This window comes from Brevibacillus gelatini (genome assembly GCF_003710935.1).
Classification (GTDB): domain Bacteria; phylum Bacillota; class Bacilli; order Brevibacillales; family Brevibacillaceae; genus Brevibacillus; species Brevibacillus gelatini.
The window spans coordinates 1-57019 of record NZ_RHHS01000048.1 but is presented as its reverse complement, the minus strand read 5'-3'; the positions used below and the strand labels follow the sequence as shown (position 1 = coordinate 57019).

Below are 57019 nucleotides of genomic sequence, written 5' to 3'. Positions count from 1 at the left end.
GGAGGGATTGAAGACGTTAACTCAAGCCCATGTAGTAATATTTGACACGAATGGTGAGTATAAAAAGGCGTTTCAATTTGAAGAGGAAGAACTAAAGTCAAGGGTCAACACCTTTACAATTACAAAAGAAGGTCTGAAAGTACCTTACTGGTTTATGAATTATGATGATTTGGATTATTTATTTGAACCGTCATATCAGACTCAAGCACCTATCTTTAAAAATGCTATTAGTCTTGCAAAGAAGGATAGTGGAGTTGAGGAGGAGGACTCTATAAAACAAAGATATTTGCTTAAAGTGCTTGGACTAATAGAAGACATGCAACAAGATTTTAAATTAAAAAACTATATCAAGCTAGAACTTGAAGGTCATTTAGAATACATCGAGCAAAATTTATCCGAATATAAGGATGATTTTCATAAACTACTTGAAGCGGGCAAAGATTTAAAGGAGAGCAGGGGATATTGGAATGGGCCGCTGAATATGTCATTGCTTCAAGAGGTGCGAAGCAACATATTAAGCAAAATGACCAGTCCAGAAGGGTCAGCAGTAGAAAATGGTAGTGACGAGGAAAACATTGATTTGCCAACATATTTTAACTTCAAAAAACTATTCATTAAAAGCATTGATGATGCAATAAAAATGACAGTTGATTCGGAACTAAAGTACAAAGAGTACTTATCAAGTTTAAAGCTTAGGTTATCAAGTTACTATTATGATGAGAGAATAAGCATTCCTTTCATGCTTAAAAGTGGTAAGATCCACGACGCATTGAATCATTACTTGCAATATGTATTAGGTGTTTTGGTTGATCACGAACAGGCTAACGAATTCGGCTCTTATAGGTTTAGTAGCACTAATGTATTTAATCCAAAACAAAAAAGTCAAGTAACCATTTTAGATATGTCGTTGTTACCATACGAAGTATTAGAAAATATTACTGGACTGATAGGGCGGTTGCTTCTTGAATTTGTACAAAGGATTGAAAAAGTAGAAGAATACAAAGACTATCGTGGTAAATATCCCATAGTTATCGTACTGGAGGAAGCCCAAAATTATATTCCTCAAGTAGATCGTAAAAAAGATCGGGTTTCCATATCAAAACGTGTGTTTGAACGAATCGCCAGAGAAGGCAGAAAGTATGGTTTGTCTTTGATTGTGTCCTCACAGAGGCCGTCTGAATTGTCCAAAACGATTCTATCGCAATGCAACACTTTTATAGTCCATCGCCTTCAAAATCCTGAAGATCAGAGTTATGTAAAACAATTGGTGTCCTCCGCGAATGCAGATATTCTGAACCAATTACCAATTTTACCTCAACAGCATGCAATCATTATGGGGGATGCAGTTAAAAGCCCTGCACAAGTACGATTAACTGATGTTGAACCAAAACCAGATAGTGGTGATCCAGAATTCTTTTCCCAATGGCTTGGAAATAAAGTTGATATTGATATCAAGAAGGTTACAAAAGAATGGGTTGGAGATGGAGACTAAAAACGGTGTGATGGTAAGGACTAGGGGCTACAATATGTTGGGTGAGCAAAAACGTCTTTCGTAGTATGTTTATAAGCGTCATGGACGTTATAAGGAAGAAGCTGCTCCCGCTGCAATGTCAATACATATGAAAAATGTTCATCGTATGCAATAGATAGTCAAAATAATTGGTTAAAAACTCAAAGTAATTCCCGGAAATTACGGTTAATAATGAAAAAAATAGCCTGAACCCTTGATACGATTAGGTTTTCGGGTATTCAAGAAAATAAAGGGGAATTACCAATTTGATCCTGGGAGAATAGATGTGGGTGAGTGCGTGATGGAAACAAAAAAATTATTGTACTTCTTTTCTACCTTCCCAGGTTTTCTATGGCATAAACAAAATCTATGATTTTTTCTTCTTGTCCGCGAGGTGAATTAAAAATGCTATCAGTAGAAAATATCCAACCCTATTTTCCCGTCGTAGTTGCCTTTATTACTGCTACTCTTGGCTATTTTTTAGGAATAAGAACAAAAAAATTCGAAAGGCTTTATGTATTGGCAAATGAAAATCTTAAGGATATCTGTAGCCCAATGTTCCATGAACTAAGAAAAATAAAGCAGACTGAAGATCCAGAAAAACGAGAGGAAATGCTTAGAATTTTCTTTGAAAAACATACAGACTCAAATTCAAACGTGTACAAATTAGCTAATAGATTTATTATCGACTCGTTTTACGAGATGGAACAAGAATTCAGTAAATTTTTAAGATCACGCTCGCGAGAGGATTGGAGAGGCTTTTGGTATAAATTTGAGGGTTTTTATTTAATGGTGGAAGAGGAATACTTTTCGAATTATGATTTCATTTATCGAGAATTTGGTTGGCTCAGGAGTCTTTGCAGAGGAAACTTATTTTTGAGAATTGTCCAAGAGTTTATAAAACTTTTATACACTACTAGTTCTTTCATAGTTATCGTGTGTGTTTTTTTAGTTTACTTAACTGTTTATGATTACTTCGTTGGTACAAATTTTGCTCCCAAAGGTTCGATAAAACTAGCAGTCATTATTACATTTTTATCGATTACGATATGGGGATTAACCTTGATAATGGCTAGTCATTATCTAGTTATGACAAAAACTAAGTGGAAGAAAGGGTTTCTTAGAAAACTCTTTGAGAAGTATAGTCCAAAAATAGTTAGTTTTTGGGACAATTGGTTGGGCAATCAGCCAAAATGGATTAGGGATAAAATTACAGTCCCAGAAATGTATCAAAAACAACAAAATGAAGGTTGTGACGAAAGACCAGCAGTCTAGGAGAATGGTGCAAGTTTGGCGTGTACTAATTTTATTAAGATTTTTTGAAGAGGAGGTTTTCTATGTTTAGACTAGTTGATTCAACAGATATAAATTCATGGTCTAATCGGAGAGATGCACAAGAGAGACTACCTCAACTTTTACGTAGACTTATACATGCTACAGTAAACTCTCCAAAACGTATATCTTTTCCTGCAGGTGAAAGTGTTCAAATAGGCGGATGGGATGGAATCTTAGAGGTCAGTGAAGGAAATGCCTTCGTTCCAACTGGCATTTCCGTCTGGGAATTAGGAACAAATAGGGACGTTAAAGCAAAAGCCAATTCTGACTATGAAAAACGAACAAATGACTCTCTTGGTATAGATAAAAAAGTAGCAACTTTTGTTTTTGTTACATCAAGAAGATGGTCAGGTAAAGATGAGTGGATGAGAGAAAAGCAAGAGGAAAAAATTTGGGCTGATGTGCGTGCTTATGATGCAGATGACATTGAACAATGGCTTGAAATAGCTCCGGCGGTAAATGTTTGGTTAGGCCATCTGATAGGAAAAAGACCTGAATATTCCCAGGATTTAGAGAGTTTTTGGGATGAGTGGAAAAATGCAACGAATCCACCATTTGCATCTGAATTTCTCCTAATAGGCCGAACTTCTGCCATTGAAAAATTGAAAGAATGGATTGTTAATCCTCCTACTGGGTTAGCTGTAAAAGCAGATTCTAGTGAGGAAGCACTTGCTTTTTTTGCATCTTATTTGTATACATTACCGGAGGAGAAACGAACGGAAATCTTCTCGAAATGTGTTGTTGCCTATGATTTAAATGTTTTTCGAACACTTGTTGCAAATAATGATCAGCTTATCTTGATCCCAATGTTTTCTGATGCTCCATCCGTTGGTATAGCTATTCAGAAAGGTCACCATGTTTATGTACCTTTAGGTCGGGACACCAGTACAACTTCTACTTCATTAATTTTGCCTCCCTTTAATAGAAAGACTTTAGAACAAGCGTTAGTTCAAACGGGCTTTTCAGAAGCTGAATCTAGAGTTCTTGCTATGAAATCTAAAGGCTCAATATCGGTATTACGTAGGTTACTATCAGTTGTTCCAGAATTAAATACACCGTTGTGGGCTAGACCAGGAGAAGCCAGGGCGTTGATTCCTTTTCTACTTGGAGGGGCATGGAATAATAGTAACATGGAGGATCGAAAAATAATTGCCCATCTGGCTCGAAGGCCATATGACGAAGTAATGGAATCCTTCATACGTTGGGCTAATGAACCTGATGCACCTGTAAAGAAAATCGGTGAAATATGTCAACTAACGTCTAGAGAAGACTCATGGAAGCTCCTTTCGAAATATATAGAATCGGATGATATCATTCGCCTGAGGGAAGTTGTACTTGAGGTATTAGGCGAGGTTGATCCAAGTTATGATCTTGAAAAAGAAGAAAGGTTCATGGCTTCTATATATAATAAAGTCCTACCTCATTCAAGTTATCTCCGAAAGGGTTTGAGTGAAACTTTAGCTCTCTTAGCGTCTTCAGGAATAGAGGCTTCTTTTGGGGAAAGGGTTAGAGGAATAGCTTGGGAGCTTTTTAGAAAAGCAAATGACTGGAAGTTTTGGGCTTCTGTTTCTGATGTGTTACCAATTCTTGCGGAAGCTGACCCAGAAGCCTTCTTACATTGTTTAGAAGAATCTATTAATAGTGATACCTTTAATATGCACGAAATCTTTAGACAAGAAACAACTTGGGGTGGATGTACGCAGAGTGGGCTGCTTTGGGCTCTAGAAACATGTGCCTGGAATCCTGTTTACCTGGGGAAGGTTTCACTATTATTAGCGAAATTAGATACTATAGATCCCGGTGGTACTTATTCTAATCGACCTTTTCGCAGCTTAAAGGAAATATTCTTGTGTTGGCATCCCTCGACAACCGCATCTCTATCGAAGCGTTTTGAAGTGATAGACGCACTTCTTCGGTACGAGCCAGATACAGCGTGGAAACTTCTTTGCAACTTACTCCCCTCCATCCACGAAATTGCTTGGGGTACACGAAGACCAGAGTGGAAAGAATGGGCGAATGGTTTTGAATATAAAGTCACAAAAGGGGAATGTCAGGAGTGCACATATAAGATATGTGAAAAGTTAATCACCCATGTTGACTATAGAACATCGAGATGGGTTGATATTATTGAGAATATTGATTCTCTTCCAGAGGAGTTTTGTAACCAAGTAATCGTCAAGTTATCACAGCTAGATCCAACCGAATTGGACAGCAATTTACAAAAACAGATTTGGGATGCTATTAGAGAAAAAGTAGCACGTCATAGGGAATTTTCTGATGCTAAATGGGCATTAGCACCTGAGATTACTAATAAACTATATAATCTATATTTAAAATTTGAACCTGCTGACGATGTTTCAAAATACGGTTGGCTTTTTTCTTGGCATCCTAATCATCCTGATTGCGTAAATAAAGATTGGGAAATGGAACAGGAAGCCATTAAAGAGATTCAGTTAAAAGCGATTCATGACATCTTGGAACGGAATGATGTTTATTTCATTATTAAACTATCTGAATATGTGGAACGTCCTTCACTTCTTGGATTCATAGCCGGGAAAAATGTAATTGTTCAAACAGAAGTACTTAGTCTGTTAAACAGCTTACTTGGTTCAGAGCAGAAACATAAATCAGAATTAGCATCTGGTTTAGTTTGGGCACTTTTTCAAGAGCAAGGGTGGACATGGGTTGAGAATGTATTAATAAATACGGCAGATGTGTGGAACGATCTTCAAAAGGCAGAGTTTTTACGTTATTTGCCTTTTACAAAACGGACTTGGGATTTGGTAGAAAACAGCGGGTTATCAATAAAAGGGGAGTATTGGCTCAAGCTACCGACAACAATGAGGGCAAACGAATCTGAGTTTGAGATTGCTGTAAATCAATTTCTTCAGTATGGACGTCCATGTGCAGCATTTTTCGTTATTTCTATGCTTGATCTGAAAGACCCCAGTGTAAATTTATCTGCAGACATAATTAATAAAATTCTTGAGGAGATTCTTACCCAAGAGCCGAATTCCCAAGACTGGTTGATGATAAAAAACAGTTTTGATTACCATCTAGCAGAGTTGTTAAATTATTTGACTGCTCTCCATACTGATGAAGATATTATTTCTAAGTTCGAGTGGTTGTATTTGCCCTTCCTTACTCACAGCAATAGGCAACCACGTAGTTTGCATAAAAAACTTTCGAAAGATCCAGCATTTTTCGCTGAAGTTATTGAAGCTATTTATAAACCAGAAGGAGACACCACACAAGAAGAGGAATTACCACCGGATGAATTTATTACAATACGAGCAAAGCTTGCTTATGATTTAATTAAATCTTGGAAGCAAGTTCCGGGTTTAGGAGATGACAATTCAATAGATTACGACTTCTTATGTCAATGGGTCAAAGAAGCAAGGGAAAGATGTACTCAGTTAGGTCGTAGGAAGTATGCAGATTCGGCAATTGGAAGAATTTTAGCTTATGCTCCTATAGATAAAGATGGGATTTGGCCTCACCAAGCGGTTAGAGAACTAATTGAACAGATGCAAAACTCGGATATTGAAAGAAGCATTGAAATAGGAATATACAACAAAAGGGGGGTATTTACGAAATCAATTGGAGAAGGGGGGCTGCAAGAAAGAGAATTAGCGAGCAAGTATTACGATTACGCCCATACACTTGAGAGCAAATGGATCAGAACAGCTTCAATTTTGAGAAGAGTAGCAGAAAAATATGAAGCAGAAGCTAGAAGTGAAGATATCAGGGCTGAGCTAGAATATGAGTAAACTGGTCAATAATTTGGTCAAGAACCCAAAATAATTACCGGAAATTACGGTTCAAAATGTAAAGTGAAAATAGCCGAGAACCCTTGATACGAGTGGGTTTTCGGCTATTTTAGGAAATTGTGGGAAATTGGCCATTTGATCTTGACAGGGTGGGGGTCGCTGGTTCGAACCCAGTCCGGATCACCATACATAAGAAGCTGAAACCCTTGAGAAATCAAGGGTTTTTTGATTGTATAGCAAAAACCCGTCACCGCAGGATGACAGGTCGCCGAAGTTGGAATAAGTGCATACTGCGAAACGAGGTATATGTCGTTCTTGTGGACGACGCTCTTACACCCCCACATTTTTAAGGATAAACATCCAGGGGCTGTGCACAAATTGTATCACAATACCTGTGAGATTCGTACTGACGGCAACGAGAGTAACACTGTTCATCAACTATATATTCTGGTCTCCGATAAGGCATACATATCGTTTCACACATGGTGCCATTTTCTTGAGGCGGACTTACACGCATACATTCAGTCATACAATCTTGGAAGCTAGGATAACGAAATTCAACCAATCGACCATTTACTTTCTTGAATCGCTTTGACTTGGATTTTTTCTTTTTCAAGTGAGATCAGCTCCTTATGATGATCTAAGGTAGGGTATTCACGGAATTTCCCTTTGACTGGACGATTGTTCTCATGTACGGAACACAGACGTAAAAAACAACGTTAGGAATGTCGCCGCAGTGGGATAGGTCGTTCTTAACAAAACACACGATATGATAAATAAGGAGTGAAATCATGAAAAAGTCGGGTTTTACAAAAATGAAGCCAAGAATGTAAGGCTGGATGAAGTGCTTGACCAGATAAAAGCGGACGATTAAAGCGAGCATCGATGTGACAAAGATATTTTCAAAGACAGGTAACTCAAGGTCGACATCAAGATCGCAGCACATGGCGGGGAGGGTATTTGGGAGGCTGCGGCAGAACGGGGAGACGACGAAGGCCTCATGGAAATCCTCGCGCAGTGGATTGCGGAGGTAAGGGATCGGACGTCATATAATCCACGAAACTTCTTTGTCGCGCTACGGTTGTACGAGAGAAAACTCAATGAGATTCAGGGCAAGTATAACCAGCTTCATCCCCAAATGAGTAAACTTCCGAAACAGTACGGTCAATGGTCTGGCTGCGAGTGTGGAGAGCCTTATGCACCAACTTTGGCGGCAGGCAACGGCGAAAGGGAGAGTGCGTAAACATGACTCAACAGGAGGTTATCGCCAAAATAACTCCGGCAGCTGTTGCAGACATACGCACAACGCGCGTCCCTGCCTCGTTGACTATCGCCCAGGCATTCTGGAGAGGGCTAAAGCGGGTTGACTGTCAAGGCTAATAACCTTTTTGGGATAAAAGGCACAGGGCCAGCCAGCAGCGTATCCATGCCGACGACGGAGTACGTGAGCAGCAAACCTGTAAAAGTAAACGCCAACATACCTCAAGATCGGCACACCTTGGCTACCAGTCCGCGCAGTTGCAGAGACAGTTTCCGCCAAAGTCGAGCGGTGCGTTGCCACAAAGCAGGTCAAGGTTAACAGCCACGACGTGAAAGAAGGGGATTTTTGGCGTTCAGCGCTACCGAGACAATCGAGGACGTCCATTACGATGCGAGAGGGCGCCAGATATTCCACTTGGGTGGTTCGTTCTGGCGCCCTTTTATTTTCAAACGCAAAGGAGGCAAGTCATGGAGAAGAAATACTAGATTTATGGTCAGGAAAAATGAAAGAGGTTGTTCTTATCTCAACACTCAACGTCAGTCATTTCACTAAGAGAGCGGATTATCCCTATCCAGCGCCACTACCCAAGGAAAGTGATTTGGATGAGGGTATTAAAGCGATCGGTAACAACCCATCCAGCCGGAATAACTTGATTATACCTGATCCAAAGTTTCGCACCTTTTTTCGCACCCATAATACTGGTGATTTCAAATCTATCAGCCGAACTGTCTGTAATGACCCATCCTTGCGGTACGATTTGATTGTTCCTAATCCACATTTTTGATCCGTAGCTGGAACTAGTGGCCTGGGCTTGATTGAGGGATGCGTGGGAGGAGATGCTTTGATCGGACACTTTTGAAAGCGTTTGATTAACTTCTGCAGCTTGAGTTGGATGTGTGAGAGACACCGTAATTAAGAAAACACCCAAACTCGATACTATACTTTTTTTTAGCATAAAAAACTCGACCTCCTTTGAATTTATACTAACAACTGTAATTTATACCTAAAATTGGTAGTTGTAAAGGAGGTGTGTGTTTGTTTTTGCTATTTTCAATATTATGTCACATCTGGCCAAAGCTAAACCTGCGCAGTTAGACGCGCCAACCCTTCATTTCCTCCCTCTCTTCTTCCGAATATACCATCTACGTTTATGAAAAGAGATAGACCTGTATCTCTGAGCCAGTCTAATCATCCGCCTACGTGTAAGTGAAGCCGGTCTTGAACAAAGACTTTTGTTAAGCGCACTTTTCACCACCAGTTGACCAGGATAGTGCGCTTTCACAAAGTTCCCGTAAGTTTCGAACTCGGAGAAGCCGGCATAACTCTGTTTGTTGGTCTTTTTGATAATGGCCCAGTACCACCTGGTCTTATGCATGGCTTCGATTTTACGCTTCAGTCGGGAGAGCTTGGATTTGTCGAACAGCATATAGTGGGCAACGAAAGAGCGCGAGGCGGTTGGCCTGGTCCCCAGTAATTTCCTGTAGGTGCGAAAATACTCGGGACGACTCCAGTTCCGGCAGTAAAAAACGGTTTTCCCGTTGAAAAGAAAGACGTGAGGGCGAATGAGAATGGTATCGGCGTCAATCACAAGATAATATCGTTGCTTGGTCAAGCTTCCTCCTGCCAGCTTCAACAATTGTTGGAGCAGCCAGCCTGAGCGATTGGTGCGCTTGGTTTGATAGTGAATGTCTTTTTTGCTAATCGGCAGGACGCGTCTTTCGTTGATGAAAGTGCAGTTTTTCCGTCGGCAAAGAGCCTGGATTCGTTTGCTTGGTGGCGATACAACCATGATCTTGCCGATGGGATGCTTCACTTGCTTACGGATACTGTCAATGACATAAGGAAGAGTGCCAAGGTCTTTCTCAATAGCTGGAATCAGGACGTCGATTTTAACAGAGCTGTGGAAGATGCTTTTCGCTGAACGTGCCAACTTCTCAACTCCTATTCGCCAAGCAGTTTCAAGCATAGGTGTCTGAACAGGTTAGCCAGAGTGTCCGACTTTCCAGATTCCAGATAGGATATGATTTGCGTTCTTGGGGTGAATAGGACAGATATGGAATTACTGCAAAATGTGTGTTTGCTCACTTTCTTGCGTCATTGAAAGCCATTCGGAAAACGGAATCCGAGGAACTAGACCGAAATGTTTTTGTGGCACTACGTTGTCGCTGGCATGGTCACATGGTCAGGATGCAGACTTCCAGAGAACAAAATGCTCAATATGGAAAAAGAAAAAAGGCCACCCGAAGCTTAGGGTAGCCGTCTTGAACATCTTTATACATGGGCAAGTTCGGGTGTTTGCAGATGAAGGGGTGGAGGGACCAGCCATGCCTTTTCTTTGTTCATACGTAACAGTCTCGCTCTGTACGTTGCTTTCACCTTATGGAATTGCTCAAACATCGTCCCAATATCCTCACGAATGGACTGTCCGATAATCTGGCTGCACGATACTAACCCGGCAGCAATATCCAAGGATACACTGGCTGCAATTTCCGGATCATTAAACCTTGCACCGACAGGGATGCTTTCCAAATTCGCTGTCGGACGTTCTGGTGGAGAAGGAGGCAAAGCAACTCCATTCACTTTCAGCAGGTTTTCAATTTGCTCGATTTCCTGCTTCATATTTTGCGTCAGCTCTTGCAGAAACGTTTTCAAGTCCTTGTCGCCAGTGTGGTTAATGAGTGTTTGATAGCCTACCAACAATCCTTTGGTTACGGTAAGGTAACTCCAAACACCAAAGACTTCACCGTAATGCATTGGCTCGTCTTGTGGATTTCCGCTTAAAATTCCCATGTCTGTCCTCCCGGCATTGATTAGAGTTGATTGTAAGGTCCAGAGGGGTTCCCCTTACTCTAAATATCGAACCCACATGTATCTTTTACAGGCAGTTCGGGATTTATTATGGAAATTTTTTCTGGAACAAATGTAGGATGGAGAAAAAGCGCTTGCTTCAAGGGGCCGCCAGAGAGTGGCGGGTCTTTCATTCGGTGAAAAGTAGGTGAAAAGGAATAGATGGACGAATTTTCGTATTCGTTCACGATAGCTTCACCGGAATTTGGCGTATTTGCTGGCATGGTATTAAAAGCGGCCGTTTTGGGAGGAATGTACATGAACAAAAAGCGGATCGGTTTCTCGGCGCTTGTACTTGCTGTTCTTGCAGGCGGATGGACTTTCTCCGGCATCTCCAGCGCTGAGGAAGAGCCTCAAAAAGAAGCGGAGGCAGTCGTTCAAAGCTTCGCTGATCTTTTGGCAAACCAGAAATACGAAGAGGCTGCGGCTCTGGTAGACGATCCTAGATTTGCAACAGAAGAGGAACAAATTCAGGCGTACAAGGAAAATGAGAACTCGGACGAAAAAATAGAGAATTTCCGCATTGTTTCCGTTGATGTAAAGGATGATAAAAGTGCAGAGGTAGAAGTTGAATTTACCACCAAAGCAGTAGGTACTCAGCACGTTACATTGCCCATCGGAAAAAAGGGGAAGCAATGGAAAATTGTCTTCAGGAAAGTGAAGGAATTCCCATACGCCAAAAGCCAAAAAAGCGACTTTATCGATGGGCAAGTGGAAGGGAAATAACCATAGACACAGTTAGGGGAAGACGCTCTCAGGGGGCGTCTTTTTGTTTGCGTCACAGTTCATATTGAGTTCACGATTCTATAGTAGATTGGGAAAAAAATCAGCATTTTGATGAAAGGCAGTGGATGAAAGCGGTATCAATCTGTAGAGTTCTGAGTCCGGCCATTCCATGAAATCGCACAGTTTAAAGGAGCGCGAACTGCAAATCTTGAAATGCCTGACACAAGGGTTGCGCTATAAGGAGATATCGCAAAAATTAAGCCTGTCTGAAGGAACCGTCCGAAACTACATTTCCAGCATTTATGCAAAATTGGGTGTACAAAGCAGGGACGAAGCAACTGCATTTGCAAAAGAACATGGCATCGTCTAAACCGATGAAATCACTAGGCTCCCTAGTGATTTTTTGTCATATGACACAAATATCACTTTCCGTCATGACATGCAGTCAGTAAATTGAATGGCGTGAATCATAACCAATCAAGAGGAGGCACGGAAATTGCTTAACGATCGAATTCATGGCATTGTGACTGGAGGAGCTTTCCCATGTTAGTTTGGTTGGCGAATACGTTCCTCAATGATCTTGAAAGGGACAGGCAGAAAAATAACCTTGTATTATTGGTCATCTTTGTAGTGATGACCTTTGCAGAGGCAAATGTCTTGACTAACTTCCCATTCCTTAGTCAAACGAATCTCATCTTTTTTGGCTCCATGCTGCTCATTATGATTACAGGAATCAGCTTATCGCTGGTGAAAGCATTGGAAAAATCGTTCAAGTACATTCTCTCCGTACTCATCATTCTGTTCGGAGTATTGAACCTGCTTTTGTTCAATGCTGCTCCGAATGTGTTTGAGACGATCTACTTTACATTGGCAATCCCTCTTATTTATCTAAACGGTAGATTGATTTTGTTTACGGGAGCTTCATTAGTCGTACTCGTATATGTCGGATATGCGGTGTGGCATGAAACGTTTTTCCCGAATAGACCTGTCGAACTGATGAATATTTCCATGGGGATCTTGATCGAAACCGTCATCATTCTTTGGGGAGTAACGAGAATGGGGCAATATCTTATCCATTCGGTGGAAAAGGAGAAGAATGAAGTAAAGAAGAGGCAACATGAATTGGAGCGTACTCAACAAATGTTGAACATGACTATTGGCCAACTCCAGAAGCATTTCAAAACGCTCCAGGACAATTTCGTCATGTCCTTGAACACTTCTGATGAGGTGCGTTTGTCTTTTAAAGAAATCGCTGCCGGAGCGCAGAGCCAGGCAGAAAATGTAGTCGATTCAGCAGATAAGCTGAATCAGATGGAACAAATAACAGGAAGTATACTGGAAAATGTTACAAAAGTTGCGACGAGTATTACCGATAGCCATGAATTGGCAGTGGACAGCAAAAATTTGCTGGAAACGTTTGAAATGACGATGAACCAATTAAATACGGTGGTTTTTGAGACAGGACAGGTCGTGAAAGGATTGACTGATCGAACGAATCAGATCCATGAGATCGTAAACCTCATCACAGGAATTGCTTCCCAAACAAATTTACTGGCTCTAAACGCAGCGATTGAAGCAGCGCGTGCAGGCGAACACGGCAGAGGCTTCGCGGTAGTAGCGGATGAGGTGAGGCAATTGGCGGAGCAATCCCACAAATCCGCTGAAAACATCCAGGTCATTATTAAACAGTTCAAGGAACAGGCGGATGCAATCGAAGAGAAGGTGGCAAGAAGTGAGACAGCGCAAAAAGAAAGCAACGCCTTGCTGCAGCAAGTCATCACAAATGTAGATCAGTTGTCTGCTTTTATCAAAGCAGTTAATGAAATTATGGGAATGATCGTTGAACATCAACAAAATTTCCAAACCAAAACAACAGATATTGCGCACGAAATGAATATCGTCTCCAGTGTGACAGAAGAGACCTCTGCAGCTGCTCAACAAGTCTTGGCCATTGTAGAAGTGGAATCCGAGCGGAATAAAAAATCGGTCGAGGCACTTGAAACCGTTAAGGCAACCATTGCCAATTTGGGAATGTTGATTTCCAGATAAGCAATGGTGAGTAGCAAGTGGATGATACGAACTTCCTGTTAAGCAAACGAAAAGAGGCTACTTTCTATCATGAAGTAGCTTTTTTTTTCAATCGGAAATGGGGGAGGTTTAACGGATGCTACATTGGATGAAGAAAGCCGCGCAAATGTTTGCTCCAGACGATAACCCTATACTGAGCAAGCAGCTGGAGCTATTCCTGGAGCAAATTTCAGAGGCTGTAGATGTCGTGGACAGCGACGGGCGAATAATCTGGGTAAATGCAGCATTTGAAGCGCTGTATGGCTGGAAAAAGGAAAATCTTTTGGGCAGCGAGCTTCCCATCATCCCTTCAAATTGCCGGAAAGAATTGGATTCCCTGCACAAGCTTGTTCAGGAAGGCCAGCGAATAATTGGATACCAAACATCACGGGAACATTTGGATGGCACGCTCATTCCCATTGAGCTTACGGTGTTTCCGCTGATTGATCGTGCGGGCACCATTTGTGGCCGGGTGGCCATATCAAAAAAAGTGACGGAACAAAAAAGAAGTTACCATGAGGTATCTCCATTGGATCCCCTCACCCAACTCCTGAATCGAATGGAATTTATGAAAGTGGCTCAAAAGGTTTTGGACAATGGCAAAGGCATAAAGCAGAAATTGGGAGTTGCCATTCTAAACCTGGATAGATTTACGCTAATCAATCACACTTTTGGTCAAGCTGTTGGAGATCAGTTATTAAAAGAAGTAGGCGGCCGATTAAAGAAAATGAGTGGAGCGGAAATGGTACTGGCAAGGGCTGGGGGCGACGAATTTATTCTCCTTTTCAAAAACATCACAACCCACGACAATCTGGTGAAAAGCATACAAAACATACACGCTGGATTGCAAAAGCCGTTTGGGAATTTCCAGAACGGTACTATCGCGATCACGGCGAGTATGGGTGTCAGTGTATATCCAAGAGACGGGCGCAATCTCGACCTGTTGATACAAAAAGCGTATATCGCCTTGCATGCATCCAAAAAAGCAGGAAAAAACACGTTTCATTTTTACACGCGGAAACTGGGAAATGTATTTTGCGAACATTTTTTGTTGGGACAGGATTTGAGAATAGGGTTTGAAAGCAATGAATTGGAGGTTCATTATCAGCCTATGGCTGAAATGGCCACAGGCGCAGTATGTGGACTGGAGGCTTTAGTGAGGTGGAGGCATCCACAAAAAGGCTTAATCCCTCCTTCCAAATTTATTCCCATTGCAGAAGAGATCGGGATCATTGACAGCATAGGTTTGTGGATTTTACGAAGAGCATGCCTCGACATCAAGCAAATACAAATGCGAAGCAAAAAAGGTCTGAAGGTGGCTGTCAATTTATCTGCGATTCAGTTTCAGAATAAAAATTTCCCTCGACAGGTTCAAAAAATATTGCGAGATACAAACGTCGACGGGAGATTTTTGGAATTGGAAATAACAGAAAGCGCTGTTATCAAAGACGCGGAGCATACCATTCAAATCCTGAAAGAGCTCAAAGCAATGGGGATTCAAATTTCAATAGATGATTTTGGCACAGGATACTCATCGCTTGATTATCTCAAGCGGTTTCCTTTGAACAATGTAAAAATAGACAAATCGTTCATTCAAAGGATGGATGCTGAGGATGTCATCATTGTTACCGGGATCATAAAAATAGCGCAGCATCTGCAGTTGCGTGTAATTGGTGAAGGCGTGGAATCATTGGAGCATCTGGAGTTTTTGCGAGAACACAATTGCGATCTCTACCAGGGTTATTTACTCTCAAAACCATTGCCGTTTGAAAACATATGTAAGCTGCTGGAAGAACGGAGCAGTCTGGAGCATGAGATTAATCTGGAGGAATGGAGGAGCGCGGAGTAATGGACAAGCGTAAACTTTTGGCCCACATTACAGCGTTACAAAAACAGTTAATCAGGTTGTCTTCACGTAAAGGCTCTCTTACAGACAGTGAGGTGGTATCAAAGAGTGAAGAACTGGACAAGTTCATCATAAAATATATGATGCTTACAACGGAAAGATCAAAATGAAAGCGTTTCCAGATAAAGTTTTTTGGATGCCCGGCATGTTGGGACATTTCGCCCTGTTATCCATGTGACATGAAGCGCAGAGCTTATTAAAAGACAGCGACCTCGTGACAACCAAGAGGTCGCTGTCTTTTGCCTCCTTACAATCGAACCTCGACGCCTTTTTGCTCCAACTGTTTGCGAATGCTCATGGCTGCTGCATCCTTGTTCCAGTCAATCGGGATTTGAAACAGGCCAACTTCTTTCAGAGAAGGCAGGGTAGCCAGTGCGCTGATGGCAGAAACCTTCGTATTCTGGATGTACAGTTTCTCCAATGCGGGATGGCCAGCCAGCGGAGAAATATCCTGGATCGGGTTTTCATCCAGGAAGAGCGTGTGGAGCTGCTTCAGTTTGGAGAAAGAGGGTATGGACTGAATCTGGTTTCCGGCCATCTGCAGGATTTGCAGCTGGGTCAGATTCGTTACAAACTCGATGCTCGTAAGTTTTGAATAAGGAATTCCCAGTTCCTGCAAATTTGTCAACCCGGCAAGCGGGGTACCTTCGGCAATGGCAGTCTCTGCGAGGTGCAGATTCGTCAGCGACGTCAAATTTTGCAGGGGGGCAGCATCTTTTACAGGATTTTGATAAATCGTCAGACGCTTTAGTTGCGTCAACGACTTCAATGGCGAAAGATCGGTGATCTGATTTTGTTCGAGATCAAGCGTCTCCAGCTGGTTCAAGGCGGAAAGCGCACGAATATCCTGAACAGGTGCCTGCATAATCGTCAAGCTTTTCAATGCGGGAAGGGTCCCTAACGGAGTGATGTCCGAAACGGGCACACTGGAAATTCGCAGCGTCTGTAAATGACGCAGGCCGGCGAGGAAACCGATGTCTTTTGTCTGTACATTGTCCAGGGAGAGCTCCTCCAGGGCAGCTAGCGAATGGATGGTATCCAGGTGCGCCACTTGATTCGCGTTAAGGAACAGCTGCTTCAGGTTCGTTGCAAATTCCAATCCTTTTAAATCGACGGAATCGTCCATGATGTTCAAGTATTTCAGATTGGCCATGTCTTCCTTGGTCAGTGGACCGTTCGGTTTATTCAGCACGCTGCGGATCGCTTGCTCCAGGCCTTTGTCTGTCAGGAACGTTGCTGGTTCCGCCGTGGAAATGGACACCGTTCTATCCCTTGCTGCCCATTCGACTTGCGCATCGAAGCTTTCCGATACAAAGCGCAGCGGGACAAGAGTTCTGCCATTGCTGATTTCGGCGGGCACGTCGAGCTTGACGGGCGTTTCCAGGTTTTTGCCGGTCGTCGAATGAATAATGTAGGCTGTGGGGTCACCAATGCGCAGCACAACCTGTGTGCCGTATTTATTGGCGGTCACCATGCGATCTTTCGGGTCCCAGTTTACCTGTGCGCCCATCGCTTCAAAAATTTTGCGGAATGGAACGAGGACTCTGCCGTTTTTGATGATGGGTGCTACATCAAACGATTGAACGGCACCGTTGATCTTGACAACGACATCCGGCTCCTTTGCCAAAGTGACAGGCGGGTTCCCGGAAAACAAGATGACTCCCGCGAACGCTGCGCTAAAAAAACGTTTCCACATCTTCTACTTCGTCTCCCTTTCTGTTGCCATGTGCGTCACTAATAAGACTTACCTGATCGTGAAAAAGTTACAAGGAATTTCAGGGAGAGCAGGAAGTCTTCCGGATCGGCAAGCAGTTGTCTCGTTCATATTGAGTTCACAAAACTGTTTTACAGTGTAGGACAGAAGGAAGTAAACCATGATGGGAATAAAGGAGTAGATCAGGTTGAACAAGGCAGTTTTGGCAGCGATACTTTATGTCGGCATCGTGATCGGCGGGTATACTCTCTACGATGAATACTTCGGAACACCGCTCGCGGCGGCGGATGAGGTCGCCCATGGCAATGACGGACACGATGCCACCGCAAAGGCAGACGGACACGAGGACGGCAGCGAAGAGCACGGTCAAGGCGGGCATGATGAACACGGCGCGGGCGCAGAGGGAAGCCATCAAGTGAGCGCGTATATCCGCGCCACTCAGAATGGGATTGACATTTTCCTGAAAGACAGCCATGGACGTGCCGTGGATGATCTCGTTGTCAGTCATGAGAAGCTGCTCCATTTGATCGTCGTTGATGAGCATTTGCAAAAATATTATCACTTGCATCCGGAGCAGGTCGAAGCAGGAAAATTTCACATCGACTATCCTTTGCCGGCAGGGTTTTACCGGGCTTTTATTGACATCAAGTCGGAGAAGCTGACTTATCATGTCAAGGCAATGCCGCTCGTGGTCGGCCAGCCCGACGTTTCTGTGCCAGGGCCAGAGCTGCAGCCGGATTCCGTCCTGGAGAAAACGGTCGATGGGGAAACGGTCCAATTGAGCATGAGCGCGACCAAGACCAATGTGCCGGTTACGCTGTCGTTTGAGCTGGATCAGTCCGCTTTGACGCCGTATCTGGGAGCGATGGGCCACGTCGTCATCCTGGATGAAGAAGCCAATGAGTATTTGCACGTCCATCCGACCAATCACGAAGAGCCTGTGTTTCAAACGGAGTTCAAGAAGCCCGGCGTGTACAAAATCTGGGCGGAGTTTCAACAAAACGGCAAGGTGCGGGCGTTTCCTTTTGTCGTTCAGATTCACGGTGAATAGGGCGAAATCATTTTTCGCCCTACGCCTTCCCGGCCGCGAGTGACTTTGCCGCCGCGCCTTTTGACTTCCCATAAGAGAACAAAAAGCACCCGGCAATGACTATGCTGCTTCCCACGGCTTGCATCCACGTCATCTGTTCCCCCAGGAAAAGAAAAGCCAAAATTGATGTGAAAATCGGATTGAAATTCAGAAAGATGCCAGATGTAGTGGCGCCGAGCTTTTGCACCCCGATGTTCCACAGCACCATGCACACGACGGTGGAGATGACCCCGGTGTACAGCAGGGAACCGATAAAGGGCGCATCCAGGTTGGACACCGTAAAATCAGCCAGGTTAAAAGGCAGCAGAATGGCCAGCCCGAAAACAGCCGAATAGAGGATGGACATCATCGGGCTCGTCCGGGTCATGGCCCATTTGCTGCAAATCGAGTACACTCCCCAGATGCAGACGGCAGCCAGCATCCACAAATCCCCCGTGTTAAACTGCAAGGAAAGCAGGTAGTCGGGATTGCCTTTGGACAAGACGAGCAGCACGCCTGCAAGCAGAAACACCATGCAGCCGATCTGGAACGCATTGATCCGTTCTTTTAAAAAAAGAAAAGAGAACAGCGAGATCGAGAGCATATTCAAGGTCGAGATCAGCCCGACATTCGTTGCAGTCGTTGTTTCCAGCGCGAGAAACTGAAACACGTTGAACAGGACGACGCCCGTAAGTCCCATCAGCGCGAGCGGAAGGATCGCTTCCTTGGCAGGCAAAAGCTTGCGTTCCTTCCACCAGACCAGCGGCAGCAGGCACAGCACCGCGATCAGCCAGCGCAGACTGGTCAGCGTGAGCGGGGACGCGTGCCCCACGAGCGATTTTCCAAGAACGAAGTTTCCTCCCCACAGCAGACTGGTGAGCAATAGTAGCAAGACATAAGCTTTTTGCATAGCAGTTAGCTCCTTTTTCGAAACGGAAGAGTGAAAATCATCTTGCTAATGAACATAACATTTTTGTTGAAAGTACAAAATAACATTCTGTATAATGTGTAAAATTAGAAATAAAGAAAAGTTTAAGTGGCGATTCGAAAAATCCTATCTGTTTTTCATGACAAAATTTCGCTGCTTTTCGAAGAATAAAAAGGAGAATGGAACGTGGAAGTTTTTGTAAGCAAAGTGCTGGATCGTGTCGATCTGCACATTCTCGATTTGTTGCAAAAGGATGCGACGATCAGCAATGCCGAACTGGCGCGGCGGGTGAATTTGTCGCCGCCTGCGACGCATACCCGGGTGAAGCGGCTTGAGGCGGAAGGCTATATCAATCGGCAGGTGGCGATTCTCGATCAGGAAAAGCTCGGCTTCGATCTGCTGTGCTTTATTTTTATCAGCACGAACATTCACCAGGCTGAACAGCTGGAGACGCTGGAGAACGCCTTGCGCGCCATGCCGGAAGTGCTGGAGGGGCACTGCCTGACGGGTGAGTACGACTACTTGCTGAAAGTTGCCATCAAGGATCGGAAGGGGCTGGACAGCTTTATCCGCAAGTTGAACAAGCTTGGCATTTCCCGGCTGCAAACGAATCTGTCGCTGCGAGAAGTCAAATATTCGACGGTCTTGCCGATCACAGGAGCGGAGCAGGCAGGGCCTGACAGCCGCTAGCGGTCCTGCCAGAAACGAACAATGCTTTTTTTCGCAAAAGTCTGTTGATAAAACGGTGGATTTCCGCAATCATAGAACAAGAGACAGATTACGAGGAGAAAAAGGGGAATCAGACTGATGGCAATCAAGGCGATTTTATTTGATTTGGACGATACGTTACTGTGGGATGAGCGCAGCGTCAAAGAGGCGTTTCAGGCAACCTGTAGCGAGGCGGCCAGGCATTACGAGGTGGATGTGGAGCGACTGGAAGCTGCGGTTCGCCAGGAAGCTCGGGCGATGTATGAAGCTTTTGAAGCATTCCCCTTTACGAAAATGATTGGAATCAATCCGTTTGAAGGACTGTGGGCGCAATTTGCGGAAGGAAAGCAGGAGGAGTTTCGCCAACTGCAAAAGTTCGTTCCTGCTTACCGGAAGGAAGCGTGGACGCGCGGTTTGCGCTCGCTCGGCATCGAGGATGCGGAGCTTGGGTACAAGCTGGGCGAGATGTTCGTCGAGGAGCGGAAAAGCCGTCCGATCGTCTACGAAGAAACATTCGAGGTGCTCGACCAGTTGAAAGCCAAATACAAGCTGCTGCTGCTTACAAACGGCTCCCCTGACCTGCAAAAGCAAAAGCTGGCGGGCGTGCCGAAGCTTGCGGCCTACTTCGACCACATCGTCATTTCGGGCGATTTCGGTCGCGGCAAGCCAGCGGCGGAAATTTTCGAGCACGCCATGAGTCTTCTGGGCATCACCGCAGAGGAAGGCGTCATGATTGGGGACAAGCTGACCACGGACATTCAAGGCTCCAACGCGGTCGGCATGCGCAACATGTGGATCAATCGACACGGCTTGAAGCTTGAGGGCGAGATCGTTCCGGCGCAAGAAATCGCAAGCTTGCGAGAGATTCAAACCGTTATTGATACATGGGAAAACTAGCAGACAGACAAATCGCAAAGCCCGCCAATGCATCGGCGGGCTTTTTGAGTTGGTTTCCCACCAGTCGCAGGCTGTTTGACTGGCGCGGGCGGAGGCCTTTTTCAGTCTGCCGACATTGTTTGCACGAAAAAGCGTGACGTGTGATGTTCGTCACCATTCCCAGGCCAAAATCGCCGTATGATCGAGAGGAAGATCAGCCAACAAAGAGGAGGAAAGACGATGTTTTGTTACCAATGTGAACAAACCCCGACAGGTGGCTGCAAGGTGATTGGCGTATGTGGAAAAAATGAGGAGCTGGCAAGCATTCAGGATACGATCGTCTTCGCGCTAAAGGGAATCGCGGCCTATGCGACGCATGCCAGACAGCTCGGGTACATCGATCCGGAAGTGGACGGGATCACGCAGGAAGCACTGTATTTTACACTGACCAATGTCAATTTCAATCTGGATGAACACCTGCAAATGGCGCTCAAAGTAGGCAAAGCCGCGATCAAAGTCATGGAATTGCTGGACAAGGCACATACAGACCGCTTTGGCATCCCGCAGCCGATTACGGTTTCCCAAAACAAAATCGAGGGGCACTGCATTGTTGTCACCGGGCACAACCTTTTTGCCTTACGGGAACTGCTGGAGCAGACCGAGGGCAAAGGGATCAACGTGTACACCCACTCGGAGATGCTCCCGGCGCACGGCTATCCCGAACTGAAAAAATACCCGCACTTGAAAGGCAATATCGGCAAAGCGTGGTACGACCAACGCAGACTGTTCGAAGAGTTTCCGGGCGCGATCCTGGCGACGACGAACTGCGTCATGCCGATCAAAGGAACGTATGCGGATCGTTTCTTCTCTTACGACGTCGCGGGACTGGAGGGCGTGACCAAAATCGAGAACGACGATTTTACGCCGCTGATCGAAAAAGCGCTTGCCCTGCCAAAAGCGAATATCGAATCGGAGCAGACGCTGTCCACCGGGTTTCATCATCAAACGGTACTGGGGATCGCACCGGAAATTATTGATGCCGTCAAGGCTGGAAAGATCAAACGCTTTTTCGTCATCGCCGGCTGCGACGCACCTGGAAAAGGCGGCGACTACTACCGGGAGCTGGCAACGTCCCTGCCGAAAGAAACGGTCATCCTGACGACCTCCTGTGGCAAGTTCCGCTTCAACGACGTGGACTATGGCGTCGTGCCGGGGACGAACATTCCCCGCTATATTGATCTCGGCCAGTGCAACAACTCCGTATCGACCATCAAAATCGCGGCGGCGCTGGCAGAGGCGTTTGGCTGTGAAGTCAATGAACTGCCAGTCAGCATTGTGCTCTCCTGGTTTGAGCAAAAGGCAGTAGCGATTTTGCTCGGACTGTTCAGCCTGGGCATTCAGGATATTCGCATCGGCCCCAAGCTGCCGGAATTTATTCAACCGGGTGTGCTGACTGTGCTCCAGGATTTGTTTGGAATCAAATTGATCGGAGATGCGCAGGAAGATATGAAAGAAATGCTCGGTGCGCACTAATACAAAAACAATTGGCTGTCCCGGTGGCGGGGCAGTCTTTTTTTGCGCGGAAAGTGTGACGTACTTAACAGCGTAGTGGCCGTTTTTTCGCTACACTTGCCTTGTGAAACAAAAAGGAGAGGATGCACGATGCAACGAGGATGTTCCATGGGGATGAATCCCGAACAGCCCATTCTTTGTACCGCTCTGGCCCAACTGAAAAAAGAACACGGTCCACTCGTGGAAAAAATGCTGGAATTGCAGCAGCTTGCCGCACAGTTTGTGCATGCAGAAGCGATTCGCAAGGAAGAACTGCTCGTTGAACTGCAGGCGCAAACCGCCGCCTTTATTGCTGAACTGGAGCCACATTCCGCCAGGGAAGAAAACGTACTGTTTCCCATGATGGCGAAGTACATCGGAAAAGAAACAGGGCCGATCGCCGTGATGGAATACGAGCATGAACAGGCCAAACGCTTGCTGAACCGATTTTTGGAGGATGGGTTTCCTGACTATTTGCAGAACGCTGTGGAGACTTTGCGCGGGCATTTTCAAAAGGAAGAGCAGGTGCTTTTTCCGATGGCCGAAAAAATGCTGAGCGAGGAAGAAAAGCAGCACCTGCTCGAAAAAATAGCCACCCGTCCGGCAGATGGCGTGGGGGATTGTCAGTAAAAAAGCGTGCGGAAAAAACGGGCGTCTGGCGCTGGTGCAAGGCGTCCGATTGGCATCGCGCCAGCTAGTCGCCAAGAACGGTCTGGATGTATTGCTCCTCCAGCGCTTTTCCGTCATGGGCCAAAAACTTGATGACCTCCAGCGCAATCTGGTGTTGCAGCTCGGCTTTGCTCGTCAGGTTGAGGATAACCTTTTTCCGGTAGTCGGAATGAATGCTGTAAAACGTGCAAATGGCCTGCTGTCCGCGAATCGACAGTTGTTTGTAATACGGGAAGCCGCAGAGGAAAAACGCCTCTTGTACGTTCTTGATCGTCATCATCTCGTATCACCTCGAACTCATTCGTGCCCCAAGCATAGAGCAAGACGACCGGGATTGACTGTGCGTACGATCACACCAATCAAAACGATTTTGTGACGGGACGAGTGCGAGGCACTCAGGCATGATGCGAGGATAGCCCGGTCATATTGAGGTCACTTTCTTTGTACAGAAAAAGGAGTTGGGAGAGATGATTCGCAAAATTCAACTGCCCCTGCAAACATTCAGCCTCGTTGCAGGTTTCATGGTCTGGGTCATCTTGTCATCCTTGATGCCGTTTATCAAAGACGATTTGTCCATCTCAGCAGGACAAATCGCCTGGATTACCGCGATCCCTGTCTTGCTGGGTTCCCTCTTGCGTATCCCGATCGGCTATTATACGAACCGCTTCGGGGCAAGAGCGATGTTTACCATCAGTTTTTTGCTTTTGCTCGTGCCTGTGTACTACATAAGCGAGGCGAGCTCTGCCATAGACTTGATGATCGGCGGGTTTTTCCTTGGGGTCGGGGGCGCGATCTTTTCTGTAGGCGTAACCTCATTGCCGAAATACTACCCAAAAGAAAAGCACGGCTTCGTCAATGGCATCTACGGGGTTGGCAATGCGGGGACGGCGCTCTCGACGTTTTTTGCGCCCCTCGTGGCAAAGCAGATCGGCTGGTCAGGGACTGTGAAGCTTTACTTGGGCTTGCTCGTGCTGTTTGCCCTGCTCAACTTTTTCTTTGGCGACCGCCAGGAAGCGCGGGTGAAAACGTCCGTGCTGGAGCAGATCAAAGGGGTTTACCGCAACGAGAAGCTGTGGTTTCTTAGCTTGTTTTACTTTATTACATTTGGCTCGTTCGTGGCGTTTACCGTCTACCTGCCTAATTTCCTCGTCAGCAACTTCGGGCTGGACAAAGTGGACGCCGGAATGAGAACAGCCGGATTTATCGCGCTGGCGACGATTGCCCGGCCGCTCGGGGGCTGGCTGGGGGATCGCTTCAATGCGCTGATGGTGTTGGTAGGTGTCTTCGCCGGGCTTAGCCTGTTCGGTGTCGTGCTGTCGTTTTCCCCGTCCTTGCAGCTGTACTCGGCCGGCTGTCTGGCGATTGCCGTATGTGCGGGCATCGGGAACGGAGCGATTTTCAAGATGGTGCCGTACTACTTTTCCAGGCAGGCCGGGATTGTCAACGGCATTGTATCTGCGATGGGCGGGTTGGGAGGCTTTTTCCCGCCGCTGATCCTGACTCTCTTGTTCGACGTCACGGGTCATTATGCCATCGGGTTTATGGCCTTGTCAGAGGTGGCGCTGGCCAGTCTCATTCTCGTATTCTGGATGTACTATCAGGAAAAGCTGCAGCTAGCCAAAACGATTGTCGACAACACGGGCGAAGCGATCGTCATCACCGACACGACGGGCACAATCTGCGATGTGAACCCGGCATTTTCCAAAGTGACGGGCTACGCACGCCACGAAGTGATCGGCAAAAATCCGAGTCTGTTAAAATCCGGCATGCAGGGAGCGAGCTTCTATCAGCAGATGTGGCAACAGATAACCGCCACAGGCTTTTGGCAAGGGGAGATATGGAACCGGCGCAAGAGCGGTGAGACGTATCGACAATGGCTGACGATCAGCTCGATCCGGGATGAAGCGGGCGACGTGCAGTATTATGCTGGCATGTTTACCGAGCTTTCTCCGCAACAGCTTCAGCCAGCCGATCCGGGACTGCCGACTTCCGGCTAGGAGAATTTTTTCGCGAACAAAAAAGAGCTGCACCCGATTCCCGTTTGGGGAGAGGGGCAGCTTTCTTTTTTTCATTTTTACATTTGGCAAATTTCCGGCGGGCAATCATCACAGCAGATCGCCTCTTTCAAATACTCCAAATCCTTCACCAAAAGATAGCCGTGCGGCAGTATTTCGATCACATCCTGCTTTTTCAGATCGGCCAGCATCCGATTGACGCTTTCGCGGGTGAGCCCGATGAATTGGGCCAGATCGCGATTGGTGAGCGAGAGCTTGATGAGGATCCCGTCTTCCCGTTCCTCTCCGTACGTATTGCTCATGCGGATCAGGGTGGAATAAAAGGCGCCGATTTTGCCGTTCAACAGCAAATCGCGAAACTTGGACTGGATTCTGCGGTTCATGATCGCCATCCAGCGCAAAAAATCTACACAGAACTCGCCGTTTTCAAGAAGCAGCTTCTCCAGGGCGCTTCGCTGGATGACGTTGACTTCGCCTGGCTCGTGCATGGTCGCGGTAGATGTATAGGCGACGTCCGGTTCGAAAAGACCGACCATTCCGACCAGCTCGCCTGCCCCAAATACTTGCAGGGTCAGCTCTTTGCCGTCGCTTGTCGTTTTGGTCAGCTTGATTTGCCCGGATTCAAGCAAGTACAGCTTGTCTGCCGTTTCTCCGTCGATAAACAAGACGGAGTCCGTGGGGGTCATTTTTTTTCGCGTTCCGATTTGTTCCAATTGACGAACAAAGGCAGGAGACACTTGTTCAATAAATGTGAGACTTTTCACAATCTGCACACCTCTGCTTTCCGCTCAACTTGCCTCGCGCAATCTGTTGCCATTATAGCATGAGGATTTTGGCAAAGTCGTGTCATCTTCTTGGCGATTGCAAAGAGGTGTGAGGTATGTCACTTTGCAGGGGGGAGGACATTGCTACAATGAAGCCAACGATTGACAAAGCTATGTACCAGGGGAGGTTGTTCGCATGGAGCGAGCATTTGCGTCCAAGGTGGCCAAAAGGGCTTTCTATACAGTCTGTGTCCTGTTCCTGGCTTCGTACGTGGGCACTCGTTTTTTTACCCATATTGATCTTGCCCTTTACGGTTATATGGTAGGAACAGTCGTGTTCATTGGCGGATTTCTCTACCGGTTTTCAGCCTGGGCCGACCGGCCGCCAACCAAGATTATCCTGAAAAAAGGCTTGCGTCTGCTGCTGCGAAAAAGCACGCCGCAAACGGCAGTGGAACATCTGGCGACCTACCGCTTTATATGGAACCGCGGCTGGTATCGCTGGACACAGCACATTCTGCTCGGCTGGGGGTGCATCCTCTCTGCGCTGGTTACGTTTCCGCTCGTCTTTGGCTGGATGTACTTCACGATGGGCGACAACGGCACTTACACCGTTGTCGCGATGGGCGTCGATGTGCTCAAGGTCAAAGCCGATGGCTGGATAGCCTTTTTGTTCTACAATGCGCTCAATATTACGGCCTTCATGGTGATTGCGGGCGTATGCATGGCGCTGTACCGCCGTCTGAAAAACATGCAGGCACGGGCGGAGCAAAACTTTCTCTATGATTTTTTGCCGCTCTATTTGCTGCTTTTCGTCAGCATTACCGGACTCTTGCTGACGGCGAGCAACCTGTTTTTACACGGTTTCGGCCATCCGGTGATGAGCCTGATTCACCAGTTTTTGGTTATCGTGACCTTGATTTATCTGCCCTTTGGCAAACTGGCGCACATCCCGTTCCGCCCGATGAGTGTCTTCGCCCGCAATTACCGCGAGCATTACGCCGAGCAGGAAATGAAGCTATGCAAGGTGTGCCAGACAGGCTTTGTTTCTGCCGAGCAGTCCGGTGACGTGGTGGATGTGCTTGGCGAAAACGGGATTCGCTTTGAGATGGCAGAAGGCTTCCACTTGGCGGAGCTGTGCCTGCCTTGCCGCAGAAAATACCGCATCTTCCGCTTTACCGGAATCCCTACTCATTACCGTTCCGAGAAAGAGGCGAATCAGCATGCAAAAGGATAAATTTTTCAAATCGATCAAAAATAAATTACATCCTGGTGAAAAGCTGGTCAGCACCCACTGCTGCTACTGCGGGATGCAGTGCGGGATGAATCTGCGCGTCGATACGAGCACGAATACGATTATCGGGGTAGAGCCGCGCTACGACTTCCCGGTCAATCTGGGGCGCATGTGCCCGAAAGGCGTAACCGCCTATCAGCAGGTCAACCACCCGGACAGGATCAAACGACCGCTCATCCGCCGCAATCCCGCATGGAAAGGAACGGCGCAAGGCTTCGAAGAGGTGTCGTGGGATGAAGCGCTCACCTATATCGTCGATCGCTTCCGGCAGTTGCAGGAAGCGTACGGCAAAGATACGTTGTCTGTCTACTCCGGCGTTTCGATGACGAACGAAAAATGTTATTTGACGGGAAAATTCGCCCGTGTAGGATTGCAGACCCGGTACGTCGATTACAACGGACGGTTTTGCATGTCGTCTGCGGCGGCCGGATTCAACCGCAGTCTCGGCATCGACCGGGGCTCGACTGTTCCGTGGTCGGACCTCCACCAGACCGATTGCCTGTTTATTGCCGGGTCCAATGCGGCGGAGTGCCATCCGACCAGCATGTTTCGCATCTGGGAGGTGCAAAATCGCGGCGGCTACCTGATTGTGGCCGACCCGCGCGAGACGCCGCTTGCCCGCCGCGCTGACGTCCACCTGGACCTGCGGCCGGGGACAGACCTTGCCCTGGCAAACGGCCTTTTGCATCTGCTCATCAAAAATGGCTACACCGACGAAGCATTCATTCAAAACCACACCAACGGCTTTGCGGAAACAAAAGCACTGGTTGAAGCCTATACACCCGCCTACGTCAGCGAAATTACCGGGATTGCCGAGGAAAAAATCATTCGCGCCGCCGAGATTTACGGCAAGGCACCCGAGGCGATTGTCATGTTTTGCCGCGGGGTCGAGCAGCAGTCCAAAGGGACGGACAACGTATCCGCCTACACAAACCTGGCGCTTGTCACAGGCAAGATCGGCCGTCCGAAGTCCGGGGTTGCCACCTTCACGGGGCAAGGCAACGGCCAGGGCGGACGGGAGCACGGGCAGAAGGCAGATCAGTTGCCAGGCTATCGGAAAATGGATAACCCGCAGCATGTGCAGGAAGTCGCCTGCGCCTGGGGGATTCCGGTAGAGGAAATGCCGCAAAAAGGCGTGTCTGCCTATGAAATGTTTGGGCTGATGCTCGACAAGACGATTCGCGGCCTGTATTTGCTCTGCTCCAACCCGGCGGTCAGCGCCCCCAATCAGAACCACGTCCGCGAAGCGCTGAAAAGCCTGGATTTTATGGTCTGCGTGGACTTTTACCTGTCGGAGTCGGCGGAGTATGCGGATGTCGTGCTGCCGACGACGACATGGGCGGAGGACGAAGGAACCACGACGAACCTGGAGGGGCGGGTAATCCGCCATCGTCAGGCCCAGAGCTGGTATGCCGAATCCAAGCCGGACTGGTGGATTCAGATCGAAATCGCGAAGCGGATGGGCCGGGGCCAATACTTCGCACACCTGAACGGGCCGCGTGACATTTTCGACGAGCTGCGCCGCGTCTCCAAGGGCGGCACGGCCGACTACTACGGCATTACCTACGAAAAAATTGAAGAACAGCAGGGCGTGTTCTGGCCGTGCAGAGATGAACACGACCAGGGGCAGCCGCATTTGTTTCTCGATAAAAAGTTTTACCACCCGGATGGCAAGGCGAAAATTTGCGCGCTGCCCTATCGGCCGCCAGCCGAAGAACCGGACGCGGAATACCCGCTGCGGCTGACGACCGGCCGTGTTGTCTACCACTACCTGTCCGGGAACCAGACGCGGCGGATTCCGTTTTTGCGCGACATGTACCCGGACCCGCTTCTGGAAGTGCATCCGGATACGGCAAAAGCATACGGGATCGCGCATGGCGAAAAAGTTTTGCTGAAAACAAGGCGGGGCGAAGCTGTCTACAAGGTAAAAGTGATCGCGGCGATCCGGCCGGATACGGTGTTTGTTCCGTACCACTGGGGCAAGGACGAATCGATCAATTTGCTCACGAACCCGGCGCTGGATCCGTACAGCAAAATGCCGGAATTCAAGGCGTGTGCAGCCGAAATCGTCAAGCTGGAAAAGGGGGAGAGACTGCATGGCTAAGCAGGTGCTCTACATCGAAATGGATAACTGCATCGGCTGTCGCAGTTGTTTGGCGGCCTGCACGCAATGCGGGGGACATGACAACCGCAATCGCAACTACGTCATGGATGTCGATCCGCTGCAAACGCGTCAGACGATTCCACTGATGTGCCTGCACTGCGTCAACCCCGCCTGCGCCCGCAGCTGTCCGGCACAGGCGATCCAGATCGCGGACAACGGAGCGGTACTCTCGGCGCTCGTGGAGAAGTGCATTGGCTGCCAAAACTGCACGATCGCTTGCCCGTACGGTATCCCCAAGTTCGATCAGGAACAAAACCTGATGTACAAATGCGATCTGTGCTACGACCGGAGCAAAGAGGGGATTCCCCCGATGTGCGCCTCGGTCTGTCCAACCAATACGCTTCAGTGGATTACAGAGAGCGAGCTTGCCGAGAAGCAGGCCGTGCACAAGCTGGCGGGCGGCAAATGGCTGGCCAGCCAAAGACCGGAGCCGCTGGAAGGCGAGACGAATGTAAAAATCAGCTTGCCTGGCATTTTGCAAGGGGTGCAGAAGCTTTTCTAGTCGAAGGAGGTCTGCGGCATGAACGAAAGGAAATCGCCCGTACCCGAACGGGATGATAACTATACGCACAACATCTTGAGATCGAATGAGCGGAGTCTGGATCGCCGAGGTTTTATGAAAACGATGGTCGGCGCCGCCGGATTGTTTGCTGTCTCGACGCTTCCCTGGGGAACCATTGCAGCGAAAAAGCTGCTGGATGGAGATACGAACGCCTGGCCCCGGCAAAAAATTGCGGAAGCGGCGTCTCTGAAAGCCGGAGACGCCAGGGAGTTTGCCTATCCGAACGAGTACGATAGCGCCCTTCTCGTCTGCCTGCGCGAAGGCGAGTACAAGGCGTATCAAAATGCCTGCACCCATCTGAAATGCCCGGTGTTCTGGAGCAAGGAAGAACACGAACTGATCTGCCCGTGCCACCATGGCAAATTTGATGTACAGACAGGCAATCCGCTGGCCGGCCCGCCGCGCCGACCGCTGCCGGAAATCGAGCTGACGGTTGAAAATGGTCTGATTTACGCGATAGGGGTGAAGCCGTATGAAGCGTAGCTATCGGGGCGTACTCTTGCTTTGCCTCGTGCTTTTGGCCAACCTGATCTGCACGCAATACACAGTCAACCTGTTTTACTTTGCACGCTACAAAGAGGTGATCGCACTTTCGCTCATCAACCTGCTGCTGTTTCCGCTCGCGCTATTTTTCTATAAAAGAGAGGCGAAGCCATGAATAAGCTCCTGCTTGCCGAGCAACTGTCGCAACTGACGGATTGGACCATGCGCATCTGCATCAAAGATTTGGCCGAAGACGCCTTGCCCGAGTCAGCGCCTGTCATTGAAAAGCCGCTCGCCAAATGGGAGTTTACCGAAGAGGGCGAGCACGTGCGCCTGTACTTTAACCATTGCCAGTTTGTCGCTGTGCCGATTTGGGAAAATGAGGTTGGCTTCACGAACCACCAGGGCGAGATTGTGCTTACAGCCCATGATCGCAGAGGGAAGCTGCTGTACAGGATTGCGTTTGTCAGTTGACCGTTCGGATACAGAAGGCACGACAGCGTATGGTTTTTTCGCTGGCCAACTGAAGTCAACCACCGTTGTCTTGGTTGGCTTTTTTTGCTCGCATCTTATACTTCCAACTGGGAGGCTGTTTATTTTGCTGCAGTCACGATGGCGATACAGAAGAGAAAGCGGCGGGGGGAGGGGCCCGTGTGAATAGCCGGCAAACAGATGGAAAACGACTGCTCAGTCATTTGTTTTCCCGGGAACACGCTGTCCTGGGACAATATATGGAGAAGCTGAAACAGCTTGTCTACCAAAACCGGACCATGAGCGCAGAAGCTGTGGAACAATTCCGGGAGACGATTGCGCTGTTGACAGAAAAGCTGAAAGACCATCATGCACTGGAGGAAGAACTATTGTTTGCAGCCCTGACAGAGTCGCTAGGGTACGCCACCCCGCCTGTCATCATGATGACGGACGAGCATCGGCGACTGGTCAGCCAGTTGACGGAACTGCGCGAAAAAACCGCATGCTGCCAATGTGCCGGGCGTGGGCCGACACGGCTGCGGGAAGAAACGACGACATTGTATCGGCTGCTGCACGATCACTTCGACAAAGAGGAAATGCTGCTGTTCCCCATGGCCGAACACGTCTTGTCCAGAGAGAAAAAAGAGGCGATCATGGCAGCCGCAAGAGAAAAAGCGAGAGGAGGGCGAGGGACGTGACCAAGGGGAAAAGAGGCGAGGCTTCCCTGGTACTGCCGCGTGAGCACGGAGTCTGGGCGATGTTTGTCGTGCCTTATTTGTTCGGGGTTTTTCTTGTGGAAAAAAACGTGTTGCAACTGCTCGCCGGACCGGGGCTGCTCTGCGGCTTTATCGCGGTCAACGCGGTACTGGTCTATATGCGACAGCCAAGGTTTGCGCGGCAAGTGCTCCGAACCTTGCTGATCTTCGGTGGAGTGGCAGCGGTTTGCCTGGTCTACCCGCTCATTCACAACGCGTTGGCGTTTTGGCCGCTGATCGTGATGGGCGTCTTTGCGACGGCCAGCATCTGGTTTATTCGCCGCAAGCGGGAGCGCCATTTCGTAAACGATTTGCTCGGAATTGTCGGATTGACGATGCTGCTTCCGATTGCAGCTGCGCTTGGCGGCGGTGCATCCCGGACGGAGTTGCTCACCGCGATGGCACTGAACGTCGTTTATTTTACGGGCAGCATCTTTTTCGTCAAAGCGGTGTTTCGCGAAAAGAACAATCACAGCTTTCACTTTGTCGGAATCATGTATCATTTGCTCTTGCTCTGCTTGCCCTTTTTGCCGCAAGTCCCTGCGCTTATCAGCGTCATTTTTTTGCCGGGAGCGGTCAAAATGGCGATTGCCGCAAGAGGGATCAAGCTGCCTGTAAAAACAGTCGGAATCATGGAGATCGTCAACGTTCTCTGGTTTTTGGGGGGGGGATACGTGCTGTTTGCGACGTGACGGCCCTTTCCCTAAAAAACTTGTTTATTCTCCCGGGTAAATTGGGAAATAAGGGAGAGTCAGACAGACAACCATACGGCGAAAAAACGTGGGGGAATGGCCAGTGTCAATGTTCGGCAGAAACGAGCCGTGTCCGTGCGGTTCGGGTAAAAAATACAAAAAATGCTGCTTGCCAAAAGACGAAGCGAAAATGCTGGAACTGTCCAAAAATCCGTCGCTTTCAGAAGTGCAGGCGCACAACCAATACTTTCAGCCCGCAACTACTTCGCACAATTCTTTGCAAGGGATGAAGGAATTGGCATTGGCGCTCATGGACCAGATGGGAACGTATTTGCGGCGGGAGCATAAACGGGATGATGTCATCCATTTTCTGGCAAAAGACCTAATGAAGCTGGTGGATGAAGGCGAGCGTTATTATTTTCAGGTAGTCAGCGAGATTCTGGAAATGAAAGGGCTGCCCTCATCGGCTCGAAGCAAGGTCAAGGCGGAACCTGCTTTGACAAGAGCAGAGCGCATATTGATCCGCAATGCCGCCCAGAGCATTTTGGCAGAGTATGCGTTTTTAGGAGAGTATGATACGGCGGATTACGGAGCCATGAAAGCCATCATGGAGTGCTGTTATCAGGCGGTGGCTCGGGGGATCGAGGAACAGGCTGATTTGTGGAGCGTCAGGATGTTTGTCGATACGAACAACCAACTGGTCGACTGGGAGTTGCAACTCAGTGAAGACGGGGTGTATGGACTGGACAAAGATGAGAGAAAAGTCATCATTGACTTTGAATGGAACTCTCTCGATGAGATCGAGAATGAGTATGAAAAGTACGCCCACACGCTCACAGGATTGCGCGAAGAGTCGTTGAAAACGCTGGCGACGGCGATTGTCCAGGAAAGCTCGATACCGCGAAAGTCAGTCGACAAAATCTCGTACACGGGACTGGCGATGAACTACTTCGGCCTGTTGGAACAGGAGCTGCGCGACGTAATTTCTCTTCATGAAGGAGCGCCTTCTTTGAAAAAACGAATGTGGTGGGAACTGTGTGAATACCTGCAAAACCAGCATATCCCGATTGTCAGTGACAATGTGGAGCTTTTGGGGGACAAGCTGAAGGCGTTGCATGCGCTGCGCAATCGAGCAGCACACGGCGAGTTTATTACCTATGAGGAATTTGCCGCAATCAAGGAGCTGGCCCTTGACTCGAACCTGCTCTGGTCCATCTCGCAGGCAAAATCGGTTTATGCCGAACAGCAGGCGTGAGGGGAAGGTCCTGCTCCGGTCTAGCATAAAGACGTTTTTCATCCAAAAAAGTTTTGTCAGTAGCCACTATTTGCGAATAGTGGTTTTTTTGTGTTGTTCATGATTGGTATGCCCCGATGATCGCCTTCCCCTGCTATAATAAACGGATATTGGCACAGGCGGGGCGATAAAGCTGTTGACTTGATCTGTCCAAAGCGGTTTGCGATCAGAATGTGCGACATCAAAATGCCAAGAAGAACGGAACAAAAGGAGGGCATCATGGCAAAAATTACGCTGCCGCAGCTGGAGGCTCATCTGTGGGAATCAGCCAATATTTTACGTGGGAGCATTGACTCCGCTGACTATAAAAACTATATTTTTGGCTTGTTGTTTCTCAAGCGACTGCATGATGTTTTCAGCGAAGCCGAGCAGCGTTCAAAAAAGCGCGAAGGCAGCGGTGGCGGAAAAAACGCTCGCGACGCTTACCTGTTTGTCGTTCCCGAAAACTCTCGCTGGCAAAGGCTCCAGGCGTTGACAGAAGGGATTGGCGAAGCGATCAACGAGGCGTTTGCCGCTCTCGAAGCGGAGAATCCTTTGCTGCGTGGCGTGTTTGCCACAATAGATTTCAGCGACACGGAAAGGCTGCCGGACAAGCTTCTGCAGCAGTTGATCCGGCACTTTTCCGCGATCCATCTTGGCAACAGCAACTTGTCGGAACCGGATATTTTGGGAAGAGCCTATGAGTATTTACTCAAGCAGTTTGCCGCCGATGCAGGGAAAAAGGGCGGAGAGTTTTACACGCCGAACAAGGTAGTGGAATTGATCGTGAAGCTCATCAAGCCGGAGGAAGGCATGCGCGTGTGCGACCCTACGGCCGGCTCCGGCGGGATGCTGATTCAGGCAGTTGATTACATTAAGGCCAAGGGAGGCAACCCGCAGCGCATTACGCTGCACGGCCAGGAGCGCAACCTCCAGACGTGGGCGATTTGCAGGATGAACTTGCTGTTGCACGGCCTCTTGGACCATCGGATCGAAAAAGGCGATACGATCCGCGAGCCCAAACTGGTCGAGGAGGGCAAACTCATCTTGTACGACCGCGTGATTGCCAACCCGCCGTTTAGCCTGAGCAACTGGGGACTGGAGGAAGCGAGGACGGATCAATTCGCTCGCTTTCGCTTCGGGATGCCGCCAAAGGACAAGGGCGATCTCGCATTTGTCCAGCACATGGTGGCGACGCTCAGTTCCAATGGCAAGGCGGGCGTGGTTGTGCCCAACGGGGTGCTGTTTCGCAGCGGAGCGGAGGCACAAATCCGCAAGGGGCTGTTGGAAGAGGATTTGGTGGAAGCAGTGATTGGCTTGCCGCCCAACCTTTTTTACGGGACAGGGATTCCCACGAGTATTTTGATTGTGAATCGCAAGAAAGAAACGGCTAAAAAGCAGAAAGTGTTTTTCCTGCATGGCGCAAGCGGATTTCAGGAAGGAAAAAACCAAAATTTTCTGCGAGATGCAGATGTGCAAAACATCGTGTCCGCTTATGAAAAGTGGGAGGCGGTCGACAAGTATTGCCGGGTAGTCGAGCACAGCGAAATTCAGGCCAACGACTACAATCTGAACATGGCGCGCTACATCGATGCGTCCGAGCAGGAAGCGCAGATTGACGTGCAGGAAGCATTGAGGAAGCAGCGCGAGTTGGAGGCAGAGCGAAGCGAGAGTGAGGGAAAAATGCTTCGCTTCCTGAAGGAGTTGGGGTACGATGTCTGAGATGCCTGAATGGAAAAAAGGACCGCTCGGATGGGCTGTGCGCGTGCAAGGCGGCTATCCGTTTTCCTCTGCTGCGTTTGTCGACAAAGGCATTCCCGTCGTGCGGATGAGCAACATGAAAAACGGCCGCCTGGATTTGACACAGGCGAAATGCCTCGCAGAAAAAGCGCTTGGGGAGTACCAGTCGTTTTTGCTTGCGCCGGGTGATCTGTTGCTTGGCATGTCTGGCAGTATTGAAAATTTTGCCCAGGTACAGGCAGCCGATCTGCCTGCGCTGCTCAATCAGCGGGTGGGGAGATTACAAGTCAAGGACGAGTCGCTCGTTTGCAGAGAGTATTTGAAATTCGTAGTCACCTCCAGATGGTTTCGCGACCAGGTTCTGACCATGGCGGCGGGCGTCGCACAGCTCAACATCAGCGCAAAACAGCTGGAATCCATCCCGATTTACTACCCGCCATTGCCGGAGCAGCAAAAAATCGCGGAAATTCTCGCTTCAGTGGATACGGTTATCGAGAAGACGGAAGCGATTGTCGCACAGACGGAGGTCATAAAAAAAGGCTTGATGCAAAAGCTGTTTACGCAAGGAATCGGCCACACCGCATTTGTTCAGACGAAAATGGGGACGATTCCGGCGGGATGGTCATTGGTCAAGCTCAAGGAAATCGCCGAAGTCAAGGGCGGAAAAAGAGTGCCAAAAGGCAGCAGCCTGGTGGACACCGTCACTCCCTACCCGTACATACGGGTATCTGATTTTTGCGACTATACGGTGCAGACGGGGCAGCTTAAATACGCAACCGAAGAGATTTACAGCAAAATCAAGCGGTACACGATCTCCAGGCACGATCTGTACCTGTCCATCGCAGGGGTCTACTTGGGGATGGCGGGCAGAGTCCCGGACATGCTCGACGGTGCCCTTTTGACGGAAAACGCGGCAAAGCTTACACCGACCAGCGACTGCATCGATCCCGACTACCTCATGTTTGCCCTTGGCTCGGATTTTTGCCAGCGGCAGATCGCAGTGCTGAAAGGTGTGACAGGAGTGCCGAAGCTTGGCTTGCAGTGTGTGGAGACGATTGTGATTCCCCTCCCGCCGCTTCGTGAGCAGCAGCAGATCGTGGCAGGGATCAAAAGTGTCCTCACGAAGTGCGCGAGCGAGAAGGAGAAGCTTCAGCAGTTGCGGGCGATCAAAAAAGCGCTGATGCAGATGCTTTTGACAGGCCGCGTCAGGGTGAAGCCGGACGAAGCGGCGGCGGACAGTGCAGAGTAGCGGTCAGGGACACGTTTTTGTACAATCCCCGGCTTTTTGCTGTATCGGGCTTGGAGCCAAAAGAACACAAATAGATAGGAGGTGCCATTCGTCTTGGCAGATCGTTTTGTTGCCGGGATTATGGCCAGCTTTTTGTTTACGTTTGGCGCTGCGATCTTCTTTTTTCGGGATCGCTTCATGGTTTTTCCGATGGCGATGTTCACATTTCCAACCGTATTTGTATTGGGCCTGCCGCAATCTGTCCTGATCGACTGGCTCTTGCGGCCTTTGCACAAAAAAAGGAACGTGCTTGTGGTGATGCTGGAGGTATTGCTCTACGCCGCAGCCGGAGTTGTCGCGACCGTTTTGTTGCTCTGGGTTGTAGCAAGAGAACTGCGTATGGCTAACTTTTCCTTTTATGTCCTGGGGATGTCAGCCGCACTGCTTTACTATGTATGCTTGCTCATCATCAGACGGCAAAGGAAGAAGCGGACAGCCTAGCATCTGTGATGTTGTGCTCCGAGCCATCGACAACAGAATAAAGAGAAGAAGGTGAGCAGAAATGAGTCGTGCAAATCCTTGGGATGCAGAGTGGGAAGTGACGGAGGAATTGGCTCAAAGCTTGATTTATCAGCAATTTCCCGCGTTGTCCGCAAAACAGGTCAGACGCCTGGGAGACGGCTGGGACAATACCGTCTATGCCGTTGGCGAGGAATACGTGTTCCGCTTCCCGCGCAGAAAAATCGCCGTACAACTGATCGAGCTGGAAGGCAGGCTTCTGCCCAGGCTGGAGCCGTATCTCACACTCCCGTATCCGAAACCGCTTTTTTACGGAAAAGGCACGGCAGCTTACCCATTGCCTTTTCTCGGCTATACGTATCTGGCCGGGGAGTTTCCGCTTGGACTGACAGAGGCGCAGCGCGCGGCATCTGCTCTGGCGTTGGCCCGCTTTTTAAAAAGCCTGCACGCGTTCCCTGTAGACGTGGCGAAAGAAAACGGTGCGCCCACTGACCAGCGCGGATTGCTGGATATTCGCAGCCGGAAAGAAAAAATGCAGCAGTTTTTGGCTGACACGGACATTCCTTTTGCAGATGACGATCGCGAACTGATCGCCAATTATTTGCAGGGGCTTGATGTGGAACAGGTTCAGTCCAAGGAAGTGTTGATGCACGGCGACTTGCACTTTAAAAACATGCTGGTGGGGCCGGATGGAAAAATCGCGGGCATTATCGACTGGGGCGACATGAATATCGGCCATCCCGGCTGTGATCTGAGCATCGCCTACAGCTTTTTGCCGCCGCGGGCAAGGGACGATTTTTTCCGCGAATACGGCGAAGTCGATGAGGAGACGAAGCTGCTGGCGCGGCTGATTGCCGTCTTCATCCCGATGCTGATTTACATGCAGGCCAAAGACACAGGCGACGACCGGACAGCAGCGGAAGCAAGCGCGATTATCAGGCGCGCCTTGGCAGATTCGTAGCGAAGCGATTCCCATTCATCAGCATAGAACCTATAATGTTACTTGGGATTACTCGCCAAGTTGTGGTATAATTTTGACGCCAATATACGACTAAGGAGTTATGGATGATGGAAAAAAAGTTAATCTTCGGTCATAAAAATCCAGATACGGATTCCATTTGCTCGGCGCTCGTCTACGCTGATCTGAAAACAAAGCTCGGGGCCAACGTAGAGCCTGTGCGCCTTGGTGCCATCAACAACGAGACGGCGTTCGTCCTGAACTACTTCCAGGCAAAAGAGCCTCGCCTCGTGGAAACCGTAGCGAATGAAGTCAATGAAGTCATTCTCGTGGACCACAACGAACGTCAACAGAGCGCAAACGACATCGAGCAGGTGCAAGTTGTCGAGGTAATTGACCATCATCGCGTCGCGAACTTTGAGACAAGCAACCCGCTGTACTTCCGCGCGGAGCCTGTCGGCTGCACCACTACGATCCTGAAAAAAATGTACAAGGAAAACGGCGTGGAGATTCCGAAAGACATCGCGGGTCTGATGCTGTCCGCGATCATTTCCGACACGCTGCTTTTGAAATCCCCGACCTGCACAGAGCAGGACGTTGCCGCTGCCCATGAGCTGGCGGAGATCGCAGGTGTGGATCTGCAGGCGTACGGTCTGGCAATGCTCAAGGCAGGCGCAGACCTGAGCGACAAAACAATCGCCCAGCTGCTCTCCCTCGATGCAAAAGAATTCCAGATGGGCAACGCCAAAGTGGAAATCGCGCAAGTCAACGCAGTGGATGTCAACGACGTGCTGGCTCGCCAAGGCGAACTGGAAGAAGCCATTTCCGCGATCATCGCAGAAAAAGGACTGGACTTGTTCGTGTTCGTCGTAACGGACATCCTGAACAACGACTCTGTCGCGCTGGCGCTCGGAACGGCTACACAAGCGGTAGAAAAAGCGTACAACGTCACGCTGGTTGACAACAAAGCGGTTCTCAAAGGTGTTGTTTCCCGCAAGAAGCAGATCGTACCTGTACTGACAGATACATTCCAGGCTCTGTAAAAAAATATCACCGCAATAAAAAAGGCTGCCCGCAATCATGTGGGCGGCCTTTTTCGCTGAATCGCGGTCGCATTCTCGTGCTCAAAACGGATTGTGGTTGTTTTGATTCAAGTAGTTCATCGTCTGCTGCGCATAGGCGTCATCAGCGTAATGCCGGATGGCGTGCTTGTCTCTTGCCCGCAGGCTGATCGAGCCTGTCATGAAGCAGGCAGCGCCGAGAACAGCCAAAATAGCACCAAGGATATACAGCATGTGAATGCCCTCCTTTTTTCCAGTGACTTACCAATAGTTTAACATATTTTTCCTGTAAAAACTGTGATTGACTTTGACGGTGCGTAAATGTGTACGATGAATTTGTCAGGAGGGATGAAAGATGGAATATACGGTGCAAAAGCTGGGTCTCCTGGCGGGCGTCAGCACCCGGACGCTTCGATACTACGATGAAATTGGCCTTCTCAAGCCGGCGAGAATCAATTCTTCCGGGTATCGCATTTACGGGCAGGCAGAGGTGGATCGCTTGCAGCAAATCTTGTTCTACCGCGAGCTGGGTGTGAGCTTGGAGGAGATCAAGGAAATTGTCAGCTCGCCGACCTTCGATGCCGTCCAGGCACTGCGCGAGCACCGCGCGAAGCTGCTGGAGAAACGGGCGCAGCTTGATCGGCTGATCGCCAACGTCGAACTTACCTTAGCGCAAAGAGAGGGGACGAAAACGATGACCGACAAACAAAAATTCGAAGGCTTCAAACAGCAACTGATTGATGACAACGAGAAGCAGTACGGGCAAGAAATTCGCGCCAAATACGGCGACGAACAGGTAGACCGCTCCAACCGGAAACTCAAGGAAATGACAGAGGAAGAGTACAAACAGCTTGAACAGTTGAACCAGGAACTGCACAAGACGCTGGAAGAGGCGTTTGCCACGGGAGATCCGGGCAGCGAGCTTGCGCAGAAGGCGGCCGATCTGCATCGCCAGTGGCTGAGCTTTTACTGGGACAGCTACAGCAAGGAAGCGCACGCCAGCGTAGCGCAAATGTATGTGGACGACCCGCGCTTCACTGCCTACTATGATAAAACCAAGCCCGGACTTGCCGCATTTTTGCGGGATGCTGTCGTGATCTATACGCAGGCGCAAGCGTAGAGTAGATAGAGGAAAGCTTCGGGACACCAAAACGCGCACCGCCCTGAAATCCGCTCGGAAAGCTGCGAGCCGATTTGGGGCGGTGCTTTTTTGCCTGCTTCAACGTTCGCCTGTGGCAGAAGCGAAAAAGCATTCTTTTTTTGGCAAAGGAATGCTATCATGATGGATGAGTCTTAGCAATTGTAGGTCATGCAATTGAATACGCGCAAACAGGTGCCTTCGTCCTTGTTCAGGACGGGGTGAAAAGGGAAGCCGGTGCAAGTCCGGCGCGGTCCCGCCACTGTAAAGCGGCTGTCGCAAGCCGCCAAGCCAGGAGACCTGCCTGTTTGCATGGTGTGCCTGCGCCTTCGCGGAAAGGTTCGGCCCGTTCAGGATGCTTTTTTTCGTGAGCATGCTTTCTCCTGACATGTCGACCCTTTGGTTCCGGTTGGAAGCGAAGGGTTTTTTCTTTGCTGAGAATACCAGTCGTACAGAAAGGAAGTCATACATATGAAACGTGCATGGAAACTGCTCATCCCGCTGCTGCTTGCCGCAAGTCTCGTCGGTTGCGGCGGCAACGGCAACACCCAGACGGCACCTGCACCACAGACAGAGACACCGCAGACCGCGCCGCAGGAAACCGCTGCCCCTGCCAAACAGTCCGTCTACCCGCTTACCGTCACGGACGCCACCGGAAAAGAAGTAACCTTGGCCAAAGAACCGCAGCGAATTGTTTCTACCTCTCCGGCAGAGACGGAAATCTTGTTTGCGCTCGGCTTGAACGACCGGATCGTCGGTGTATCCGACTTTGACGACTATCCGGCAGAAGCCAGTACGAAGCCAAAAGTGGGCGGAGTCGTCAATCCGAGTGAAGAAGCGATTCTCGCCCAGACGCCCGATCTGGTCATCGGGGGAATCTCGATGGAAAAGCCGGTTTCTGACAAGCTGAAATCGCTCGGCGTACCTGTTTTCGTCACGCATCCGCAAAAGATGGATGACATTCTGAACAATATTTTGATGATGGGCGTCATCACGAACAGACAGGAGCAGGCGGAAAAGGTCGTCGCTGCCATGAAGCAGGACATCGCGCGCGTCCAGGAGGCTGTCAAAGGCGTGAAGCCGGAAGACAAGAAAAGAGTGTACCTGGAGTTTGCTCCAGGCTGGACAGTGGGCAAAGGGGAGTTCCTCGACGAGCTGGTGACGCTGGCAGGCGGAACGAACATTGCCGCCGATACAGAGGGCTGGCACCCGATCAGCGAGGAAAAGATTTTGAAAAGCGATCCTGACGTCATTTTGTACGCCAAAGGCGTTACGGACGACAAGACAGGCGTGAAGCTGGAGGACATCATCGCCAAGCGCAACGGCTGGGATACGATGAAGGCGATCCGTGAGAGCCAGGTGTTCGGAATGGAACAAAACCTGCTCGCACGCCCAGGCCCGCGCATTACACAAGGCTTGATCGAGGTTGCCAAGGCGATTTATCCTGACCTGGTGATATAAAAATGAAAAAGCAATGGCTTTTGTGGGGAGGAGCGGGCAGCCTTGTTCTGCTTGTATCCGTAGTAGTGAGCATTTCGCTGGGAGCGGCGTCGCTTCCGCTCTCGCAAGTATGGCTCATCCTCTTGCACCAACTGCCGGGCATGTCAGAGTGGATTCCGGTGACATGGCCCGAGTCGTCCGAGCAAATTGTGATGAAGGTGCGTTTTCCGCGCGTCGTCCTGGCTATTTTGATCGGAGCCTGCCTGTCGCTTGCCGGCGCGGGCTTTCAAGGCGTGCTGCGCAACCCGCTCGCCGACCCGTTCACGATGGGCGTAGCGTCCGGGGCCGCTGTCGGTGCGGCTTTTCTGATCCTGTTTGGCTTGCAGTTCGCTCTTCTCGGAGAGTGGAGCACGCCTGTCGTCGCCTTTTTGACGGGGCTTGTCAGCTTGTGGATTGTCCTTGCCCTCGCCAAGACGCAGGGCAAGCTGCAGACGGAGACGCTGATCTTGTCCGGTGTCGTCATTCAGGCGTTTCTCGGCTCGCTCGTGTCGTTCATGGTGTCGCTGTCGGATCAGACAGTGAACGAGATCGTCTTCTGGCTGATGGGCAGCCTGTCGTTTCGCGGCTGGGCCTTCACGTACGTCCTGGTCCCGTATTTGCTGATCGGCATGCTCGTACTGCTCAGCTACGCCCGATCCCTGAACCTGTTTGCGCTCGGGGAGCGGCAGGCGGCGCATCTCGGGGTGCATGTCGACAAGACGAAGTTCGTCATTTTGCTTGTCTCTACGCTTCTGACGGCGGCGGCGGTTTCGATTGCGGGCGTCATCGGGTTTGTCGGGCTGGTCGTGCCGCATCTGGTGCGGCTGATGGTCGGACCTGACTACCGCATTTTGCTGCCGATGGCGACCATCTGCGGCGGTGTGTATGTGCTGTGGGCGGATACGTTGGCGCGGATGCTGCTCGCGCCGACAGAAATTCCGCTCGGAGTCGTGACTGCGTTTTTGGGAGCGCCGTTTTTTGCCTATTTGTTGAAGCAAAAAAAGCAGATCGGAAGGAGGTAGTCGCGTCATGATCGAAGTGCGCGGACTGCAAAAGTCTTACCAGGATGTGCCCGTCCTGCGCGAGATCGGGTTTACCGTCCAGCGCGGCGATTTTTTTGGCATCATCGGCCCCAATGGGAGCGGAAAATCAACGCTTTTGAAAATGCTCTCCGGCGTCATTGCTGTCGATGCGGGAGAAATCACGCTCGCGGGCAAGCCGCTTGGCCGCTACACGCGCAAGGAACTGGCGCGGGTTCTCGCCGTACTCGAACAGGAAGGGCTGCCTCCGGTCGGCTTCCGTGTGCGCGAGGTGCTGGAGATGGGACGCTTCCCGTACCAAAACTGGTTGGGCGAGGAAAAGACCGACGTCGGTCCGCTCATCGACGAAATCATGCAGCTCTTGCGTCTGACTCCGCTTGCCGATCGCACGCTGGATCAGTTGAGCGGAGGGGAAAAGCAGCGCGTCGCCCTGGGCAAGGCGCTCGTGCAAAAGCCGCAGGTGCTGCTTTTGGACGAACCGACGACTTACCTCGACATTGGCTACCAGATTCAACTGATGGACATTGTGCGCACATGGCAAAAGACGACGCAGGTGACGGTCGTTGCGGTGCTCCACGACCTGAATCTCGCTTCGCTCTATTGCGACCGCATCCTGATGCTGCACAAAGGCGAGCAGATCGGCGTAGGCACGCCGCAGGACATGCTGCAGAGCGACCGGATCGAGTCAGTGTACGGGACGCGCCCGATTGTCATGGAGCATCCTGTCCACCGTTTGCCGCAAATCATGCTGCAATCCGGGTCGTAATGGAGGAATGAACATGATTGTACTGGTGACAGGCGGCGCGCGCAGCGGCAAGAGCACCTTCGCGGAAAAATACGCGGCTCATCTCGGACAGGCGGGTGTCTATATCGCCACTGCGCAAGCTTTTGACGAGGAGCTGCAGGAGCGGGTAGCCAGGCATCGCGAGCGGAGGCAGCAAAGCGCATTTTGCTGGGAGACAATCGAGGAGCCGCATGCCCTCGCGGACGTGATCCGCTCGCTTGGACAACGGGACGAGCTTGCGCAAAAACAAGCCGTCATCGTGGTCGATTGCCTGATCGTCTGGCTGACCAACTGGCTGATTCAGTACGAGCAGGAACGGGCATTCGAGCGCACGCTTGCGCAAGTGGACGAGCTGGTTGCGGCTGTACAGGACTTTCCCGGGACCATTTTGTTTGTCACCAACGAGGTTGGGGACGGACTGGTGCCGGAATATCCGCTAGGGCGCATGTTCCGTGACCTGGCAGGCTTGATGAACCAGCGGATGGCGGCGGTAGCCGATCAGGTGTTTCTGCTCACGGCAGGCATTCCGCTGGAAATAAAAAGCAGGGCATTTCGTTTTTAGGCAGGGGAAAAGACGGATTCGCGTCGTCTTTTTCCCTTTTTTGTGCTATACTATAAGAAAAGCAATGGAAAGGATCAGGATACCATGCGTCCCCATAGGACGATCTGGAAACGGTATGACCTCTCCTACATCTAGCTTCGTAGTAGTCGACCGTCGCTTGGACGACTAGCCTACTACGAAAGCGAGGCCCTTTGTATGAGTAGCGACTTGTACTTGCGATGTTCCTCCGTAGTCGGTTGGTCGTCTGTGCCAAAACCGACGAAAAGGCGAGGAATCGATGATGAGGAGAGCGCTGCAATCTGTTCAACGTTACGGTTTGATTTTGTTTGGAGCTTGTTTGCTTGCTTTTGCGTATTATCACATCAACTTTCAGAACCACTTGTCTGAAGGCGGCTTTGTCGGCCTGGGGTTGCTGGCCAAATACGCATTTGACCTGTCGCCAGCGGTGATGATTTTGTTTTTGGACATTCCGCTGTTTCTGGTGGCCTGGTTAGTGCGCGGGCGTCAGTTCATCTGGGATACGATTTTTGCCTCACTGGCTTTTACCGGGTTTTATGAGCTGTTCGAGCAGTTTTCCCCGATTGTGATGGATATGAGCCAAGTGATGCCACTCGCTTCCGTATTGTCTGGCGTATTGACCGGACTCGGCACCGGGCTGGTTTTGCGCTACGGAGCGGCTACGGGTGGCGACGACATTTTGTCCCTTTTGCTTAGCAAGTACACAGGATTGTCTATCGGTACCATTTTTCTGTTGCTGGACGCCATGGTGCTCGGCCTGTCGTTCTGGTATGTACCGATGAAAGAGATGCTCTACACCATATTGGCCGTCGTCATCTCCAGCCAGGTGATTACCTGGACGGTGAATGCCGGCAATGCAGGAATCACTGCGGAGGAAGAGGCGCACGGACATGGCAACGTCTCGATGACACACCAATGATGAGAAAACCAGTTGAAAAACATGCCTATACAAAAGCGCGAAAAAGGCCAGGTCGGTTTAGCTGTCGACTTGGCCTTTTCCCTGTTCCTGTACATAACGGCACGGGGAAGTAGTGGATACTAACCCATATGTAAAGCTGTCTGACGGAAAGGACGGGGTCTGCATGAGCGATCGTTTTTTTGGCAATTACAAAGCGTTCGTGGTCATCCCGGAAAAAGAACAGAAGGGGGTGCCAAAAGCATTTGATCCAAGCAACTACACCCGCCATTTCGTTCTCACATTTTCCTTGTATGATTCGCTGATTGCCAACTGGAAGGAAGCTGCCAAATTCCAGGTCCAGCCGAAGCAGAGCCTCGCGCGTGTCGTCAACGCCTTTAACCTCAAGCACGGCGACGCCGTTTATTTGCAAGTTTTGGAGATGGAGGAGGACCAGTCCTACTTTGTGCTGGCGCTGTCCTGCAAAACATCCGGCGACCAGGAGCAGGCGGACATGAACCGGATCAACCATCTGCTGGAAAAAGACTTTGCAACTGACCTCCTGATCGCAGAAACGTGGTATCAGCTCATTGGCGCCAAGGGCAAATTCGAGCGCAAGCTGTTCTCGTACAGCATCCTGCCGTACCACTAGCGGCCGAAGTAATCGGCGAGCCCGTCCACGATCGCTTGCGCAGCTTTGTCCTGGTAAGCGGCGGTGCGAACGAGCTCTTCGTCTTTTGGATTCGATAAAAAGCCAAGCTCAACCAGCACAGACGGTCTGTCGTTTTCGCGCAGCACGTGGTAGTCGCCAAAAGAAATGCCGTTGCTTTTCAAGCCAATCCCGCTGGCCAGCCGCGACTCGATGCTTCGCGCGAGGTCGTAGTCTTTGTTTTGCGCGTAAAAAAAGGTCAAGGTCCCGCTGTTCGGCTTCACAGAGGAGTTGTAGTGAATACTGACAAAGGCGTCCGCCGCCTTCGCTTCGCTGATCGCTACCCGCTGGGCGAGAGAAGGCTTTTCCGCATCGCTTGTCCGTGTCAAAATCACCTGTGCTCCCCGCTGGCGCAGCTTGCTCGCCAACAGCATGGAGGTCTGCCGATTCAGCGTCTTTTCTTCTGTACCCCATTTTGTCCCGCTTGTCCCCACGTCGCTTCCACCGTGCCCCGGATCAATGACAATCACTTTTCCCCGCAATCCGCCTGACTTGTTGCTGCTTGCGACACTGCTCTTTGCTCCCTCGCGGATGTACATGGACGACACCCAGCCTGTTTTTCCATCGGCCGTTCGGATTTGCAACCAATCGGCCTGCTTTTTGAGTATCTCAACTTGTGTGCCCATCGTGAGCACATGGAGGATGTCGTGTTCCAGTCCAGGGCCTTTGCGCATGCGCAGGGCATCGGCTGATACGATTCCGGTTTTCTTGCTTGCGGAAGCAGCAGGCGCAGCGGCAGGAGCAGACGCGGCTGCAGTGCCAGCCTTGCCTTTTTGCAAATAATAGCCAGCCACCCAGCCGCTCGTCTGCTGGTATTTGATTTGGACCCAGCCATGCGAATCTTCCGCAACAACGGTCACGTTGGTGCCGTATTTCAGCGTGCCGACGACTGCCGACTGAAGGGACGGCTCGCTGCGAACGTTCAGGGAAGTCGCGACGACTTTTGCCTGAGCAGAATTTGCTTGTGCCTGCGTCGGCTCTGTGAGCACGGGCCATGCCAAAAGCATTGCAAGCAGGCTCGTTCCCAGGAGTGACGCTGTTTTTGCTGTTCGTTTCATGATGTGTACCTCTGGTCTCGATATGTAGTCTCTCTTTAAACCATGATAAAGGGAAACGCAATCGTCCAGTAGTGTACTTTTTCCTGATTTTTCATCGAAAATTAGTGGGCAGAAGGGGCGTAGCGGGCCAAAGCGTTTGCCGCCGACTCAGCCATGCGCCGTTTGAGCTGGTCGTTTTCCACGACTTTGACCCGCAGTCCGAGAAAGCGGAGGCGCGACAAAATAAACTCCTGCTCGTCCTGCAAAAAACGGAGCGTAATCGTGTACTCCTGCGTGTCCGGGTCGTAGGCGACTTCTTTGTCGAAGCAGGAAAAGGCGTACAAAATGCGCTGCAACTCCAGGTTGTAGCGGCGCACGACCTGAATTTTCGCCGTTTGCTGACGCGCTGCGAGCATGCTTTCGATCACGGGCAAAAAGCTGTCGTACCACGCGTCCTCGACGTAGATTTCCTTCACGGAACGGATGAGCGACAGCGGCGTCGTGAGCAGCTGCTCGGAATCAAATGTCAGCCAGATGAGATACCATTCCTTTTTGGCGAGCGAGTATTCCAGCTTGTACGGGACGCCGCGCTGCCTGCGGTAGGCCCGGCCGCTTCGGGTGCCGGCGTGGAGCTGGATGTGATTTTTGCCGAGAATGATCCGGCGCAGCTTGCGGACGAGCGGATGCCAGATGTTTCGGGTGCGCGTTCCGGCTTTTTCGATGAACAGCTCACGCTCGTCCGTCGGCGCGTAGGCAGCGGTCAGCTGCTGCAGTTTGGACAGTGTTTCGGCCTCGAAAAAGCTTTGCGCGGCCGGGTGTTTGAGCATCTTGGCGAGCCACGCCTTTTCGTGCGATGTCACCGGGTACAAGCCAGCCTCGTCCAGCCGGGTGATGAGCTGATAGTTGTGGATTTTGTCAAACAGATTCATAGTAAGAAAGCAGCTCCTTCCATTCCATCTGCAATTGTTCGCGCAAATAGAGCGGCTCCAGCACTTCGCAGCTCGAACCGAAGCTGCGAATCCACGGTGTGATCTCCAGCGTGCTGTTGACGGTAATTTCGTAGAGAAAGCTCTCTCTCGTCTCTTCCGTAATGACCCCCCACTGTCCTTGGGCCTCGACACGTTCCCTGATGAACGAGTGCGGCGTTCCTTTTGGGTGAAAAAATCTCAGCCGGATCGTCACAGGCTTCCCCGTATCAATCAGCCAGCTGTGTTGGATGCGCTCGTCTACGCGCGCCTGCATGCGCATAAAAGCGTCTGGCGCAGCCTGTTGGCCGTAAGCAAGCTGGGTAATCCCTTCCACGCGGTATTTTCGCAGCGGTCTTTTTTCGCTTTCCTGGGCGAGCAAATACCAGCGTCCGTACTGATGGTCAAACACGACCCGCAGCGGATAGACATGCTGCGGCTTGCCCGTGGAATCGCGCAGGAAAGCGGGATTCGTGTTTTGCGAATCGTAAAACTTGCTCCGTTTGGGCGTGAAGTAGCAAAATTTCACCTTTTTTTGCTCGGCGATTGCCGTTGCGAGCAGCAGCGCCTGCTGCTCGTCGAGAATGCGGGAAACAAAGTGATACTTGTACAAAAAGACGGCCCAGTCCTCGCGCTGCAATCGGGAGTCCAGGCAGCGCTTGACTTTGTGGCGCAACAGGTAGCCGGGGACAGCAGGAAGCTGGGTGTTGGCCATGACGTCGATAAAGTCATGCAGGTCCAACAGCTCATCATCGGAAAGCGAGCTCCACAGCTCCTGGTCAAACTGATAAACATAAGGCCGCGTGTCTCCGCTTTTTTTGATGACAGAAAGCTCCTCCAAATATTTCAAGTCCTGGCGCAACGTTTTTTCGTCCGGCACTTCCCCTGTCGGCGTAGTAAGAAAAGCGTCCAGCAACTCCTTGATCGAGAGCGGCTGACGACTGAGCTGCTCCAGGATGCGGTACAGCCGCTCGATCTCTGACTCCTTGAGCGATTTTGCGTGGTAGAGGAACATCAAAAAATTGTCTGTCACAGCAAAGTAGTTGTAGCGAAGCTGCGCGTAGCAGCCTTTTTTCTCGCGATCTGTCACATGCTGGTAGAGTGTGGACTGAATTTCCCGAAGCTTTTTCACCGTCTTGTCCAGCGTATGGACGGAAATGCCCAGCCGCTCTGCCAACTGCTGGCGGTTGTACGCCCCTTGGGTCAGAAACATCAGGCGCAGCAACTGCAATTCTTTGTCAAATCCTTCTTTTGCCATCCGCTTTCATCCTTATCTTGCGGTAATTTCCAAATTAGTCCTCATATTACGAAAGCGGAGAAGCACAAGTCAAGGTGTGGCGAAAATTTTGCCCAAAATAGTGGGGTCGTAATACTTTTTCCATGTTCAACCATGGAAAAATCAGCGAAGATAGCGGCAGGAAACGAAATACAGTCGCGCTGCTGGGATGGCGCGGCTCGGCAAGGAGAGGAGCAACGAAAATGAAAATGATCGAGCACGGAAATTGCCATCGGGAAGTGCAGCTTGGCGCTGGCTCCGTTCACGTGTTTGCCAATGACGAAGTATTTGCCACTTTTGGACAGCGCGTGTTCGAGATGGCGGAACATAACTTGCGCATCCCGCGCAATGTGTACTTTTCCTATACGCCGGATGCCCATGTCGGCGTCGGGACGTGCATCGGGACAACGGCCGTCTGGAATATGCGCGACGGGTTTGTGTCTCCCTCGATTGTCGGCTCGGACATCGGCTGCGGTATGCGCGTGCACCTGACACCGCTGCACCGGGATGAGCTGAAAGACAAACAGTTGAAGCGCGAGCTGATTCAGGCGATTGAAACGTACGTGCCGACGACAGAGCGCGGGCAAACGAGCTACACCGATATTCCCCTCGAAGAAGTGGTGAAGTACGGCCTGAACGGTCTGCCAGCCGCGTATTTGGCGGAGCCGGCGGATGAGCCGGGCGGGGTGAGCCGCTCCCTGACCCATGTGGAAAAGCATACGTTTGCCTTCGATCACACGGCGCTTGCGCACATTCCCGCCAAGTCGTGGCAAAGAGCGTGGGGACAGCTCGGAACGCTTGGCGGCGGGAATCATTTTATCGAAATCCAGTCGCTGGAAATCGCGGACGACAACCGGGAGATCGCGCAGGAGTGGGGCTTGTTCGACGGGCAGGTCGTCATCATGATTCACTCCGGTTCCCGCGCCTGGGGGGCCATGCTCGGACGAGATTATACGAAAAGCTTCAAGGAAGCGATGTTCAAATGGGGGATTGAAAATCCGGAACCGAGCCTGGTCTATGCCCCGATTGATACAGAGGAAGGGCAGCGGTATTTGAACCTGATGTACTCGGCATTGAATTACGCCGTGGTGAACCGCCATCTGATCGGCTACGCGGTCGAGCGGGCTTTTCAGGACGTACTGGGAAAAGCCGTTTCCACTCCGGTCCTGTACGATTTGATGCACAATTACGCGCTGGAGGAATATCACCGCAACACGCCGATGCTCGTTCATCGCAAAGGGGCAACCAAGGCGCTCCCGGCTGGTCACTTCCAAAATCCGAAGGCGTATAAAAAGACCGGACATCCGGCATTGATTCCAGGCTCGATGGGAACATCGTCCTACATCATGGTCGGTGCGGCAGGCGGCGCGAAAAACTTTTATTCGATCTGCCATGGCGCGGGCCGCATCCGCTCGCGCAAGGCCACGAAAGAGGCGGTCACGATCAATGAGTTCGAGCAAGCGCTGCGCATCGGCCAGGAGGACGAAATTTTGGTCAACCACCGCTCTCTGGAAGCGATTCTCGATGAATGTCCGCAGGCGTACAAAGACGTGGATCAGATTATCGATTCCGTCGTGGGCGCAAAGCTGGCGACAGTCGTAGCCAAGTGCAAACCACTCATCGCAATCAAAGGAGTTTGAGCAAAAAATGGTTTCCGTTGCCGGGCGGGAGCCATATTTTGCTTTATTTTTGACAAATGAACATAAATTGCACCGCTTGCCCAACCGATATGAGAAAAGAGACTATAAAGGGAAGATAGGGGAACAGCTATGGCTACATACTATTACTTCACCTGCCAAAAGTGCCGGACTCGGGGGGGAGTTTTCGGCGAACAGCCTTGGGGGTGGGGAAACTTTGACATGATCGAGTCCTTTAAGTTTCTGGCTTATCACATTCGCACATGCGGGGAAGAGCACATTCGCGTCATCTCGGAGGAAGTGGACGAATACATCGATCAGCTGCACGATGAGTACAACGCCTTCCTGGAGCAGACGAAGCATATTTTTCCGCACTCGAAGGATTGGGAGTTTCTCGATCGGTGGAAGATGCTGAAGGTAGAAGAATTGAAAGAAAAATGGGTGGAGGAGCACAGGATCGCCCACCCGGATGATCGTTTGAAGATTTGCGGCACACTGGATGAAGTGGACGTATTGCAAAAAGGGGCAGGACGTATCACGTTTTTGGCGACGGTGACGGATCGCGGGCAAACAAAGTGGAGACTGGTCGCTACCAGGCCCGAATTGCCTGCGCTCCATCAATCCTATATCATCATAGGAGTAAGACAGGATCATCCGGAGTTTGGGGAGATTGTCGAAGTATTCAAGATGATTCCCCAAGTGTAGTTGCGAAAGAGAGGGATCACTGGCATGAACCTTGAAACGATCGGCAAGCTGCTGGAAAACGTGCGGAAAAGCAATCCGCTGGTGCACAATATGACGAACGTCGTCGTGACCAACTTCACGGCAAACGGCTTGCTCGCCCTTGGCGCGTCTCCTGTCATGGCCTACGCGGAGCAGGAAGTCGCAGATATGGCGAAAATCGCAGGAGCGCTCGTCCTGAACATGGGAACGCTGAACGAGCGTGAAGTAAAGGCGATGCTGATCGCCGGAAGCTCGGCCAATCGCCACCAGGTCCCTGTGCTGTTCGACCCGGTAGGTGCAGGCGCAACTCCGTACCGCACAGAAACCGCGCAAAAAATCGTGCGTGAGCTAACGCTTTCGTTAATTCGCGGAAACGCGGCGGAAATCGCCAACGTTATCGGCGAATCGTGGGAGATCAAAGGAGTGGACGCCGGCGAGGCAGGCGGAGACGTCGCGACGCTGGCCAAAGCGGCGGCGCAAAAGCTGAACACAGTCGTGGCGATTACAGGAAAAGTCGATGTCATTTCGGACGGCAGCCGCGTGTATGCCATCCATAACGGACATCCGATCCTGACGAAAGTGACAGGCACAGGCTGCTTGCTGACCTCCGTGATGGGCGCCTTTGCCGCTGTGGAAAAAGACGTGCTGGCAGCCGGAGCTGCTGCGCTCGTCACGTACGGGGTCGCTGCACAACTGGCGGCGGAGAAAGCAGCCGCTGAGGGACCGGGCAGCTTCCAGATTCAGTTTTTGAATGCGCTGTCAACCGTGACGGCCGATGATGTGCATCGTCTGGGAGCCATCGAACAAACGGGGCTGTAGGCGAAAAACATACGCTCTCAGGTACCGCGACTATCCCATGTTTTCGACAGGCAGTCTGTGTTCGGTTCGGGAGGGGCATCTCCATCAGACAGCCCCTCTCGCTCCCGGTGAAGCCGCTCCTTTTTGAAGAGGAAGGCAAAAGGCTGGCTGTCGTCCAAAAGAAAAATCCCCTGCTTTCCAGGGGATGAAAATGTGTACGGCTATATGGCTAGGACTAGGATAGGTAAGTTAGGGCGTAGCTGTATTTTCGCAGCGTGAAGGATAACAGCTTCTTCTGATGCTCCGAGAGCGCCAGAAAAACGAATTCTACTTGATCTTCTTCAAACGGACGTACATAAAAGCGCGAAATTCCGTGAAAAATGATTTCTTTCTTTAACGTCAGCGCTGCACTGGCGTCTGTGCGAATATGCAATTCCACGAGCTTGTAACCTCCTTGGACATTTACTAGAGTACCAAAAAAGTCCAATGGGAAATCACGGAAGTTTTGTCGGATTTATGTCCAAGATGTTACCAATTTTTGTATGAAGAATGACAATGATGACAATTCGCAAAACAGGCTATTTCCTGTCGTCCGGAATGCATCTGGATCGGGAAAAAAAGGCGGAAATCATGGCGGCTACCCTGCCCTTTTCCGTTTTCATGTCGATTTTGTCCCGCAAGCAGCGCAAAAGCTCCTGGTCGCAGCTGCAAGCAAAATAACCACGTTTTTGATAGCAGCGGTCGTGCTTTTTGCAGCAGCGGTCAATATCGTCGATGGGGGCGCCCGGCCCGGAGCAGCCTGGACCGCACCAGTTTCCGTACAAACAAGGAATACGCAATCCCCGCCGTCTTCTTCTGCCCAACAGTCATCACTCCGCATTGAAGATGGATATTGCCAGCATATTGGAAAAGGGAGGAAGTTGTTTTAGGCAAGTTTCACAAAATATGACGGGAGGATCGCCGGGAAGCACGAAGAGGCATTTGCTGACATCGCTGCGGCAGAGCGCCAAAAGCTGCTTTCCATGTGAAAAAAAACTTTTAAAATATCACTTGAAATCAATTATCGGATATGATAGATTAGTTCTTGCCCAAGCGATATGTGAAAAGGGCAAGGGCAAGGGAAAAGCATGGATGGATGTCCGAGAGGCCGAAGGAGCACGATTGGAAATCGTGTAGGCGGGGTAGACCCGTCTCGTGGGTTCAAATCCCACTCCATCCGCCATCATGGCCCGTTGGTGAAGCGGTTTAACACAGCAGCCTTTCACGCTGTCATACAGGGGTTCGAATCCCCTACGGGTCACTTACAGACACCCTGCAAGCGGCTGTTGGGCCTCGCAAAGGATTCACGGTTGCGCTGATTCACTTTGTCAGGCCCAACAAAAGTTGCGGGCAGTGGAGGCTTAGCTCAGCTGGGAGAGCATCTGCCTTACAAGCAGAGGGTCGGCGGTTCGATCCCGTCAGCCTCCACCATTTTCATGTTCAAATTGCGGTCGTGGCGGAATTGGCAGACGCGCTAGATTCAGGTTCTAGTGGTGGCAACACCGTGGAGGTTCAAGTCCTCTCGACCGCACCATATCAGCATATGTAAGGTTTTGGATAAGCTGCGAATGAAGTGGGCTATCCGAAACCTTTTTTGCTACTTGTGACCACTTTCTTCCGATGGTAATCATCGTGGAAGGAAGTGGTTACTTTGTTGCTCAAATTTGCTGTTCAGGAATTTTTAGACGACAGGGAATATAAGAACCTGTCCAAGAACACAATCGAAACATATCGGATTTTCCTCAAGGATTTTCAAAGCTTCTGCGTCTCCCAAAGCATCATCAATCTGCATGAAATCACATCGGGAACAATCAAGAGTTATTTGCTGATGTGTCAAAAGGAGCAGGGAAACAACGCAACAACTCGAAACACAAAACTGCGGACGTTGAAGACGTTCTTTAATTACCTCGAACAAAACGAAGTAATTGCCACAGGCAAAAACCCGACAAAGAAAATGGCTTACGCCAAAGAAGAAATAAAGATTGAAGTCTTTACCGACGCTCATATTTCGCAAATGCTTGGTTATTTAAGACGTGTAAAAAAACGTGAAAGAACATTCCATGCCTATCGGAACTACGTCATGATTATTTTCCTGTTGGGTTCTGGTTGTCGACTTGGGGAAACTGTGAATTTGCGCTGGAACGATGTGGATATGGTCAACGGAGTTATCACCGTTTGGGGCAAAAAGCGAGAAGTGAGCAGTATACCGATTACGGAAAAGCTTATCAAAGAACTTGCTGAATACCGCTTGTATTGTGAAAAGTATTTCGGCAAGGTGGGCGAGTATGTATTTGTGACTGACGAGAATAAACAGTTGTCGCCAAATTCAGTTAAGTGCATGTTCAAGAAGCTTAAAAAGGTCTTTGATTTTAAGGATGTTCGTTTATCTTGCCATACTTTCCGACACACTTTCGCTCATCGGATGTGCATGAACGGATGTGACGTTTTTACCCTTCAAAGGATGTTGCGTCATACTGAAATCGAAATGACGAGCCGTTACATCTCCATGTGGGGAACTGCATTGAAGGAGCAGAACGACAAATACAATCCATTGAACCATTTAGAGGTGTGAGGAAGAACGGGAAGAACAATTAACGCATGAGGGCTTCCAGAAGGCTTTCTAAGCCTGTTTTATGGTGGGAGAGGGGAATGCCTTGTCCTTGTAGCTGTAAAGCCATACAGGGCGAAAATGGGCGTTTGACAGTGGATGGTTAAACCGTTGTGTTAGAAAATGAAAACGAAGTTCTAAAACGTAAAAAGGGAGATGTTATTTATCTCCCTTTTTACGTTCCCCATTCATGGCTGTATTGAACTACCTTTGTGCCCGTCTGGATGTTATCTGGACTAAGCGTTGGAGAAGTTATTACGAGTGCAGTTAGCAAGCTAAACACCGTTAATCCTTTAGCTAGGAACTTCATATCTCACACCTCCACAAGATAATCTTGTATATTTTACATTATATTTCCAATAGTTTAGCTTGTCAAACATGTAAATTATTGGATATAATGTGAGGTGGTTACTATTACATATCAGGGGGCTATTTGATGGAAAACGTAGTCAAAGAATCTCATCTAATCTTACAACACATTATCAACAACATAGAAGAAAATAAGTGGGAAGAAGCAAGAAAGCAGTTTGATGGTTTGGATGCAGAACAAATTGAACTCGAAGACAAAAGCATTTATTGGTGGGCAAGTGCCCGTTTCAGCCATCGAAATCAGGACTTTCCTGTAGCAGAAAAGCAATACCTTCTAAGTGCTTCGTTTGCCAAAAATGCTTATGAAGAAACGAATAATGCCACGGACTATGTTAGGGTATTGTCTTCTCTCGGTTTGTTTTATTCACAGACAGGTGAGGCAATTAAAGCTGTGCCACAACTTATGTTGGCAACCCAATTACTTGACAGACACGCAATCGGAGGTGTATTAAAAGTTCTCACCTACTATGCGAAGGGTGTGACACATGGAGTTTTGGAAGAGTATGTTTCTGCTTTGGAATGGTTGAAACGTGCAGAAGAATTAAACTCTTCACTAAACCTTCTCTACAACGGTGCTGATATATTAATCGTCAAGGGTATTTGCTATCACAAGTTATCAAAGTATGAAGAAGCTGAAACAAGTTTCCTTAAAGTGTTAGACATTCTAAAGGTGCTTCCAAATGAAAAACTAGAAGCAGTTCTCGACCACAACTTAGGAATGCTTTACAGAAGAACAGGCAGATATGAAGAAGCATTAGAACATCTACACTCTGCACTCGAACTGCACCAAGAGGCTGACAGAAAGCACTCCATTAAGAACACCACCCTAGAACTAGCAAAAGTGTACCGTTTAATTGGGCAGGTAGAAGAATCAAAACGTCTTTGCCATTCAGTTATTGATGATTGTACTACAGAAGAATTATTGGCAGAGGCACAATACGTTCTTGCGGAAGCGCTTTATTCTGACAAACAATACGATGATGCGCTCAAAAATGCAAAGCTGACATTGGAATACTTCAAACAAGAAAAGAATAAATTTGAAGACTATCTAATTAAAACCTACGAAGTCTTATTAAAGATATATGAGAAAACGGATTTATGAGCAACAGAGGTGAGATACAATCACCTCATTTTTTTTGGGGGAAATGTAATGTATTTATCTGTTTCAACTTACCACAAGCTGGATGCATTACATAAATAAAAAATGGGCAGGTAGCGACCCTGCCCATTTTACTGACCTACTCGTCATTCAATGCGATTATCCCAACTCCAAAACCTATTACCTTGACTAACAATGAGTCTACTAAGCCATGTTTCAAAGCCTACTGGAAGCTCTGTAACTTCCCCAACTCCGATGATAATTATATAGTCTTCTCTACCATTTTTTACTTTCTCACTGTCGATATACATATACTCGCCATGTCCGTAAAAAGTACCTACATGATACCAGCTAGGAGGGTAGGTTTTATCTCTACTAGCGTGATACTGCATTATTTCTTCGATTGAGTGTATAAAAATCTGATGCGTTTCACTTATAAACAAGCCAGCCCCGTTGTGGATTGACAAAAATTCCTTGTAGCTGTCAGGCAATACCCACCCCGTTTTGTCTGTAAAGGATTCGATTTCTTCTTTAGATGCTGGCTCATTCCACTGAAACTCCACATCAATCAAATCACCAGTATATTCTTCCTGAATGAGTGTGTAGCCTTTGGATAGTCTAACCTTCAATGCATCCAATATTGGCACTATATCTGGTTTCATGAGACTTCCCTCCAAAAGCGAACGCATAATGTGGTACATCTTACTGACATTTTATTTTTCAACTGCAACATAAAACAAGGCAGGTTGCAAACCTTGCCCTGTTACTCTTCGTGGGATATTTTGGAAATAGTTACAGTCTCAAACTACCATGGCCTGACAGCCACCACATTGAATGAAAATGTACTTGGCCTGTGAACCTGCTGATTTCATAATAAAATTAGCAGGTCACAGGCCGATACTTTTTTGGTGGCAATAACCCCGAGTC

General features: G+C 49.5%; 54 protein-coding genes, 4 tRNA genes, 1 pseudogene and 1 riboswitch (1 of these 60 cut by a window edge). Of the genes and pseudogenes, 45 read left to right on the top strand and 14 right to left on the bottom strand.

Annotated features, from left to right (window positions below; genetic code table 11):
• From EDM57_RS19635 to EDM57_RS19625, 3 genes are all read left to right on the top strand, one after another.
• Positions 1-1492: the 3' portion of an ATP-binding protein gene (locus EDM57_RS19635; RefSeq protein ID WP_170163480.1), read on the top strand. Its footprint begins 590 nt before the window's first position; 1492 of the gene's 2082 nt are visible here — the last part of the coding sequence; its start codon lies off the left edge, out of view; the stop codon is at positions 1490-1492.
• Between the two features lie 423 nt (positions 1493-1915).
• On the top strand, positions 1916-2785 hold the full coding sequence (locus EDM57_RS19630) for a hypothetical protein (RefSeq protein WP_122906389.1): 870 nt from the start codon (positions 1916-1918) through the stop codon (positions 2783-2785).
• 62 nt (positions 2786-2847) lie between these two features.
• Positions 2848-6615: a hypothetical protein gene (locus EDM57_RS19625; protein ID WP_122906388.1), complete on the top strand. Its 3768-nt coding sequence runs from the start codon at positions 2848-2850 to the stop codon at positions 6613-6615.
• Between the two features lie 1841 nt (positions 6616-8456).
• On the opposite strand, the gene EDM57_RS19610 is transcribed toward EDM57_RS19625, so the two are convergent.
• The 3 genes from EDM57_RS19610 to EDM57_RS19600 all read right to left on the bottom strand — a co-directional run bounded on the left by EDM57_RS19610 (position 8457) and on the right by EDM57_RS19600 (position 10666).
• Positions 8457-8831 (bottom strand): hypothetical protein, encoded by a 375-nt coding sequence (locus tag EDM57_RS19610; protein WP_122906386.1) that lies wholly within the window; start codon positions 8829-8831, stop codon positions 8457-8459.
• Positions 8832-8984: 153 nt separating this feature from the next.
• Positions 8985-9806 carry a DUF6492 family protein gene (locus EDM57_RS19605; RefSeq protein WP_122906385.1) on the bottom strand — a complete coding sequence of 274 codons (822 nt, stop codon included), beginning with the start codon at positions 9804-9806 and terminating at the stop codon, positions 8985-8987.
• A gap of 341 nt (positions 9807-10147) precedes the next feature.
• Positions 10148-10666, bottom strand: a complete 519-nt coding sequence (locus EDM57_RS19600; protein ID WP_122906384.1) for a DUF3231 family protein — start codon at positions 10664-10666, stop codon at positions 10148-10150.
• Between the two features lie 219 nt (positions 10667-10885).
• Between EDM57_RS19600 and EDM57_RS19595 the strand changes: the two genes are divergently transcribed.
• The 5 genes from EDM57_RS19595 to EDM57_RS19575 all read left to right on the top strand — a co-directional run bounded on the left by EDM57_RS19595 (position 10886) and on the right by EDM57_RS19575 (position 15532).
• Positions 10886-11449 carry a hypothetical protein gene (locus EDM57_RS19595; protein WP_122906383.1) on the top strand — a complete coding sequence of 188 codons (564 nt, stop codon included), beginning with the start codon at positions 10886-10888 and terminating at the stop codon, positions 11447-11449.
• Positions 11450-11618: 169 nt separating this feature from the next.
• Positions 11619-11819, top strand: coding sequence for a response regulator transcription factor (locus EDM57_RS19590; protein ID WP_122906382.1), 201 nt, complete (start codon positions 11619-11621; stop codon positions 11817-11819).
• A gap of 173 nt (positions 11820-11992) precedes the next feature.
• The gene (locus EDM57_RS19585) at positions 11993-13498 is read left to right on the top strand and encodes a DUF4077 domain-containing protein (RefSeq protein ID WP_122906381.1); all 1506 of its coding nucleotides are present in this window, start codon (positions 11993-11995) and stop codon (positions 13496-13498) included.
• 115 nt (positions 13499-13613) lie between these two features.
• Positions 13614-15365 carry a putative bifunctional diguanylate cyclase/phosphodiesterase gene (locus tag EDM57_RS19580; RefSeq protein WP_122906380.1) on the top strand — a complete coding sequence of 584 codons (1752 nt, stop codon included), beginning with the start codon at positions 13614-13616 and terminating at the stop codon, positions 15363-15365.
• A complete protein-coding gene (locus EDM57_RS19575) occupies positions 15365-15532 on the top strand; it encodes an aspartyl-phosphate phosphatase Spo0E family protein (protein WP_170163479.1) in 168 nt (55 codons plus the stop codon). Before EDM57_RS19580 ends, EDM57_RS19575 begins: the two co-directional genes overlap by 1 nt.
• A gap of 137 nt (positions 15533-15669) precedes the next feature.
• Here EDM57_RS19575 and EDM57_RS19570 read toward each other — a convergent pair whose 3' ends face one another.
• Complete coding sequence (locus EDM57_RS19570; protein WP_122906378.1) at positions 15670-17118, bottom strand: leucine-rich repeat domain-containing protein; 1449 nt, start codon at positions 17116-17118, stop codon at positions 15670-15672.
• Between the two features lie 205 nt (positions 17119-17323).
• Between EDM57_RS19570 and EDM57_RS19565 the strand changes: the two genes are divergently transcribed.
• Positions 17324-18187, top strand: coding sequence for a hypothetical protein (locus EDM57_RS19565; RefSeq protein WP_122906377.1), 864 nt, complete (start codon positions 17324-17326; stop codon positions 18185-18187).
• Between the two features lie 19 nt (positions 18188-18206).
• On the opposite strand, the gene EDM57_RS19560 is transcribed toward EDM57_RS19565, so the two are convergent.
• Positions 18207-19115, bottom strand: coding sequence for a DMT family transporter (locus EDM57_RS19560; protein ID WP_122906376.1), 909 nt, complete (start codon positions 19113-19115; stop codon positions 18207-18209).
• A gap of 204 nt (positions 19116-19319) precedes the next feature.
• Between EDM57_RS19560 and EDM57_RS19555 the strand changes: the two genes are divergently transcribed.
• From EDM57_RS19555 to EDM57_RS19540, 4 genes are all read left to right on the top strand, one after another.
• Entirely contained in the window at positions 19320-19823 is a 504-nt protein-coding gene (locus EDM57_RS19555) for an Lrp/AsnC family transcriptional regulator (RefSeq protein WP_122906375.1), read from the top strand.
• 117 nt (positions 19824-19940) lie between these two features.
• Positions 19941-20738 carry an HAD family hydrolase gene (locus EDM57_RS19550; protein ID WP_122906374.1) on the top strand — a complete coding sequence of 266 codons (798 nt, stop codon included), beginning with the start codon at positions 19941-19943 and terminating at the stop codon, positions 20736-20738.
• Positions 20739-20957: 219 nt separating this feature from the next.
• Positions 20958-22250, top strand: a complete 1293-nt coding sequence (gene hcp / locus EDM57_RS19545) for a hydroxylamine reductase (protein WP_122906373.1) — start codon at positions 20958-20960, stop codon at positions 22248-22250.
• A gap of 129 nt (positions 22251-22379) precedes the next feature.
• A complete protein-coding gene (locus tag EDM57_RS19540) occupies positions 22380-22898 on the top strand; it encodes a hemerythrin domain-containing protein (RefSeq protein WP_122906372.1) in 519 nt (172 codons plus the stop codon).
• Positions 22899-22962: 64 nt separating this feature from the next.
• On the opposite strand, the gene EDM57_RS19535 is transcribed toward EDM57_RS19540, so the two are convergent.
• Positions 22963-23217 (bottom strand): hypothetical protein, encoded by a 255-nt coding sequence (locus EDM57_RS19535; RefSeq protein ID WP_122906371.1) that lies wholly within the window; start codon positions 23215-23217, stop codon positions 22963-22965.
• 187 nt (positions 23218-23404) lie between these two features.
• On the opposite strand from EDM57_RS19535, the gene EDM57_RS19530 reads away from it, so the two are divergent.
• Positions 23405-24934 (top strand): nitrate/nitrite transporter, encoded by a 1530-nt coding sequence (locus tag EDM57_RS19530; protein WP_122906370.1) that lies wholly within the window; start codon positions 23405-23407, stop codon positions 24932-24934.
• A 77-nt stretch (positions 24935-25011) separates the two neighbouring features.
• Here EDM57_RS19530 and EDM57_RS19525 read toward each other — a convergent pair whose 3' ends face one another.
• The gene (locus EDM57_RS19525) at positions 25012-25719 is read right to left on the bottom strand and encodes a Crp/Fnr family transcriptional regulator (RefSeq protein WP_246005856.1); all 708 of its coding nucleotides are present in this window, start codon (positions 25717-25719) and stop codon (positions 25012-25014) included.
• A gap of 193 nt (positions 25720-25912) precedes the next feature.
• On the opposite strand from EDM57_RS19525, the gene EDM57_RS19520 reads away from it, so the two are divergent.
• From EDM57_RS19520 to EDM57_RS19455, 14 genes are all read left to right on the top strand, one after another.
• The gene (locus tag EDM57_RS19520; protein ID WP_122906369.1) at positions 25913-26953 is read left to right on the top strand and encodes a hypothetical protein; all 1041 of its coding nucleotides are present in this window, start codon (positions 25913-25915) and stop codon (positions 26951-26953) included.
• Entirely contained in the window at positions 26940-29114 is a 2175-nt protein-coding gene (locus EDM57_RS19515; protein WP_122906368.1) for a molybdopterin oxidoreductase family protein, read from the top strand. Before EDM57_RS19520 ends, EDM57_RS19515 begins: the two co-directional genes overlap by 14 nt.
• Complete coding sequence (locus EDM57_RS19510) at positions 29107-29676, top strand: 4Fe-4S dicluster domain-containing protein (RefSeq protein ID WP_122906367.1); 570 nt, start codon at positions 29107-29109, stop codon at positions 29674-29676. Before EDM57_RS19515 ends, EDM57_RS19510 begins: the two co-directional genes overlap by 8 nt.
• An 18-nt stretch (positions 29677-29694) precedes the next feature.
• On the top strand, positions 29695-30219 hold the full coding sequence (locus EDM57_RS19505; RefSeq protein WP_122906366.1) for a Rieske (2Fe-2S) protein: 525 nt from the start codon (positions 29695-29697) through the stop codon (positions 30217-30219).
• Complete coding sequence (locus EDM57_RS19500; RefSeq protein WP_122906365.1) at positions 30209-30394, top strand: hypothetical protein; 186 nt, start codon at positions 30209-30211, stop codon at positions 30392-30394. The genes EDM57_RS19505 and EDM57_RS19500 overlap by 11 nt, the downstream gene beginning before the upstream one ends.
• The gene (locus EDM57_RS19495; protein WP_122906364.1) at positions 30391-30693 is read left to right on the top strand and encodes a hypothetical protein; all 303 of its coding nucleotides are present in this window, start codon (positions 30391-30393) and stop codon (positions 30691-30693) included. The genes EDM57_RS19500 and EDM57_RS19495 overlap by 4 nt, the downstream gene beginning before the upstream one ends.
• 179 nt (positions 30694-30872) lie before the next feature.
• Positions 30873-31388, top strand: coding sequence for a hemerythrin domain-containing protein (locus EDM57_RS19490; protein ID WP_122906363.1), 516 nt, complete (start codon positions 30873-30875; stop codon positions 31386-31388).
• Positions 31385-32137 carry a YwiC-like family protein gene (locus EDM57_RS19485; protein ID WP_122906362.1) on the top strand — a complete coding sequence of 251 codons (753 nt, stop codon included), beginning with the start codon at positions 31385-31387 and terminating at the stop codon, positions 32135-32137. The genes EDM57_RS19490 and EDM57_RS19485 overlap by 4 nt, the downstream gene beginning before the upstream one ends.
• 109 nt (positions 32138-32246) lie before the next feature.
• The gene (locus tag EDM57_RS19480; RefSeq protein ID WP_122906361.1) at positions 32247-33392 is read left to right on the top strand and encodes an SEC-C domain-containing protein; all 1146 of its coding nucleotides are present in this window, start codon (positions 32247-32249) and stop codon (positions 33390-33392) included.
• 258 nt (positions 33393-33650) lie between these two features.
• Positions 33651-35132 carry a type I restriction-modification system subunit M gene (locus tag EDM57_RS19475; RefSeq protein WP_122906360.1) on the top strand — a complete coding sequence of 494 codons (1482 nt, stop codon included), beginning with the start codon at positions 33651-33653 and terminating at the stop codon, positions 35130-35132.
• Positions 35125-36399 carry a restriction endonuclease subunit S gene (locus tag EDM57_RS19470; protein ID WP_246005855.1) on the top strand — a complete coding sequence of 425 codons (1275 nt, stop codon included), beginning with the start codon at positions 35125-35127 and terminating at the stop codon, positions 36397-36399. Before EDM57_RS19475 ends, EDM57_RS19470 begins: the two co-directional genes overlap by 8 nt.
• A gap of 93 nt (positions 36400-36492) precedes the next feature.
• Entirely contained in the window at positions 36493-36879 is a 387-nt protein-coding gene (locus tag EDM57_RS19465; protein WP_122906359.1) for a hypothetical protein, read from the top strand.
• 61 nt (positions 36880-36940) lie between these two features.
• Positions 36941-37858 carry a phosphotransferase gene (locus tag EDM57_RS19460; protein ID WP_122906358.1) on the top strand — a complete coding sequence of 306 codons (918 nt, stop codon included), beginning with the start codon at positions 36941-36943 and terminating at the stop codon, positions 37856-37858.
• A 107-nt stretch (positions 37859-37965) separates the two neighbouring features.
• Positions 37966-38898 carry a manganese-dependent inorganic pyrophosphatase gene (locus tag EDM57_RS19455; RefSeq protein ID WP_122906357.1) on the top strand — a complete coding sequence of 311 codons (933 nt, stop codon included), beginning with the start codon at positions 37966-37968 and terminating at the stop codon, positions 38896-38898.
• 81 nt (positions 38899-38979) lie between these two features.
• Here EDM57_RS19455 and EDM57_RS23455 read toward each other — a convergent pair whose 3' ends face one another.
• Complete coding sequence (locus EDM57_RS23455; protein WP_170163478.1) at positions 38980-39150, bottom strand: hypothetical protein; 171 nt, start codon at positions 39148-39150, stop codon at positions 38980-38982.
• 121 nt (positions 39151-39271) lie between these two features.
• On the opposite strand from EDM57_RS23455, the gene EDM57_RS19450 reads away from it, so the two are divergent.
• The 7 genes from EDM57_RS19450 (at position 39272) to EDM57_RS19420 (ending at position 45484) form a co-directional block, all read left to right on the top strand.
• A complete protein-coding gene (locus EDM57_RS19450; protein ID WP_122906356.1) occupies positions 39272-40036 on the top strand; it encodes a MerR family transcriptional regulator in 765 nt (254 codons plus the stop codon).
• A 194-nt stretch (positions 40037-40230) separates the two neighbouring features.
• Positions 40231-40376, top strand: a riboswitch (cobalamin riboswitch).
• A 149-nt stretch (positions 40377-40525) separates the two neighbouring features.
• Positions 40526-41515, top strand: coding sequence for an ABC transporter substrate-binding protein (locus EDM57_RS19445; RefSeq protein ID WP_122906355.1), 990 nt, complete (start codon positions 40526-40528; stop codon positions 41513-41515).
• A gap of 2 nt (positions 41516-41517) precedes the next feature.
• Positions 41518-42555 carry a FecCD family ABC transporter permease gene (locus EDM57_RS19440; protein WP_122906354.1) on the top strand — a complete coding sequence of 346 codons (1038 nt, stop codon included), beginning with the start codon at positions 41518-41520 and terminating at the stop codon, positions 42553-42555.
• 7 nt (positions 42556-42562) lie between these two features.
• Positions 42563-43339, top strand: coding sequence for an ABC transporter ATP-binding protein (locus EDM57_RS19435; protein WP_122906353.1), 777 nt, complete (start codon positions 42563-42565; stop codon positions 43337-43339).
• Positions 43340-43352: 13 nt separating this feature from the next.
• Positions 43353-43919 carry a bifunctional adenosylcobinamide kinase/adenosylcobinamide-phosphate guanylyltransferase gene (cobU, locus tag EDM57_RS19430; RefSeq protein WP_122906352.1) on the top strand — a complete coding sequence of 189 codons (567 nt, stop codon included), beginning with the start codon at positions 43353-43355 and terminating at the stop codon, positions 43917-43919.
• A gap of 277 nt (positions 43920-44196) precedes the next feature.
• Complete coding sequence (locus tag EDM57_RS19425) at positions 44197-44856, top strand: YitT family protein (RefSeq protein WP_122906351.1); 660 nt, start codon at positions 44197-44199, stop codon at positions 44854-44856.
• Positions 44857-45019: 163 nt separating this feature from the next.
• Positions 45020-45484 carry a hypothetical protein gene (locus EDM57_RS19420; protein WP_122906350.1) on the top strand — a complete coding sequence of 155 codons (465 nt, stop codon included), beginning with the start codon at positions 45020-45022 and terminating at the stop codon, positions 45482-45484.
• Here EDM57_RS19420 and EDM57_RS19415 read toward each other — a convergent pair.
• The 3 genes from EDM57_RS19415 to EDM57_RS19405 all read right to left on the bottom strand — a co-directional run bounded on the left by EDM57_RS19415 (position 45481) and on the right by EDM57_RS19405 (position 48801).
• Positions 45481-46599: an N-acetylmuramoyl-L-alanine amidase family protein gene (locus EDM57_RS19415; protein WP_122906349.1), complete on the bottom strand. Its 1119-nt coding sequence runs from the start codon at positions 46597-46599 to the stop codon at positions 45481-45483. The two genes, EDM57_RS19420 and EDM57_RS19415, sit on opposite strands and share 4 nt — an antisense overlap.
• 101 nt (positions 46600-46700) lie before the next feature.
• Positions 46701-47507, bottom strand: coding sequence for a WYL domain-containing protein (locus tag EDM57_RS19410; RefSeq protein ID WP_122906348.1), 807 nt, complete (start codon positions 47505-47507; stop codon positions 46701-46703).
• On the bottom strand, positions 47494-48801 hold the full coding sequence (locus EDM57_RS19405) for a helix-turn-helix transcriptional regulator (protein ID WP_122906347.1): 1308 nt from the start codon (positions 48799-48801) through the stop codon (positions 47494-47496). The genes EDM57_RS19410 and EDM57_RS19405 overlap by 14 nt, the downstream gene beginning before the upstream one ends.
• A 221-nt stretch (positions 48802-49022) precedes the next feature.
• On the opposite strand from EDM57_RS19405, the gene EDM57_RS19400 reads away from it, so the two are divergent.
• The 3 genes from EDM57_RS19400 to thiM all read left to right on the top strand — a co-directional run bounded on the left by EDM57_RS19400 (position 49023) and on the right by thiM (position 51998).
• A complete protein-coding gene (locus EDM57_RS19400; RefSeq protein ID WP_122906346.1) occupies positions 49023-50459 on the top strand; it encodes an RtcB family protein in 1437 nt (478 codons plus the stop codon).
• Between the two features lie 219 nt (positions 50460-50678).
• Complete coding sequence (locus tag EDM57_RS19395; RefSeq protein WP_246005854.1) at positions 50679-51161, top strand: hypothetical protein; 483 nt, start codon at positions 50679-50681, stop codon at positions 51159-51161.
• A 24-nt stretch (positions 51162-51185) separates the two neighbouring features.
• Positions 51186-51998 carry a hydroxyethylthiazole kinase gene (thiM, locus tag EDM57_RS19390; RefSeq protein WP_122906344.1) on the top strand — a complete coding sequence of 271 codons (813 nt, stop codon included), beginning with the start codon at positions 51186-51188 and terminating at the stop codon, positions 51996-51998.
• 214 nt (positions 51999-52212) lie between these two features.
• On the opposite strand, the gene EDM57_RS19385 is transcribed toward thiM, so the two are convergent.
• Positions 52213-52416 carry a hypothetical protein gene (locus EDM57_RS19385; RefSeq protein WP_122906343.1) on the bottom strand — a complete coding sequence of 68 codons (204 nt, stop codon included), beginning with the start codon at positions 52414-52416 and terminating at the stop codon, positions 52213-52215.
• Between the two features lie 116 nt (positions 52417-52532).
• Here EDM57_RS19385 and EDM57_RS23790 point away from each other — a divergent pair, with 116 nt between their 5' ends.
• Complete coding sequence (locus EDM57_RS23790; RefSeq protein ID WP_246005857.1) at positions 52533-52697, top strand: hypothetical protein; 165 nt, start codon at positions 52533-52535, stop codon at positions 52695-52697.
• 17 nt (positions 52698-52714) lie between these two features.
• On the opposite strand, the pseudogene EDM57_RS23785 reads toward EDM57_RS23790, so the two are convergent.
• Positions 52715-52801 (bottom strand): annotated as a pseudogene (locus EDM57_RS23785) (phospholipase A2 family protein); the annotation flags it as partial.
• Positions 52802-53106: 305 nt separating this feature from the next.
• On the opposite strand from EDM57_RS23785, the gene EDM57_RS19375 reads away from it, so the two are divergent.
• The 6 genes from EDM57_RS19375 (at position 53107) to EDM57_RS19350 (ending at position 56095) form a co-directional block, all read left to right on the top strand.
• Positions 53107-53199 (top strand) — tRNA-Ser (locus EDM57_RS19375).
• A gap of 4 nt (positions 53200-53203) precedes the next feature.
• Positions 53204-53277, top strand: a tRNA-Glu gene (locus EDM57_RS19370).
• A gap of 94 nt (positions 53278-53371) precedes the next feature.
• Positions 53372-53447, top strand: a tRNA-Val gene (locus EDM57_RS19365).
• 16 nt (positions 53448-53463) lie between these two features.
• A tRNA-Leu gene (locus EDM57_RS19360) sits at positions 53464-53550 on the top strand.
• Positions 53551-53667: 117 nt separating this feature from the next.
• Positions 53668-54588 (top strand): tyrosine-type recombinase/integrase, encoded by a 921-nt coding sequence (locus EDM57_RS19355; protein WP_122906341.1) that lies wholly within the window; start codon positions 53668-53670, stop codon positions 54586-54588.
• Positions 54589-55060: 472 nt separating this feature from the next.
• A complete protein-coding gene (locus EDM57_RS19350) occupies positions 55061-56095 on the top strand; it encodes a tetratricopeptide repeat protein (protein ID WP_122906340.1) in 1035 nt (344 codons plus the stop codon).
• 143 nt (positions 56096-56238) lie between these two features.
• Here EDM57_RS19350 and EDM57_RS19345 read toward each other — a convergent pair whose 3' ends face one another.
• Positions 56239-56754 (bottom strand): SMI1/KNR4 family protein, encoded by a 516-nt coding sequence (locus EDM57_RS19345; protein ID WP_170163477.1) that lies wholly within the window; start codon positions 56752-56754, stop codon positions 56239-56241.
• Between the last annotated feature and the right edge of the window lie 265 nt (positions 56755-57019).

What these genes read in the sequence shown, in the direction of transcription:
- EDM57_RS19630 (WP_122906389.1), top strand. Translation starts at nt 1,916, where the DNA reads ATGCTATCAGTAGAAAATATCCAACCCTATTTTCCCGTCGTAGTTGCC.
- EDM57_RS19625 (WP_122906388.1), top strand. Translation starts at nt 2,848, where the DNA reads ATGTTTAGACTAGTTGATTCAACAGATATAAATTCATGGTCTAATCGG.
- EDM57_RS19610 (WP_122906386.1), bottom strand. Translation starts at nt 8,831, where the DNA reads ATGCTAAAAAAAAGTATAGTATCGAGTTTGGGTGTTTTCTTAATTACG.
- EDM57_RS19600 (WP_122906384.1), bottom strand. Translation starts at nt 10,666, where the DNA reads ATGGGAATTTTAAGCGGAAATCCACAAGACGAGCCAATGCATTACGGT.
- EDM57_RS19595 (WP_122906383.1), top strand. Translation starts at nt 10,886, where the DNA reads ATGGACGAATTTTCGTATTCGTTCACGATAGCTTCACCGGAATTTGGC.
- EDM57_RS19590 (WP_122906382.1), top strand. Translation starts at nt 11,619, where the DNA reads ATGAAATCGCACAGTTTAAAGGAGCGCGAACTGCAAATCTTGAAATGC.
- EDM57_RS19585 (WP_122906381.1), top strand. Translation starts at nt 11,993, where the DNA reads ATGTTAGTTTGGTTGGCGAATACGTTCCTCAATGATCTTGAAAGGGAC.
- EDM57_RS19580 (WP_122906380.1), top strand. Translation starts at nt 13,614, where the DNA reads ATGCTACATTGGATGAAGAAAGCCGCGCAAATGTTTGCTCCAGACGAT.
- EDM57_RS19575 (WP_170163479.1), top strand. Translation starts at nt 15,365, where the DNA reads ATGGACAAGCGTAAACTTTTGGCCCACATTACAGCGTTACAAAAACAG.
- EDM57_RS19570 (WP_122906378.1), bottom strand. Translation starts at nt 17,118, where the DNA reads ATGTGGAAACGTTTTTTTAGCGCAGCGTTCGCGGGAGTCATCTTGTTT.
- EDM57_RS19560 (WP_122906376.1), bottom strand. Translation starts at nt 19,115, where the DNA reads ATGCAAAAAGCTTATGTCTTGCTACTATTGCTCACCAGTCTGCTGTGG.
- EDM57_RS19550 (WP_122906374.1), top strand. Translation starts at nt 19,941, where the DNA reads ATGGCAATCAAGGCGATTTTATTTGATTTGGACGATACGTTACTGTGG.
- hcp (WP_122906373.1), top strand. Translation starts at nt 20,958, where the DNA reads ATGTTTTGTTACCAATGTGAACAAACCCCGACAGGTGGCTGCAAGGTG.
- EDM57_RS19540 (WP_122906372.1), top strand. Translation starts at nt 22,380, where the DNA reads ATGCAACGAGGATGTTCCATGGGGATGAATCCCGAACAGCCCATTCTT.
- EDM57_RS19535 (WP_122906371.1), bottom strand. Translation starts at nt 23,217, where the DNA reads ATGATGACGATCAAGAACGTACAAGAGGCGTTTTTCCTCTGCGGCTTC.
- EDM57_RS19530 (WP_122906370.1), top strand. Translation starts at nt 23,405, where the DNA reads ATGATTCGCAAAATTCAACTGCCCCTGCAAACATTCAGCCTCGTTGCA.
- EDM57_RS19520 (WP_122906369.1), top strand. Translation starts at nt 25,913, where the DNA reads ATGGAGCGAGCATTTGCGTCCAAGGTGGCCAAAAGGGCTTTCTATACA.
- EDM57_RS19515 (WP_122906368.1), top strand. Translation starts at nt 26,940, where the DNA reads ATGCAAAAGGATAAATTTTTCAAATCGATCAAAAATAAATTACATCCT.
- EDM57_RS19510 (WP_122906367.1), top strand. Translation starts at nt 29,107, where the DNA reads ATGGCTAAGCAGGTGCTCTACATCGAAATGGATAACTGCATCGGCTGT.
- EDM57_RS19505 (WP_122906366.1), top strand. Translation starts at nt 29,695, where the DNA reads ATGAACGAAAGGAAATCGCCCGTACCCGAACGGGATGATAACTATACG.
- EDM57_RS19500 (WP_122906365.1), top strand. Translation starts at nt 30,209, where the DNA reads ATGAAGCGTAGCTATCGGGGCGTACTCTTGCTTTGCCTCGTGCTTTTG.
- EDM57_RS19495 (WP_122906364.1), top strand. Translation starts at nt 30,391, where the DNA reads ATGAATAAGCTCCTGCTTGCCGAGCAACTGTCGCAACTGACGGATTGG.
- EDM57_RS19480 (WP_122906361.1), top strand. Translation starts at nt 32,247, where the DNA reads ATGTTCGGCAGAAACGAGCCGTGTCCGTGCGGTTCGGGTAAAAAATAC.
- EDM57_RS19475 (WP_122906360.1), top strand. Translation starts at nt 33,651, where the DNA reads ATGGCAAAAATTACGCTGCCGCAGCTGGAGGCTCATCTGTGGGAATCA.
- EDM57_RS19470 (WP_246005855.1), top strand. Translation starts at nt 35,125, where the DNA reads ATGTCTGAGATGCCTGAATGGAAAAAAGGACCGCTCGGATGGGCTGTG.
- EDM57_RS19460 (WP_122906358.1), top strand. Translation starts at nt 36,941, where the DNA reads ATGAGTCGTGCAAATCCTTGGGATGCAGAGTGGGAAGTGACGGAGGAA.
- EDM57_RS19455 (WP_122906357.1), top strand. Translation starts at nt 37,966, where the DNA reads ATGGAAAAAAAGTTAATCTTCGGTCATAAAAATCCAGATACGGATTCC.
- EDM57_RS23455 (WP_170163478.1), bottom strand. Translation starts at nt 39,150, where the DNA reads ATGCTGTATATCCTTGGTGCTATTTTGGCTGTTCTCGGCGCTGCCTGC.
- EDM57_RS19450 (WP_122906356.1), top strand. Translation starts at nt 39,272, where the DNA reads ATGGAATATACGGTGCAAAAGCTGGGTCTCCTGGCGGGCGTCAGCACC.
- EDM57_RS19445 (WP_122906355.1), top strand. Translation starts at nt 40,526, where the DNA reads ATGAAACGTGCATGGAAACTGCTCATCCCGCTGCTGCTTGCCGCAAGT.
- EDM57_RS19440 (WP_122906354.1), top strand. Translation starts at nt 41,518, where the DNA reads ATGAAAAAGCAATGGCTTTTGTGGGGAGGAGCGGGCAGCCTTGTTCTG.
- EDM57_RS19435 (WP_122906353.1), top strand. Translation starts at nt 42,563, where the DNA reads ATGATCGAAGTGCGCGGACTGCAAAAGTCTTACCAGGATGTGCCCGTC.
- cobU (WP_122906352.1), top strand. Translation starts at nt 43,353, where the DNA reads ATGATTGTACTGGTGACAGGCGGCGCGCGCAGCGGCAAGAGCACCTTC.
- EDM57_RS19425 (WP_122906351.1), top strand. Translation starts at nt 44,197, where the DNA reads ATGATGAGGAGAGCGCTGCAATCTGTTCAACGTTACGGTTTGATTTTG.
- EDM57_RS19420 (WP_122906350.1), top strand. Translation starts at nt 45,020, where the DNA reads ATGAGCGATCGTTTTTTTGGCAATTACAAAGCGTTCGTGGTCATCCCG.
- EDM57_RS19415 (WP_122906349.1), bottom strand. Translation starts at nt 46,599, where the DNA reads ATGAAACGAACAGCAAAAACAGCGTCACTCCTGGGAACGAGCCTGCTT.
- EDM57_RS19410 (WP_122906348.1), bottom strand. Translation starts at nt 47,507, where the DNA reads ATGAATCTGTTTGACAAAATCCACAACTATCAGCTCATCACCCGGCTG.
- EDM57_RS19405 (WP_122906347.1), bottom strand. Translation starts at nt 48,801, where the DNA reads ATGGCAAAAGAAGGATTTGACAAAGAATTGCAGTTGCTGCGCCTGATG.
- EDM57_RS19400 (WP_122906346.1), top strand. Translation starts at nt 49,023, where the DNA reads ATGAAAATGATCGAGCACGGAAATTGCCATCGGGAAGTGCAGCTTGGC.
- EDM57_RS19395 (WP_246005854.1), top strand. Translation starts at nt 50,679, where the DNA reads ATGATCGAGTCCTTTAAGTTTCTGGCTTATCACATTCGCACATGCGGG.
- thiM (WP_122906344.1), top strand. Translation starts at nt 51,186, where the DNA reads ATGAACCTTGAAACGATCGGCAAGCTGCTGGAAAACGTGCGGAAAAGC.
- EDM57_RS23790 (WP_246005857.1), top strand. Translation starts at nt 52,533, where the DNA reads ATGATGACAATTCGCAAAACAGGCTATTTCCTGTCGTCCGGAATGCAT.
- EDM57_RS19350 (WP_122906340.1), top strand. Translation starts at nt 55,061, where the DNA reads ATGGAAAACGTAGTCAAAGAATCTCATCTAATCTTACAACACATTATC.
- EDM57_RS19345 (WP_170163477.1), bottom strand. Translation starts at nt 56,754, where the DNA reads ATGAAACCAGATATAGTGCCAATATTGGATGCATTGAAGGTTAGACTA.